Genomic DNA, 57,671 nt, shown 5'->3' on the forward strand with positions numbered 1-57,671 from the left:
AGTCGTCGTCCGTGTACGAGTCGAAGGAGCCCTGCGGGGGCATGCCGCCGTAGCCGTGGTCGTCGCCGCTGCCGGGCGGACCGAAGCCGCCGGCGCGACGGGCCCGCCCCTCTCGTCATGCCGCGGCAGCGGCCTCCTTCTCGGAGGTCTCGGAGGTCTCGGCGGCCGGTGTGCTCACCCGTTCGGTACGGGGCGCCTGGCCGTTCCGCAGGCCGAACCGGGCGATGACCGCGACCAGCGCGAAGGCGGCGGCGCCGATCCAGAAGGTGAGGGTGAAGCCGGACTCGGCCGGCAGGGCCGGGACGCCGGCGGGCAGGTGCTCGATCGTCTGCGAGGCCAGGATCGTGGTGACCACGGCGCTGCCGACCGCGCTGCCGGTGGAGCGGGAGATCGAGTTGATGCCGTTCGCGATGCCGCTCTGGTGGTGCGGGACGCTCGCCATGATGACGGCGGGCATGGCCGCGTAACCGAAGCTGACGGCCGCGCCGACGATCACGCCGGCACCGATCACCGAAGCCGTGTGGCCGTGGTCGAGGGCGAGCCAGCCGAAGCCGACCGCGCCGAGCGCGGCGGCCAGGGTCAGCGCGGTCCGCGGGCCGCGGTGGCGGACGAGCCGGCCGCCGATCGGCGAGGCGAGCAGGGAGACGATCGCGCCGGGCAGCAGGAACTCCACGGAGGCGCGGAGGATCGAGGCGCCGAAGCCGTAGCCGGTGAGGGCCTCGGGCATCTGGACGAGGTACGAGACGCCCAGGAAGTTCGCGAACATGCCGAAGCCGACGAGGATGCCGGCCAGGTTGGCCATGAGGACCGGCCGGTGCACGAACATCCGCATGTCGACGAGGGGCTCGCGGACCTTGAGCTCGGTGAACACCCAGACGACGGTCATGACGGCCGCGGCGGCGAAGCTGCCCAGGGTGCGGCCGGAGGTCCAGCCCCATTCGTGGCCCTGCGATATCGGCAGCAGGAGCAGCAGCAGGGTGGCGCCGAGGGTGAGCGCGCCGAGGAAGTCGGTGCGGCCGCCGGTCTTGTGGCGGGTCGCGGGGACCAGGAACACGACGGCGAGCAGGGCGATCGCGGCGAAGCCGGTGGCCATCCAGAAGGCGCTGCGGTAGTCGGCGTCGGCGCCGGAGGTGAGCAGGCCCGTGGCGACGAGCGCGAGACCGCTGCCGAACGCGAGGGTGCCGCTGACCAGGGACATCGCGCCGGGCAGCTTCTGCGGGCGGACCTCCTCGCGCAGCACGGACAGGGCCAGCGGGAAGATCGCGGTGGCGGCGCCCTGGAGGACGCGGCCGAGGATCAGCAGGGGGAGCGAGGTCGCCAGGGCGGCGACGACGGAGCCGGCGACCATGACGCCGAGGACGGCGACGAGGGTGGGCTTCTTGCCGTGCTGGTCGCCGAAGCGGCCGAGCAGCGGGGTGAAGACGGCGGCGGAGAGCAGGGTGGCGGTGGTGACCCAGCTGACGTTGGCGGCCGAGGTGCCCAGGTCGGCGCGGATGAGGCCGAGGATCGGGACCGGCAGGGTCTGCATCATCGACACGACCATGGCGGCGAGGCTCAGCGCGAAGACGACGAGCGTCTCGCGCCGGGGATCGGCGGCGGGCGGGGTGGTCTCGTGACTCATGTGTGGGGACCTTCTCGGTGCTTCACGTCGTAGATGTTTGATGTCATCAAGTAATACGACGAAGGTAAGCGCTGATGCTTGAGGAGGTCAAGTAAATGCTTGAGGTGCTTAAGTAAACAATTGATAATGTCAAGGATCCTGAGTACGCTCGAACCATGAGCGCGACGACCCCCGAGACGACGCCCACCAAGCTCCAGCTGCTGGAACTCCTCGCAGCCATCGGCACGGCCCAGTGGCGCGACTTCGCCACGGCCGCCGCCCACCACGGGCTGACGTCCACGCAGGCCAAGGTCCTCGCCCAGCTGAACGGCCCGCTGCCGATGCGCGCCCTCGCGACCCTCCTCGTCTGCGACGCCTCGAACGTCACCGGGATCGTCGACCGCCTGGAGGGGCGCGGCCTGGTGCGGCGCGAGCCCGACGCCTCCGACCGGCGCGTGAAGAACGTCGTGGCCACCGACGAGGGCAGGGAGGTCATCCGGCGGGTCCGCGAGGAGATGCAGGCGACCCACGGCGCCCTCGACACCCTCGGCGCGGAGGACAGCGCCACCCTGTACGGCCTGCTCGCGCGGCTGCGGCCGGGCATGGAGAACAACGCCTGAGCGTGGCCACGCCCGGGCACGGAGAAGGGCGCCTGACGGGAAACCCCGTCCAGGCGCCCGTGCCACCCCGGCTCAGTCCCCGCGCTCCCCGAAGACCCTAAGGATCTCCTCGGCGGCCAGGGTCGCCGTCAGCCCGCCGTCCCTGACCCGCTGCTCCAGGGCCGGTGCGAGCTCCTGGACCGCCGGGTCGGCGCTCAGCCGCCGCAGCAGCTCGTCGCGGACCATCGACCACGTCCAGTCGACCTGCTGGTTCTGACGCTTGGCCGTGAGGCGGCCGGTCGAGTCGAGCAGCGCCCGGTGCTGCTTCAGACGGTCCCAGACCTCGTCGAGGCCCGCCGACTCCCGGGCGCTGCAGCTGAGCACCGGCGGCGTCCACACGGCGTCCGCGAGTGGGGTCTCCCCTGCTCGAACGGAGTTGAGAGCTTGGGGATGCATCAGCCGCAGCGCGCCCGCCAGTTCCCGCGCGGCGGCGCGGGCGTCGCGCTCGTGCGGGCCGTCCGCCTTGTTGACGGCGACCACGTCGGCCAGTTCGAGGACGCCCTTCTTGATGCCCTGGAGCTGATCGCCGGTACGGGCCAGGGTGAGCAGCAGGAACGAGTCGACCATGTTCGCGACGGCGGTCTCGGACTGGCCGACGCCCACCGTCTCCACGAGCACCACGTCGTACCCCGCGGCCTCCATCACGACCATCGACTCGCGGGTCGCCTTGGCGACGCCGCCGAGCGTGCCGGCGCTGGGGGAGGGGCGGACGAAGGCCGCCGGGTCGACGGCCAGCCGCTCCATCCGCGTCTTGTCACCGAGGATCGAGCCGCCCGTACGGGTCGACGACGGATCGACGGCGAGCACCGCCACCCGGTGGCCGAGCCCGGTCAGCATCGTCCCGAACGCGTCGATGAAGGTCGACTTGCCGACCCCGGGCACCCCGCTGATCCCGATCCGCACGGCCTTTCCGCTGTGCGGCAGGAGCTCGGTGAGGAGCTCCTGCGCGAGGGCACGGTGCTGGGGGCGGGTCGACTCGACGAGGGTGATCGCGCGGGCGATCACCGCCCGCTTCCCGTCGAGCACGCCCTTCACATACGTGTCGAGACCGATCACAGCTCGTGTCCGAGGTCGGCGGCCAGTCGGGTCACCAGGTCGTGGGCCGCGTCGGGGATCACCGTCCCCGGCGGGAACACGGCCGCCGCACCCATCTCCAGGAGCGTGGGGACGTCCTGCGGCGGGATGACGCCGCCGACCACGATCATGATGTCCTCGCGGCCCTCCGCCGCCAGCTCCTCGCGCAGCGCCGGCACGAGGGTGAGGTGCCCCGCGGCCAGCGACGAGACCCCGACGATGTGCACGTCCGCCTCGACGGCCTGACGCGCCACCTCGGCCGGGGTCTGGAACAGCGGGCCGACGTCCACGTCGAAGCCCAGGTCGGCGAAGGCCGTGGCGATCACCTTCTGGCCGCGGTCGTGGCCGTCCTGGCCCATCTTGGCGACCAGGATGCGCGGCCGGCGCCCCTCGGCCTCGCCGAAGGCGTCGACCAGGGCCCGGGTGCGCTCCACGGAGGGGGACTCGCCTGTCTCGGTGCGGTACACACCGGAGATCGTACGGATCTGCGCCGCGTGACGGCCGTACACCTTCTCGAGCGCCTCCGAGATCTCGCCGACGGTGGCCTTCGCGCGGGCCGCGCGCACGGCGAGCTCCAGGAGGTTGCCGTCGCCGCCGGCGGCGCGGGTGAGCGCGTCGAGCGCGTCGCGGCAGGCGGTCTCGTCGCGCTCCTCGCGCAGCCGCCGCAGCTTGGCGATCTGCTGGGCGCGGACGGAGGAGTTGTCGACCTTGAGGACGTCGATCTGCTCGTCCGAGGCAACGCGGTACTTGTTGACGCCGATGACCGGCTGGCGGCCGGAGTCGATGCGGGCCTGGGTGCGGGCGGCGGCCTCCTCCACGCGCAGCTTGGGGATGCCCGCGTCGATGGCCTTGGCCATGCCGCCGGCCTGCTCGACCTCCTGGATGTGCTGCCAGGCGCGGCGGGCCAGGTCGTAGGTGAGCTTCTCGACGTACGCGCTGCCGCCCCACGGGTCGATCGTCCGGCAGGTGCCGGACTCCTGCTGGAGGAGCAGCTGGGTGTTGCGGGCGATGCGCGCGGAGAAGTCGGTGGGCAGCGCGAGCGCCTCGTCGAGGGCGTTGGTGTGCAGCGACTGGGTGTGGCCCTGGGTGGCGGCCATCGCCTCCACGCAGGTGCGCGTGACGTTGTTGAAGACGTCCTGCGCGGTGAGCGACCAGCCGGAGGTCTGCGAATGGGTCCGCAGGGAGTAGGACTTGGCGTTCTGCGGGTCGAACTGCTTGACCAGCTTCGCCCACAGGAGCCGGGCCGCGCGCAGCTTGGCGATCTCCATGAAGAAGTTCATGCCGATCGCCCAGAAGAACGACAGCCGTGGTGCGAAAGCGTCGACGTCCAGGCCCGCTTCCCGCCCGGCCCGGATGTACTCCACACCGTCCGCGAGCGTGTACGCCAGCTCCAGGTCGGCCGTCGCGCCCGCCTCCTGGATGTGGTACCCGGAGATGGAGATGGAGTTGTAGCGCGGCATCCGCTGCGAGGTGTAGGCGAAGATGTCGGAGATGATCCGCATCGAGGGCCCGGGCGGGTAGATGTACGTGTTGCGGACCATGAACTCCTTGAGGATGTCGTTCTGGATGGTCCCGGCCAGCTTCTCGGGCGGCACGCCCTGCTCCTCGGCGGCCACGATGTACAGCGCGAGGACCGGAAGGACCGCGCCGTTCATCGTCATCGACACCGACATCTTGTCCAGCGGGATGCCGTCGAAGAGCTGCCGCATGTCGTAGATGGAGTCGATGGCCACGCCGGCCATGCCGACGTCACCGGTGACGCGCGGATGGTCGCTGTCGTAGCCGCGGTGGGTCGGCAGGTCGAAGGCGACCGACAGGCCCTTCTGGCCGGCGGCGAGGTTGCGCCGGTAGAAGGCGTTCGACTCCTCGGCCGTGGAGAAGCCCGCGTACTGGCGGATCGTCCAGGGCTGGTTGACGTACATCGTCGGGTACGGGCCGCGCAGGTACGGGGTCATGCCCGGGCGGGTGTCCAGGAAGTCCAGGCCCTCCAGGTCCTGCCCGGTGTAGAGCGGCTTGACGGCGATGCCCTCCGGGGTCTCCCACAGCAGGTCGTCGCCGCCGGCCGCCTTCTTGACGGCCGCGCGCCACTCGTCGGGCCCGCCGTCGGCGGCCTGTGCCCCGAGCTCGATCCCGGAGAAATCGGGGATGGACATCAGGACACTCCCATGCGGTCGAGGGCGGTGGAGAGCAGGGCGACGGCGTCGCAGCCGGCGAAGACGTACGCGTCCACACCGGCGTACGACGCGGGGCGCCCGGCCAGGAGGACGTGCTCGGCCCCGGCCGCGCGCAGCTCCCCGGCGGCGGTCTCGGCCTGCTCCTCGTACAGCGCGTCACTGGAGCAGAGGCAGGCCTCGCGGGCGCCGCTCTCCTCGAAGGTGCCCTCGGTGACGGGCTCGATGCCGCCCGCCTGGAAGAGGTTGGCGGCGAAGGTGAGCCGGGCCGAGTGCGCGGCCGCCGGGCCGAGCGCGGCCAGGTAGACGCGGGGCCGGGCGCCGGTGGCCGCGAGGTGGGCGTCGGAGCGGGCGCGCAGCGCCTCGTACGCCTCGTCGCGGCGGACGCGGGGGAGGCCGCCGGAGAGCGGCTCGGGCGCGGGGGCGCGGTCGACGGGCTTCTCCGCGAGGTGCGGGAACTCGCTGACGCCGGTGATGGGTTCGCGGCGGGTGGCGAGCTTCCTGCTGCGCGCGGCCCAGGTCTCGGCGAGCCGCTCGCGGATCAGGCCGGAGCGCAGCGCGGTCTCCTGGCCGCCGGCCCGCTCGATCGTCTGGAAGAAGTCCCAGGCGGCGTGGGCGAGTTCGTCGGTGAGCCGCTCCACGTACCAGGAGCCGCCCGCCGGGTCGATGACCCGGGCGAGGTGGGACTCCTCGATGAGGACGGTGGAGGTGTTGCGGGCGATCCGGCGGGCGAACGCGTCGGGCAGGCCCAGCGCGTCGTCGAAGGGCAGCACGGTGACGCTGTCGGCGCCGCCGACGCCGGCGGCGAGCGTCGCGATGGTGGTGCGCAGCATGTTCACCCAGGGGTCGCGGCGCGTCATCATCACCGGCGAGGTCACCACGTGCTGGCGCTGGGCACCCGCCTCGGGGGCGCCGCAGGCCTCCGCGACGCGGGCCCACAGGCGGCGCGCGGCACGCAGCTTCGCGATCGTCAGGAACTGGTCGGCGGTGGCCGCGTAGCGGAACTCCAGCTGCCCGCAGGCCTCGGTGATGCTCAGTCCGGCCTCGGTGAGACCGCGCAGATAGGCGACGCCGGTCGCGAGGGAGCAGCCCAGCTCCTGCGCGGCCGAGCCGCCGGCCTCGTGGTACGGCAGGGCGTCCACGGTCAGGGCCCGCAGGCCCGGGTAGGTGTCGGCGCAGCGGCGGGCGAGTCCGGCGACGGACGCGAGGCCGTAGGCCGGGCGGCCGGTGCGGGCCTCGTGGCCCAGCGGGTCCGCGCCCAGGTTGCCGCGGGCCGCCTCGGGGGCGACGCCGCGCTCCTCGTACAGCCGCAGCAGCCGCTCGGCGGCCGCCTCCGTCTCGTCGCCCGCGTCGAGGACGACGGGCGCGAGGTCGAGGTAGACGCCGTCGAGGGCGCTGTCGAGGGAGGAGACCGGGATGCCGGTGCCGCCGACGCCGAGCCAGAGGGAGGTGACGCCGTTCTCCAGGTCGGCGAGGACGGCCTCGCCGTCGGCCGTGACGTGGCGCTGGCGCACGTCCCAGCCGCCCACGGTGTTGCCCTCGGCGCGTCCGCCGCGCACGAAGGGCGCGAAGCCGGGGAGGCCGGAGTCGGGCGCGGAGTCGCGCGCGGTGTAGAGGGGGCGCGTGTCGAGGCCGTCCTCCACCAGGGTGGACAGGGCGTCCTCGGCATCGGCGCCGGAGACCTCCTTGCCCGACTTGCGCAGGACACCCGCCACGAGGTGTTGCCACTGCTCATGTGGCGCGTCTGGGAATTCGGACGCCAGGGAGAGCCCGTCGTCAGGCAGGACCGTCATGGCTCGGATGCTAGGGGAGATCGACAAAGGAGCAGGAGGGCGTACGACTGTGACCTTCTTCTCTTCGTGAAAGTGAGTTAGGTTAGGCTTGCCTAAGCTTCAGTCTTCGTCGTCCCACTCCCCGGGAGTACGTGCATGCGTCCCTTCAGCGCCCACGCCGCGCGGCCCACGCCCGCCGAACGCGTCCGGTCCGTCCTGACCGCCGCCCACTCGATGACCGTCGTCACCGACGGGGTCCACCAGGAGGTCCACCTCCTCGACGGCACCGGGCCGATGGGACACCTCCACCTCCACGACCCCTCCGAGGACTGCCCCGCCGCAAGCACCGCGCGCATCCCCGTCCGCCTCGAACTCACCGACGTCGCCCCCACCCCCGTACGCCGCCGCCTGCGCGCCCGCGTCACCCTGACGGGACTGCTCTCCGCCCCGTACACCTCGGAGGCCACCACGAGCACCTGCGTGGAGTTCGGCCAGGCCCTCCTCGAAGACGACGAGGGCCGCACGTACGTCACCCTCGACGAGATCCGGGCCACCGACCCCGACCCGATGGCCACCGCCGAGGCGACCATGCTCACCCACCTCGTCGACCGCCACGCCGAACTCGTCCCCCTGCTCCTCCGCCTCGTCCGCCCGCGCCCCGAACGGGAGTTGGTCCGCGCCCTGCCCGTCGCCCTCGACCGGTACGGCCTCACCCTGCGCCTCGAACACCGCACCGGCCGCGACCGGGACGCCCGGCTGCCGTTCCCCACCCCCCTCACCGACATGGACCAGGCCGGCCCCCGCATCCACGCACTCCTCGCCGCCGCACGCCGCGCCTCCCACACGCACCACCTGCTCACCTGAGCCGCTCCTCCGAGGCGCCTCCACCGCCGAGATGCCGGAGCGCCTTCGCAGGCGCACCATGGACGGCGTAGGCCCGCGTGCAGCGGGTGCCGGAACCGCTCGGGGATCTCCCTATCCGGACACGGCCACGCCATGAACGCAGGAAGCCCGGCCAAGAGCCGGCCAGCACCCACGCAAGGCGTCCTCTACCGCACCGGTCACTGGTGCGCCCGCCACTTCGTCGTCGTCATCGCGCTCTGGCTGGCGGCCGTCGCAGGCCTCCAGGTCCTCGACCGGGCCGTCGGCGGCGAGTACGAGGACAACTTCTCCCTCCCGGGAGTGCAGTCGGCCGACGGACTCGACGTCCTCAAGGCACACGACCCCGCGGCCGGCGGATACAGCGCCCAGGTCGTCCTGAACGACCCTTCCAAACCCCTCACGCAGGAGGCCTCCGCGGTCAACTCCGCGGTCGCCGCCCTGGCGAAGCTCCCCGACGTCATCGGCGCGCAGAATCCGCTCCCGCCGCCCGGGACCACACCGCCGCCGCTCCCGGCGGGGACGCCCAACGTGGGACCGCTGTCCACGGACGGCAAGACCGCCTACATCACCGTCCGCTTCAGCGTGGCCCCCTCCACGCTGGGCACCGACTACCTGAACGGCGTCGATGCCGCGGTACAGCCCCTGAGGGACGCCGGCGTCACCGTCGAGTACGGCGGTTCGCTCGGCGAACTCGCCCGCCCGACGGCCGACGACCGCAGCAGCGAGGCCATCGGCTTCGCCGTCGCGATCGTCGTCCTCCTCATCGGCTTCGGCAGCGTGATCGGGGCCGTCATGCCCCTGGTCACCGCACTGCTCGGGGCCGTCTGCGGACTCGCGCTGCTCGGCCTGATGGCGGCCGCCTTCACCTTCGGGACCGTCTCGCCCACCCTGGCCACCATGATCGGCCTGGGCGTCGGGATCGACTACGCGCTGTTCCTCATCACCCGCCACCGCCAGAACCTCATGAACGGCCACGATCCCGCCGACGCGGCCGGCCTCGCGACCACCACCAGCGGCCGCGCGGTCCTCGTCTCCGGCTGCACCGTCATCATCGCCCTGTCCGGCCTCTGGGTCTCCGACGTCACCTTCATCGGCAAACTCGGCCTCGCGGCCGCCTTCACGGTCGTCACCGCCGTCATCGCCGCACTCACCCTGGTCCCGGCCATGCTCGGACTCGTCGGCAGACGCATCGACCGGTACCACGTGCGCAGACCCGTCGCCGAGACCGACGCCGAGCCCGGAGCACCCGCGCACGGCACCTGGCACCGGTACGCACAGCGGGTCGAGAGGCGCCCCTGGTGGTTCCTGACCGGCGGCGTCCTCGTCCTCCTCGTGCTGGCGTTCCCCCTGCTGTTCATCCAGCTCGGCCACATCGGCGACGGCGCCGACCCCGAGTCGTTCACCGACCGCCGGGCCTACGACCTGATCTCCACCGCCTTCGGCCCCGGCGCGAACGGGCCGCTCACGGTGGTCGTCGACCAGTCGGCCGTGCCGGCCGCCGACCGGGCCGACCTCGGCACCAAACTCAAGGACGCCCTGACGGGCGTCCCCGACGCCGCCTACATCACCCCGCTCCAGACCACCTCCGACGGAGACGTCCTCGTCGGCACCGCGTACTCCGTGGCCTCCCCGCAGGACGGCAAGACCACCGAACTGACCAACCACCTGGTCGACGACGTCCTCCCGCAGGCGGTCACCGGCACCGACGCGCAGACCTACGTCACCGGGAACACGGCCGCCCAGGTCGACTTCCTCGACATCGTCTCCAGCCGACTTCCGCTGATCATCGCCGTCGTCGTGGGACTCGCCTTCCTCGTCATCCTCATCGTCTTCCGCGGAGTCCTGGTCGCGGTCAAGGCGGCCGTGCTCAACGTGCTCTCCATCGCCGCCTCGTACGGCGTCGTCGTCGCCGTGTTCCAGTGGGGCTGGGGCGGACCCGCCCTCGGGGTCAACGGCAAGGTGCCCATCGAGAGCTACGTACCGATGATGATGTTCGCCATCGTCTTCGGCCTGAGCATGGACTACGAGATCTTCCTGCTCTCGCGCGTCCGCGAGGCCTGGCTGCGCACCGGTGACTCCAAGGCCAGCGTCGCCCACGCCCTGGAGATCACCGCACGCGTCATCACCTGCGCCGCGCTCATCATGGTCAGCGTCTTCGCGGCCTTCATCGTCTCCGACAACATCGTCGTCAAGATGCTCGGCCTCGGCCTCGCCGCCAGCGTCCTCATCGACGCCACCGTGGTCCGCCTGCTGCTCGTACCCGCCGTGATGACCCTCCTCGGCCGCCACGCCTGGTGGACCCCGCGCTGGCTCGACCGGATCCTGCCGCACCTGGACACCGAGGGCGAGGAGGCCCTCCAGGCCGAGCAGGCGGCCCAGAGCGCCGGAAGGACCTAGGGAGGCTCAGCCCCGCGCCAGCTCCCCGAGCAGCTTCCAGGTCCGGCGGCGGTCGTCCTCACCGCCCAGGTCCGTCGCCGTGAACACCACCTCCGTCGCCCCCGCCTCGGAAAAGCGCCGCACCTCGGCGGCCACGGTCTCCTCGTCACCGATCACCGCGACACCGGCCGCCCCCTCGGCGCCGGAGAGCTCGATCGCCCGCTGGTAGGAAGGAATCCGCTCGTAGAGCGCGAGCGCCTCCGCCGCCTTCTGCCGCACGCCCTCGGCGTCCGCCGTCACCACGCCCGGCACCAGCGCCACGATCCGGGGCGCCGGCCGCCCCGCCGCCTCGGCCGCCGCCGTCACCGTCGGGACGATGTGCTCGGCGAGCGCCCGCGGACCCGCGAGGAACGGCAGGATCCCGTCGGCGAGTTCACCACTGACCCGCAGCGCCTGCGGGCCCATCGCGGCGACCAGCACCGGCACCGGCGGCTCCGCCCCCGGAACGGCCGCCGGGTACGGGGTCGTCGCCGTCAGCAGCTCCCCGTGGAAGTCGGCCTCGCCCGTCTCCAGCAGCGGCCGCAGTGCGGTGAGGAACTCCCGGAGCAGCCCGATCGGCCGCTCGTACGGAAGGCCGAACGCGGTCTCCGTCAGATGCCGGGTGCCGAGCGCGAGCCCGAGGTGGTAGCGGCCGCCGGTGGCGGCCTGGGCGGTCTGCGCCTGGCTGGAGACGAGCAGCGGATGGCGGCCGAAGACCGGTATGGCCGAGGTTCCCACGTGCAGCCCGGGCACCTCGCGCCCGACGATCGCGGCGAGCGAGGGCGAGTCGTACGCGAAGGTCTGGCCGAACCACGCCGAGTGCAGGCCGGCGTCGTACGCCTCCTTCGCCAGCCGCACCGTGTCGTCGACAGGAAGCTGCCGGGAGGTCGAACTGAGCGTCACTCCGAGAGTCATGCACCCGGCAACCAGCCGTGCCACGACCGGCATTCCCGATTCCGTGTGAACACCGTGTGGCAGGGATGATGGGGCACATGAAGACGCTCGCCGAAGTGGACGCCCTGGCCGACCGCGCGCACGCCGGGCAGGTCGACAAGATCGGGACCCCCTACGTCGCCCACGTCCGCGCGGTCGCCGCCGGCCTGGAACCGTTCGGCCCGCACCTGGCCATGGCCGGCCTCCTGCACGACGTCATCGAGGACACCGAGTGGACGGCCGAACGGCTGCGCGCCGCGGGGATCCCCGACCGCGTCGTCGCCCTCGTGGAAGCCGTCACCAACCACCCCGACACGCCCTACGAGGAGAAGCTCCGCCTCATCACCGAGGACCCCGGCGCCACCCTCGTGAAGATCGCCGACAACGCGCACAACAGCCGCACGGACCGGGCCGCCGCCCTGCAGCCCGCACAACGGGAACGGCTCGCCGCCAAGTACCGGGCGGCCAGGGCCGTCCTGTGGCCCGCGGCCGACCCCGGCGACATCGCGACGATCCTCCGGGTGGTCAACCCCGGCCTCCTGGAGGAGCTGACCACCCGCTGACGGACCCCGCCGCTCAGCCGGCCCGGCCGGACAGCCAGCCCTTCAGCTCGGTGGGGCGGTTCGTGATGACGCCGTCCACCCCGAGCTCGTCCAGCGCCTTCCAGCGCGCCGGCTTGTCGACCGTCCACACGTTCACCGCCACACCGGCCGCGTGCAGATCGGCGACCAGCTGCGGACGCGTCGCCAGTGCGGCGTCCCCGACGTTGTACGCGGCCAGGTCCAGATCCCGGGCCACCGCCACGGGATCCGCGTCCAGGGTGTCGCGCAGCAGACCCAGCGGCAGTTCGGGCGCCAGCTCGTGGGCGAACCGCAGGGACGGGACGTCGAAGCTCTGGACGAAGACCCGCTCCGTCATCTCCTGCTCCCGCACCTGCTGGACGATCCGGGCCACCTCGGCGCGGCTGTGCCGCCCCTTGATCTCCAGGAGCAGCTTCCCGCCGCGCTCCCTCAGGTCCGCGAGCTGCGCGGCCAGCGTCGGGATCCGGGCACCGGCGTAGGCGGGGGCGAACCAGGAACCCGCGTCCAGCTCGTCGAGCTGGTCGGACGTCAGCGAGCGGATCGGACCCGTGCCGTCCGTGGTCCGGTCGACGGTGGTGTCGTGGAGGATGTACGGCACGCCGTCCTTGCTGGGCTGCACGTCGTTCTCGATCCAGACGGCCCCGCCCCGCCGGGCCACCTCGTCCGAGACCAGGGTGTTCTCGGGGGCCGCCGAGGGCGCACCCCGGTGGGCGATCACCGTCAGCGGTGCCCCGGCCGCGCGCATCCAGGGGCTCGCCGCCGCGGGGCCCCGAGCCGCCGCCGAGCCCTGAGCCGCCGGGCGGGGCGCGGACGTCGAGGGCGGCGCGGCGACGACGAACACCGTCGCGAGCCCCGCGACGACGGTGGCGACGGCTACCAGTCCGATGGTCCCGCGCCGACGGGACCGGCCGGCGGGCGCTTGAGCGTCTCTCATGGCCGACCACCCTAAGGGGTGTTCCCGGGATCGGGCCCCGGGCTCGCGGCGACACGACCGGCGACACAAGCCCTTCGCCGGATCGGTCCGGTCTGCGGCATCGTGTGAGGTATGCCCGGAGCCGCGCCATCGGGGGACCACGGCCGGGCGCACCGACTCAGGGGGACTCATGGACACCGGAAAGGCACGGAGAACGGGCGGCCCCGCGAAGACCGTCGCACCGGGACGTCAGGAACGCGGCCGGGGCGTGCTCGAAGGAGCGTTCGCGCTGCTCGACGCCCTGCGCAGGAACGGCGACGAGGCCGGAGTGACCGAACTCTCACTCGCCTGCGGGGTGCCCAAGGGCAGCGTCCACCGGCTCCTCGACCAACTGGTCGACGTCGGCGCCGTCGAACGCACGGGCAACCGCTACCGCGTCGGCCCGCAGCTCTACCGCCTCGGCCAGGCCTGGGAACCGCACCCCGGACTGCGCACCGCCGCCCGCCTGCCCCTCCAGCGCCTGCGCGCCGCCACCGGCGCCAGCGTCGTCCTCACCGTGCTCCGCGAGGACATGGCCATCACCGTCAGCTCCGTACCCGGCGACCTGGAACCGCTGCTCCCCGTACGCGACGGGATCGCCTTCCACCTCGACACCGCCGCCGGGAAGGCGCTGCGCGGGCCGCTCGGGGGCGGGGCCGTGTTCGACCGCGAGGACGTGATGGAAGGGGTGTGCTGCGCCTCGCTGCCGGTCCGCGCCCCGGACGGGCGCACGGTCGCGGCGCTCGCCGGCATGGTCCCGGCCGGCCGCGGACTCGACGCGCTCGCCCAGGCCGTCGCGGAGGCGGGGGCCGCGGTCACCCGCGCGCTCGCCCGGGGCGTGCGGAGGAGACCGGTGCCGTCGGCCGCGCCGGTCCTGTAGGCCCCCGGTTCACGGGCCTGTTCCGCCCAGCGGAACGCGCGTAGAGCAGGGGCGGGCCCGCCGGGCACAGTAGGTGTCGTGCCGGGGGGAAACGGCACACCGGGACCGCCGGTTGAGGCGGACCGGACACCATGTCACATGCGTGACCCGATGTGTGGGGGGACCACATGCGCAAGAACCGAGTCGTCCGAGCCGCCGCCACCGCTCTGCTCGGGCTGGGCAGCCTCGGCGCCTTCGCCGGCACCGCGCACGCCGAGCCGATCGACTACGTCAAGATCGAGCTCTTCGAGCTGCACTGCCAGCAGAACAGCGAGGGCGACCACGACGAGGCCTACCTCAAGATCACCGACGCCAACGGCAACGCCGTCAAGGTCTGGCCCGGCAACGGCATCAAGTACCAGACCATGGGCACCGGTTACGTCCGCTCCATGGAGGACGGCAACGGCAACGCCGCGCTGATCCTCGGCAAGGAGCAGGCCCGCACCCTGACCCTGTGGGACTACGACTCCACCAGCAGCGACGACAAGCTGGGCGCCACGCTCGTCACCGGCAGCGAGGTCGGCGCCGAGACCCAGTGGCGCACCGTCGAGGGCTCCGGCGGCATCTACGTCATCGGCTACCGGGTCGTCGACATCTGATCGGCACAGGACGACAGGAGGAAGGGCCGTGCCGGCGACCGGCACGGCCCTTCCCCGCGTCGTGGGTCAGTCCCCTTCGGGCGCGTGCAGCTCGCCCGAGCGCGCCACCCGCGCGTACCAGCGGGCGCTCGATTTCGGCGTCCGCTCCAGGGTGTCGTAGTCCACCCGCACCGCGCCGAAGCGCTTCGCGTAGCCGTACGCCCACTCGAAGTTGTCGAGCAGCGACCAGAGGAAGTACCCGCGCACGTCCACGCCGTCCGACAGCGCCCGGTGCACCGCCTCCAGGTGCGCGTGCACATAGGCGGCGCGCTCCGGGTCGTGCACCGAACCGTCCGGACCGACGACGTCCTCGTACGCCGCCCCGTTCTCGCTGATCACCAGCGGCAGACCGGGGTACGCGGCGGAGACCCGGGTCAGCAGGTCGTACAGCGCGCTCGGATCGACCGCCCAGCCCATCGCCGTCGGCTCGCCCGGCGCCCGGTGGAAGGCGACCGCGTCCGCGCCCGGCCACGGCGAGTGCTCGCTGTGCCCGTGGCCGTCGTCCTGCGGCTTCTCCGCGCCCTCCGGCACGTGCGAGACGACCGTCGGCGTGTAGTAGTTGATGGCGAGCAGGTCCAGCGGCTGGTTCGCCGCCGCGGTGTCGCCGTCCCGGACGAAGGACCAGTCCGTCAGGTGCGCGGTGTCGGCCAGCAGGTCCTCCGGGTAGGCGCCCTCCAGCATCGGGCCCAGCCAGACCCGGTTGCCGACGGCGTCGATCCGGCGGGCCGCCTCCAGGTCCTCGGCCGAACCGGTCAGCGGCCTGATCTCGTGCAGGTTGAGCGAGACCGCGAGCTGACGGTCCGCCGGCAGTGCGGCACGCAGCGCCTGGACCGCGAGACCGTGCCCGAGGTTGAGGTGGTGGGCGGCGCGCAGCGCGGCGACCGGGTCGGTGCGGCCCGGGGCGTGCACCCCGGAGCCGTACCCCAGGAAGGCGCTGCACCAGGGCTCGTTGAGCGTCGTCCACCGCTTCACCCGGTCACCGAGCGCGTCGGCGACGATGCCCGCGTACTCGGCGAACCGCTCGGCGGTCGACCGCTCCGGCCAGCCGCCCGCGTCCTCCAGCTCCTGCGGCAGGTCCCAGTGGTAGAGGGTCAGGGCCGGCTCGATGCCGGCGGCGAGCAGCTCGTCGACGAGCCGCCGGTAGAAGTCCAGGCCCTGCTGGACGGCGGGGCCCCGGCCGGTGGGCTGGACGCGGGACCAGGAGACGGAGAAGCGGTAGGCGTTCAGGCCGAGTTCGGCCATGATCCCGACGTCCTCGCGGAACCGGTGGTAGTGGTCCACGGCCACGTCGCCGGTGTGGCCCTCGAAGACCTTGCCGGGGGTGTGCGAGAAGGTGTCCCAGATGGACGGGGTGCGGCCGTCCTCCGCGGCCGCTCCCTCGATCTGGTAGGCGGCGGTGGCCGCGCCCCACAGGAAGTCGGCGGGGAACGAGCGGGTCGCGGTGAGTGGCCGGGTTTCGGACGCGGTCATAGGAGAGGGCTCCCAACACGGTTACGGAGTTACGGAGATGAGGGCTTCCGGCGGCACGGTCCGGGGCGCGGGGCGCCCGGCGCGCCGGTCAGCTCTTCACGGCGCCGGCCGTGATGCCGCCGACGATGTGCTTGCCGAGGAAGGCGAAGACGAGCAGCAGCGGCACGGTGGAGATCAGGGCGCCGGTCAGCACCACGGCGTGGTCCACGGTGTGGTTGCCCGCCCCGAGGCCGGCGAGGGCCACCTGGAGGGTGGGGTTGCCGTCCGGGGTGAGCGCGATGAACGGCCAGAAGAAGTCGTTCCACGCCTGGACGAAGACCAGCATGCCGAGCACGGCCATCGCGGGCCTGGCCACCGGGAAGACCACGTGCCAGATGATCCGGAGACTGTGCGCCCCGTCCATCCGGGCCGCCTCGACCAGCTCCACCGGCAGCGCCTCGACCAGGAACTGCCGCATGAAGAACACGCCGAAGGCGGCGACGAGCGAGGGCAGCACGACCGACTGGAGCTGGTCGAACCAGCCGAGGTCCGTGATGATCTGGTACAGCGGGATCACGCTGAGCTGCGGCGGGATCGTCATCGTGGCGACCACGAGCGAGAGCATCATGCCCCGGCCCTGGAAGGGCAGTTTGGCGAAGGCGAAGCCGGCGAGCGTCGAGAACAGCACCGTGGACAGGGCCACCAGGCTCGCGACGATCGTGGTGTTGATCAGCGCCTCGCCCATGTCGACCTGGTTCCAGGCGAAGCTGAGGTTGTCCAGGAGCCGCTTGCCGGGCAGCAGCGGCGCCGGGGCCTCCACGACCCGCTCGCCGGTGTGCGAGGCGGCGACCAGGTTCCAGTACAGCGGGAACAGCGAGACGACGGCGGCGAGCACGAGCAGGACGTACGTCACCGGACCCGCGTGGTGCTGCCGGCCGGCCGACTGCCCGAACCGGCGTACCGGGGTGGGTGATTCGAGTGTGCGGGCCATGAGGTCATCCCCTCGGCTTCGTGCGGTCGCGACGGGAGACGAGCGCCTGGACGCCGCCGATGAGGAGGAGCATCAGGAGCATGACCCAGGCGATCGCGGAGGCCTGACCCAGCGCGCCGGTCATCCAGCCCTTCTCGTACATCAGCAGGCTCAGCGTCTGGAACTGGTTGCCGCTGCCGCCGCTGATGCCGAGGCTGCCGCCGTAGAGCATCGGCTCACCGAACAGCTGCGTGGCGCCGATGGTGGAGACGATGATCGTGAAGAGGATCGTCGGCCGGATCGACGGGATCGTGACGCTGATGAACTGCCGCCAGCGCGAGGCCCCGTCGAGCGAGGCCGCCTCGTACAGGTCCTGCGGCACGGCCTGCATCGCGGCCAGGTAGATCAGCGCGTTGTAGCCGGTCCAGCGCCAGGTGACGATCACAGAGATCGCGATCTGCGCGGGCCACTTGGACGACTCCCAGTCCACCGGGTCGAAGCCGATCCAGCCGAGCATGCTGTTGATCATGCCGTAGTCGGTGTTGAACAGCTGGGCGAAGACCAGGGTCGCCGCCGCGATCGAGGTGGCGTACGGGGCGAGGATCGCGACCCGGAAGAAGCCGCGGCCGCGGAGCTTGTAGTTGAGCAGGTGCGCCAGGCCCAGGGCCATGAGCAGCTGCGGGACGGTCGAGATCACCCCGATGGTGAAGGTGTTGAGCAGCGCGTTCCAGAAGAACTCGCTGGTGGCGAGGTCGGTGTAGTTCTCCAGGCCCTTCCACGTCGGGTCGCCGCCGAGCTCGACCCGGTTCAGGGAGAGCCAGCCGGTGTAGAGCAGCGGGAAGAGACCGAAGGCCGCGAAGGTGAGGAAGAAGGGGGCGATGAAGACGTACGGGATCGCCTTGATGTCCCACCGGTAGAGCGTGCTGCGCAGGCCGCCCGGATTGGAGCGGCGGGGCCGGGAGCCGGGGGAGGAGGGCGGTGCGGCGGGCGGCGGGGAGCCGGCCCGCTCCGCCCGGACGGAGGTGGCCACGGGGGCGTCCTTCCAGGTCGATGCGTGCGGTGGTGCGGACGGTGCCGGTCCGCCGCTGCCCTCGGACGGCGGCGGACCGGCAGGCGCCCCCGCTACTGGTCGATCTTGTCGTCGACCAGCTTCTTGACGTTCTCCCAGGCCTTGGCCGGGTCGGTGCCGCGCTGGTCGATGTCGAGGATGCCGTTGTCGGTGAGGAAGGTCTTCACCTGGCCGTCGTAGCGGCTGATGGTGGCGGGGGTGATGCCGGCCGCCGCGCTGGAGAAGATCTTGCCGACCGGGGTGTCGCCGAAGTACGGGAGCTTCGCCTCCTGGACCGCCGAGGAGAGGAGCGTGTCCTTGGAGGAGGGGATGTTGCCGTTCACCGCGAACACCTTGGCGTGCTGCTCGGGCGCGGTCAGCCAGGCGGCGAGCTCGGCCGCCTCCTTGGTGTGCTTGCCGGCCTTCGGGACGGCGAGGAAGGAGCCGCCCCAGTTGCCGGCGACCGGCGGCGCGGCGATGTCCCACTTGCCCTGGTTGGCGGGGCCCGCCTGGTCCTTGATGATGCCGGTCATCCAGCTCGGGCAGGCGACGGTGGCGAACTTCGAGTTCTTGAAGGCCGCGTTCCACGTGCCCTTCTCGTCGAACTGGCGCAGCTTGGCGGTGAGTCCGCCCTGCGCCGCCTTCACCGCGATGTCCCAGGCGTTCTTCACGCCGGGGCTGTTCTCCCAGTCGAGCTCGCCGCTCGCGTTGGCGTACTGCACCGGGTCGCTGGCGACGACGGCGTTGAACAGGCCGCCCGCGGAGTCGTGGAAGGCGGTGCCGGCGGGCGCGGCCGCCTTGTACTTCTTGCCGGTCTCGATGAACTTGGACCAGTCGCCGGCCCACAGCTTGCCGACCTCTTCGCGGGTGGTGGGCAGCTTGGCCTTGGCGAAGAGGTCCTTGTTGTAGCAGATGGCCATGGGGCCGATGTCGGTGCCGAGGCCGATGACCTTGCCGTCGCCCGTCGTCGCCTGCTTGACCTTCCAGTCGAGGAAGTCACCGAGGTTCGCGCCGCCCTCCTTGCCGAGGTCGACCCACCTGTTCGCCATGGCCGTGCCGGTCGCCTCGGCGATGTAGCCCACCTCGATGGCCTGGATGTCGGCGACGCCGCTGTTCTGGGCGAGGCGCAGCTTCAGCGTGTCCCAGTACTTCTGACCGTCGGAGACGTTCGACTCCTCGATCTTGATGTTCGGGTGGAGCCGCTCGTACTCGGCGTACAGCTTGGCGCCGGTCTTGTTGTCGTAGCCGAAGGAACCGAAGGTCCCGATCCGCAGGGTGATCTTCCCGGAGCCCTGGCCGCTCGCGCCGCCCTTGCCACCGTCCTCGTCGCTGCCGCAACCGGTGAGCAGGGTCGTGCCGGTCGCGACGACGGCGACCGCCGCGATCGCCGCACGGCGTCCGCGTCTGCTGCTGGAAGTGCGCATTCCACTCTCCTCGTCCAAGGTGGTGCTCTCTGTGCGTCTTCTGTGCGCCAAGCGGCCCGGCCGGCTGATCGCGGCTCGGCGGCGCCCGCCAGGACCTGATGCAGGGCTTGTGTCGCGTCCCGATGGGAGCGCTCCCACGTCGTTGCCGGAAGGTTGCGTCCTGGCGGGTGCGGGTGTCAAGACATGAACGCGGATTCGTTACCGGAAGGTTTTCCCGTCATTTCGCGACGCCTCGTGGCCATCGAGCCGTCATCTCCTGAACGCGGCGCGTGGCGCGGCGGCGGGTCGGTGGACTACTGTGGGAGCGCTCCCACCCCCTTGCGTGCGGTCGGTGAGCAGCGCGTTGTCCTACGAGGGGAGTTCGGGAGTCGTGAGCGGACGGCAGAGCGGCAGACCCACCCTGGAGCAGGTTGCGGCCAGGGCCGGGGTCGGCCGGGGGACGGTCTCCCGGGTGATCAACGGTTCCCCCCGGGTGAGCGAGCAGACCAGAACGGCCGTCGCCCGAGCCGTCGCCGAACTCGGCTACGTACCCAACCAGGCCGCCCGCGCCCTGGCCGGCAGCCGCACCGACGCGATCGCGCTCGTCATCCCCGAGGCCGAGGCCCGACTCTTCGCCGAGCCCTACTTCCTCGACCTCATCCGCGGGGTCAGTGCCGCACTCGCCGAGGCCGACAAGCAGTTGCTGCTCACCCTGGTCCGCAGCGAGCAGGAGCGGCAGCGCTTCGAGCAGTACCTCGCGGCCCAGCGCGTCGACGGGGTGCTGCTCGCCTCCGTCCACGGCGACGACCCGCTGCCCGAGCGCGTCAGGGACCTGGGCCTCCCGGTGGTGATGAACGGCCGCCGCACGGAGGCCGAGCCCGTGCCGTACGTGGACTCCGACAACATCGGCGCCGGGCGCGCGGCCGTCGCCCACCTCGTGGGGCGCGGCCGGAGCCGTATCGCGACCGTCACCGGGCCCCTCGACATGTACGTGGCACGGGCCAGGCTCGGCGGCTACCGCGCCGGGCTCACGGAGGCCGGACTCCCGCCCGACGAGGCCCTGGTCCAGGCCGGGGACTTCACCGAGGAGGGCGGCCGGCGGGCCATGCGGCTGCTGCTCGACCGCAGCCCGGACCTGGACGCCGTCTTCGCCGCCTCCGACGTGATGGCGGCGGGCGCTCGCGGGGTGCTGCGGGAGGCGGGCCGCCGGGTCCCCGAGGACGTGGCGCTCGTCGGGGTCGACGACTCGCCGGTGGCGCGGCTCATGGACCCGCCGCTGACGAGCGTGCGGCAGCCCATCGAGGAGATGGGCCGCACGATGGCGCGGATGCTGATCCGGGAGATCCATGAGAGGACGGAGGCCGCCCCGGGGGAGTCGCGCCGGCATGTGCTGCCGACGGAGCTGATCGTGCGGGAGTCGAGCTGAGGGCGCGTGCGGGGCGTACGGACGGCCCCGGGGGATCCGGATCCCCCGGGGCCGCCCGTCGCCGGGTTACAGCGCCGGGTACGCGTTCTTCAGGAGCTCCTGGAACTGGGCCGAGAACCACTGGCCCGCGAGCGGGGCGTCCGGCAGCGCGCCCGACATGCTGTTCCCGTTACGGACGTTGCCCGTGTACGTCGGGTCGCACATCCGGTCGAAGCCCTTGCCCTCGGTGTTCGGGATCTCCTTGGAGGCGCCGTCGGACTCGCCCGGGGGCTTCATCCAGACGTACGCGTCGATGCCCGCGGCCGGGGCCGCCTGGGGCCGTTCGCCGAGGCCCGCACCGGACTGGTTGCACCAGTTGCCGGGGTTGATGCGCCGGTCGTAGCGGCCGCCGTTGACGTACGTGTCGACGCTGGTCGTGGCGCCCGGGCCGGTGGGCCGGGCGGTGCCGCCCCAGCCGTTGCGGGAGGTGTCGATCAGCATGCCGAGGTTGGGGTCGAAGCCGATCGAGACGAGCTTGGCCCGCATGGCCTGGGCGTACGACAGCTCGTCGGTGTACCGGTTCCAGTCCACCCACTTGGACTGGCGCACGGAGACGCCGTTCACGCTGTCGTCGATGGTGAAGTGGTCCTCCTTCAGGGCGCTGTAGTTGGCGGTGTTGACGATGAAGCCGTGCACGTTGGCGAGCGTCGAGCCCTCCGCCGTGGCGGCCTGCTTGAAGAGTTCGGCGGAGGGGCCGAAGTTGTCGTCCCAGCCGAGCCAGCCGTGGTGGCCGGCGTCGACGTAGTTGTAGACGTTGGGGATCGCGCCGAGCTTCTTGAGCGCGTAGCCGACGCCGGTGATGTAGTTGCCGTTGGTCTTCATGACGTCGCAGTTGGCGGTGGCCGTGGGACGCCCGGAGACGTTGGTGACCAGGTTGGGCAGCGAGTCGATCTCGACCGTGGTGACGATCCGCAGGCCCGCGTACTTGGAGTCGGCGAGGATCGCGGCGAGCGGGTCGATGTACTCGGTCTTGTACCGGCCGATCTCCGTGGGCCCGAGCTCTCCGTTGGAGGCGAGCGCGGCGCAGTCACGGCCGGGCAGGTTGTAGACGACCAGCTGGACGACGAGCTCGCCCGAGCCCTTCTGCTTCAGGGCCTCGTCGAGGTGGGCGCGCAGGCCCATCGAGGTGCTCGTACCGTTGACGAGGGCGATCCGGTCCAGCCAGATGCCGGTGGGCTGGTTGGAGACCTTGGTGCCGCCGGGCTCGGCCGCCGCCTTCGCGGACCACTCGGGGTTCACGTACACCTTGGCGCCGGCGTACGGGTTGTCCACCCGGGTGCCGGCCGGCGGCGTGGTGGGAGGCGTGGTCGGCGGGGTTGTCGGGGGAGTGGTGGGCGGGGTGGTCGGCGGGTCGGTCGGCTGCGTGGCCGTGTTGCAGGTGACGCCGTTCAGCTTGAAGGTCGCGGGGACGGCGTTGGTGCCGCTGTAGGAACCGTTGAAGCCGAAGGAGGTCGAACCACCGGTGGCGAGCGCCCCGTTGTAGGACATGCTCTTGGCGGTGACGACGGCCCCGGACTGGGTGATGGTGGCGTTCCAGCCCTGGGTGACCTGCTGGTTGCCGGCGTAGCTCCATTCCAGGGTCCACGAGGACGTCGGGTCGCCCGTGTTGGTGACGACGACGTTGGCGCCGAAGCCGGTGTTCCACTGGTTGGTGATGGTGTAGTCGACCTTGCAGCCCGGGGTGGCTGCGCCGGCGGTGGCGCCGAAGACCGTGGCGGTGGCTCCCGTCGCGGTGACGAGGCCGAGGGCCGCCAGGAGGGCGGTACGGCTGGTGCGGCTCATGGTGTGGGGGTTCCTCTCAGGAAGTGAGGGCGCGCAGGTGGTCGCGCAGCCCGATGCCGAATGCCGTGGGGGTGCCGTCGTACGAAGTGATCAGCGCGGGACCGGAGTTGCAGTTCCAGGTGTTCCAGGTCCAGCCCAGGTACGAGAGGCCGCGGTCGTCGAACCACTTCATGACGCGGTCGACGAACGCGTGTCCGCAGGTGTTCTCACCGATCTCGCCCGCGAGCAGGGGCACTTGGGCGGCCACGGGGGCGAGGGTGGTGTTCCAGCACGCCTCGTCGGAGCAGGTGTTGAAGTTGTAGACGTGCCAGGCGGCGGCCAGATTGCCCGCCGGGTCCGTGGGGCGGTACGCGAGCCACTGGCTCAGGTCGTTGGAGTACGCGAGGCCCGGGACGAGGACGAGGTTCTTCGCCCCCGTGGTGCGGACGGCGTCCACCAGGTCCTGCATGCCGGCGACCTCGTAGCCGATGCCGGGGCAGCTGCCCCCGTCGCGCCAGCAGGTCCACGCCTGTGCCGCGGTGGAGGTCGCCCGGTCCGGATAGGGCTCGTTGAACAGGTCGAAGACGACCCGCCCGTCGTTCTTGAAGGTGTTCGCGACCGAGGTCCAGAACGCCGGCGTGTACTGGGCGTCCGGCATCGGCTTCTGGCAGGAGGCGTGCACGTCGGAGCAGCCGGAGGAGTTCCCGGTGTACTGGCCGTGGGTCCAGTGCAGTTCGACCACGGGGGTCATGCCGTGGGCGAGCACCCTGGCCACCAGGTCCTTGACGGCGGCGACGTAGTTCGCGCCCCGGTACTCGGGCTTGATGTTGTCGAGGCCGAGCCAGCACTCCTCGTTGAGGGGGATGCGGACGGTGTTGGCCTTCCAGCCGGCGATGGCCTGGACGGAGGCGTCGTCGACGGGGCCGTCGAAGAAGCCGTAGCCCTGGACGCACATGAACTCGCCGCCGGAGCGGTTGACGCCGAGGAGACGGCGGGTGGCGCCGTTCTGGTCGGTGAACCTGTTGCCGGAGACGGTCAGTTCCGGCGCGCCGGTGACGGGGGTAGGGGGTGTCGTCGGCGGCGTGGTCGGGGGAGTGGTCGGTGGGCTCGTGGGGGTCGTCGGGGGAGTGGTGGGCGGGCTCGTCGGGCTGGTCGGGGTGGGGGTCGGTGCCGGCCCGTCCGTGTTGCAGGGCGTGCCGTTGAGCGTGAACGCGGTGGGTGCCGTGTTGGCGCCCGTCCAGGAGGCGATGAAGCCACCGGAGACCTTCGCGCCCGTGCCGAGGGCGCCGTTCCAGCTCTCGTTGACGACCGTGACGGACGCGCCGGACTGTGACCACTTTCCGCCCCAGCCCTGACTGACCGCCTGGCCGGCCGGGAAGTCGAAGCTGAGGCTCCAACTCGACAGCGCGGCACTGTTGTTGGTGACGGTCACGGCGCCCTGGAAGCCGCCGGCCCACTGGCCGACGACCGAGTACTCCACCGTGCAGACGGGTGCGGCCGAGGCTCCGGCGGCCGTACCCACGACGGCGACAGCGGTGCTCGCCATCGTCAGCGCCGCTCCTGCGAGCAGCGCGGAAAGACGTGCGGGATGTCGCATGAGCGAGTCCTCACAGCGAGGGCACAGCCCTGACGGTGTGCCGACTGGATGGAATCGCTCCCACTGGGTCGGGGCAGACCGTAGCGTCAACGACCGCCAAGGAAAAGAGGAGTTGAGTAAATTCCTCGGGTTTTGACTTCGACTTCCTCACACATCTTGACGGGGTAGGGACCCAACTGCACAGTGGGAGCGCTCCCACTGGTTCAAGGCTTGTCTGTCGCACCTTCGAGCTCTTCGCATCCCCACCTTCCGAGCCGCGAGGAGAACCACCCCATGGCATCCCTCCGACAGAGAACGCGAACACGACGGCGCCTGACCGCGCTGGCCGCCTCGCTCGCCCTCCCCCTCGGCCTCACCGCCGTCGGAGCCACCACGGCCCAGGCCGCCGCCGTCCAGTGCAGCGTCGACTACAAGACCAACGACTGGGGTTCGGGCTTCACCGCCGAACTCACGCTCACCAACCGGGCCGCCGAGCCCCTGAACGGCTGGACGCTGACGTACTCCTACGCCGGCGACCAGAAGCTCACCAACGGCTGGAGCGGCGTCTGGTCGCAGTCCGGCAAGAACGTCACGGTGACCAACGCGTCCTGGAACGGCACCCTCGCCGCGGGCGCCGCCACCACCACCGGCGCCCAGTTCACCTACAGCGGCACGAACGCCGCCCCCACCGGCTTCGCCGTCAACGGCACCACCTGCTCCGGCGCCCATCCGCCCCCGGTCGCGGTCCTGACCAGCCCGGCCCCGGGAGCCGTCTACACCGAGGGCGACGCGGTGCCGCTCGCCGCCACCGCCGCCGCGGCCGACAGCGCCACCGTCGGCAAGGTGGAGTTCTACAGCGACACCACCCTCCTCGGCACCGACACCACCGCGCCCTTCACCTACAGCGCGAGCGGTCTCGCCACCGGCGCCCACTCCCTCTACGCCAAGGCCTACGACAGCCTCGGCGCCTCCGCCGAGTCCGCCCCCGTCGGCATCACCGTCGCCGCCGGACCCGCGCTCGTCGCCTCCCCGACCCAGCTCGGCGTACGGCAGGGCTCCACCGGCACCTTCGACCTGAAGCTCTCCACCGCCCCCACGGCCAACGTCACGGTGAGCGTCGCCCGTACCTCCGGCAACACCAACCTCACCGCGACCCCGGCGAGCCTCACCTTCACCCCGGCGAACTGGAACACCGCCCAGAAGGTGACCGTCGCCGCCGCGGCCACCGGCACCGGTTCCGCCGTCTTCACCGCGACCGCCCCCGGCCACGCCAAGGCCGAGGTCACCGTCGCCCAGCTGGCCGCGGACTCCACCTACGACGCACGCTTCCTCGACCTGCACGGGAAGATCACCAACCCGGCCAACGGCTACTTCTCGCCCGAGGGCATCCCGTACCACTCCGTGGAGACCCTGATCGTCGAGGCCCCCGACCACGGGCACGAGTCGACCTCGGAGGCGTACAGCTACCTCATCTGGCTCCAGGCCATGTACGGCAAGATCACCGGCGACTGGACCAAGTTCAACGGCGCCTGGGACACCATGGAGAAGTTCATGATCCCGACCCACGCCGACCAGCCCACCACCTCCTCCTACAACGCCTCCAAGCCGGCCACGTACGCGCCCGAGTGGGACCTCCCCTCCCAGTACCCGGCGAAGCTCGACTCCGGGGTCGCCTCCGGCTCCGACCCGATCGCCGCCGAGCTCAAGAGCGCCTACGGCACCGACGACATCTACGGCATGCACTGGATCCAGGACGTCGACAACGTCTACGGCTACGGCAACGAGCCCGGAAAGTGCTCCGCGGGACCGACGGCGACCGGCCCCTCGTACATCAACACCTTCCAGCGCGGCCCGCAGGAGTCCGTCTGGGAGACCGTCACCCACCCCACCTGCGACAAGTTCGCCTACGGCGGGAAGAACGGCTACCTGGACCTCTTCACCGGGGACTCCTCGTACGCCAAACAGTGGAAGTTCACCGACGCCCCCGACGCCGACGCCCGCGCCGTCCAGGCCGCCTACTGGGCCGACCTCTGGGCCAAGGAGCAGGGCAAGGGCTCCCAGGTCGCCACGACCGTCGGCAAGGCGGCCAAGATGGGTGACTACCTGCGGTACGCCATGTTCGACAAGTACTTCAAGAAGATCGGCGACTGCGTCGGCCCGACCGCCTGCCCGGCCGGCACCGGCAAGGACAGCGCCCACTACCTGCTGTCCTGGTACTACGCCTGGGGCGGCGCCACCGACACCTCGGCCGGCTGGTCCTGGCGCATCGGCTCCAGCCACAACCACAGCGGCTACCAGAACCCCCTGGCCGCCTATGCCCTGAGCTCGTACGCCCCGCTCAAGCCCAAGTCGGCGACGGGCGCGGCGGACTGGGCGACCAGCCTCGGCCGGCAGCTGGAGTTCTACCGCTGGCTCCAGTCGGACGAGGGCGCCATCGCGGGCGGCGCCACCAACAGCTGGCAGGGGCGGTACGCCACCCCGCCGGCCGGCACCCCCACCTTCCACGGCATGTACTACGACGAGAAGCCCGTCTACCACGACCCGGCGTCGAACCAGTGGTTCGGCTTCCAGGCCTGGTCGATGGAGCGGGTCGCCGAGTACTACCAGCAGACGGGTGACGCCAGGGCGAAGACCGTCCTCGACAAGTGGGTCTCCTGGGCCCTGTCGAAGACCACGATCAACCCCGACGGCACCTACCGCGTCCCCTCCACCCTCCAGTGGTCCGGCGCGCCCGACACCTGGAACGCGGCGAGCCCCGGCGCCAACGCCGGACTGCACGTCACCGTCGCCGACTACACCGACGACGTCGGCGTCGCCGCCGCCTACGCCAAGACCCTCACCTACTACGCGGCCAAGTCCGGCCACGCCGAGGCCAAGCGCGTCGCCAAGGCCCTCCTCGACGGCATGTGGAAGCACCACCAGGACGCCCTGGGCATCGCCGTCCCGGAGACCCGCGCCGACTACAACCGCTTCGACGACCCCGTGTACGTGCCGAGCGGCTGGACCGGCGTCATGCCGAACGGCGACGCGGTGAACTCCTCGTCGACCTTCGCCTCGATCCGCTCCTTCTACAAGAACGACCCGGCCTGGCCGAAGGTCGAGGCCTATCTGGCGGGCGGCGCCGCCCCCGTCTTCACCTACCACCGGTTCTGGGCCCAGGCGGACATCGCCCTGGCCATGGGCTCGTACGCGGAGCTTCTCGAATAACAGCCCGCCCCGCGAGAGCGGGCTCCGCGTACGACGAGGCCGGGCGGCCCCCTTCCACGGGGGACCGCCCGGCCTACGGTCATGTCGGGATCGCCGGCTCGGGATGCCGTTTCGCCGATCCATTGACGGCCGGTGGCTCCCCTCCTACGTTCTCGTTCGGACATACGGCCACCGGTCGATATTTCGAACGCCTCCAACGAGAGGGAATCGCGTGTCACTTCACGAGCCCGCCGCCCGCTTCGCCCTCGACCCCGACTTCACCGTCGGCCCGGTCGACCCCCGTCTCTTCGGCTCCTTCGTCGAGCACCTCGGCCGCTGCGTCTACACCGGCCTCCACGAACCCGGCCACCCCGCCGCCGACGAGGACGGGCTGCGCACCGACGTCCTGGAGCTCGTCCGCGAGCTCGGCGTCACCGCGATCCGCTACCCCGGCGGCAACTTCGTCTCGGGATACCGCTGGGAGGACGGCGTCGGCCCCGTCGAGCAGCGGCCGCACCGGCTCGACGTCGCCTGGCGGTCCACCGAGACCAACCGCTTCGGCCTGAGCGAGTTCATGGCCTTCCTGCGCAAGCTCGGCCCGCAGGCCGAGCCGATGATGGCGCTCAACCTCGGCACACGGGGCATCACCGAGGCCATGGACCTCGTCGAGTACGCCAACCACCCCGGCGGCACCGCACTCTCCGACCGCCGCATCGCCCACGGCGACAAGGACCCCTTCGGCATCCGCCTGTGGTGCCTCGGCAACGAGATGGACGGCACCTGGCAGACCGGCCAGAAGACCGCCGAGGAGTACGGCCGGCTCGCCGCCCAGACCGCCCGGGCGCTGCGCCAGATCGACCCCGGGCTCGAACTCGTCGCCTGCGGAAGCTCGGGGCGCGGCATGCCGACCTTCGCCGCCTGGGAGGCCACCGTGCTCGCGGAGACGTACGAGGTCGTCGACCACGTCTCGCTGCACGCCTACTACGAGGAGACCGACGGCGACCGCGACTCCTTCCTCGCCTCCGCCGTCGACATGGAGGCCTTCATCGAGGAGGTCGTCGCCACCTGCGACCACGTCGGCGCCCGGCTGAAGTCCCCGAAGAAGCTCACCCTCTCCTTCGACGAGTGGAACGTCTGGTACCAGCGCCGGCCCAACCCGCATCCGGTGGAGGACTGGCAGGAGGCCCCGCGCCTCCTGGAGGACGTCTACACCGTCACCGACGCCGTGGTCTTCGGCAGCCTCCTGATCGCGCTGCTGCGCCACGCCGACCGGGTCGCGGTCGCCTGTCTCGCCCAACTGGTCAACGTGATCGCCCCGATCATGACCGAGCCCGGCGGTCCCGCCTGGCGCCAGACGACGTTCTTCCCCTTCGCCCAGGCCTCGCGGTACGGCCGGGGGACCGTGCTCGACGTGCGCGTGGCCTCACCGACCTACCCGACGGAACGCTACGGGGACGTGCCGCTGCTGCACGCCACGGCGGTGCGCGGAGAGGACGGCACGGTGACGGTCTTCGCCGTCAACCGTGGCCGGAACACGTCCCTGCCCCTGGAGGTGGCGCTGCGCGGTCTCGACCTGAGCCGGGTCGTCGAGCACAGCGCGCTCGCCGACGCGGACCCCGAGGCCCGCAACACCCTCGACGCACCGGAGCGGGTGGTGCCGCACGCGGTGGAGGGCACGTCCCTCGAGGGCGGGGTGCTGCGGGCCGTCCTGGAGCCGATGTCCTGGAACGTCATACGGCTGGTCTGACACTCCGGCTTGAATCCTTTCAGGAACCTCCCCGGCTGGCGCTCCGCGAAGCGCTTCGAACGATCGTGTCCGAAGCGTTGACGGGACTGAACGGCGAACCTACCTTGTCCCAGCAAGCGCTTTCCTGAAACGTTCTAATCACGCGCGGAGGACGAACTGTGCGTACTCAAGGCAGTGTTGACCGGCGAGGTCTGCTCAAGCTCGCGGGCGGGTCCGTCGCGGCCCTCGGTCTGACCGCGGCGGGCTGCGGTACCGGCTCCGGATCCGGGGACGGCACCGTCACCCTCCGGTACGCATGGTGGGGCTCCGACGACCGGGCCAAGCGGATCAACCAGTCGATCGCCCTCTTCGAGAAGAAGTACCCGAAGATCAAGATCAAGACCGACTTCCAGCCGTACGCCGACTTCTGGAAGAAGTTCAACACCCAGGCGTCCGGCGGCAACGCGCCGGACGTCTTCCAGAACGCCATCGGCTTCCTCCGCAAGTACGACGCGAAGAACGTCCTCCTCGACCTGCGCGGGCAGGCCGAGGCGGGCAACCTCCGCCTGGAGGGGTTCCGGGCCGGCCTGGAGAAGTTCGGCGAGGTCGACGGCAAGCTGCTCGGCATACCCGTCGGCAGCAACTCGATGGCCCTCGTCGTCGACCAGGCAGTCTTCACCAAGGCCGGCGTCACCCCCAGGCCCGGCTGGACCTGGGACGAATACCACGCGGCCCTCGCCAAGATCCACGACAGCCAGGGGCGGGCCGGCGACGCGGGCCCGTACGGGATCATGTACCTCTACGACCTCTACCTGCGCCAGCACGGCAAGGCCTTCTTCACCGCCTCCGGGCTCGGCTTCACCGAGGCGGACCTCACGGACTGGTGGACCAAGGCGTTCGAGCGGGTGAAGTCCGGTGTCTACGCCGACCCGAGGAAGACCATCCAGGCCAAGCCGAAGTCCGCCGTCACCGCCGAACTCGCGGCCGGCGAGTTCACCTGGGACAACTTCTCCGTCCGCTACACCGCCGAGGGCAAGAGCCGCTACGGGCTCGCCCCCATCCCCACCACCGACGGCCACAAGACCGGCCAGTACCTCGGCTCCCTCATGCTCAGCGGCTCCCGGCGCACCAAGCACCCCGAGGAGGTCGCCCAGTTCATCGACTTCATGGTCCACGACCCCGAGGTCGGCAAGATCATGGGCTACGACCGGGGCGTCCCCGCCACCGAGGCCCAGTACCGGGCGTACGTGCCGACCGACGAGGTCGGCAAGGGGATCGCCGCGTACGAGAAGCAGCTCGTCGAGTCCCGCGTCCTGGAGCCCATCACCCCGCACCCGGCCGGCGCCGACGTCTGCGAGGCCGCCTTCCTGCGGCTCTCCGAGGAGATGTCCCTGGGCGAGCGGCCCGTCGCGGACGCGGTGAAGCAGTACTTCACCGAGGCGAAGACGGCGCTGTCCTCCTGATGGGCGCCGCCGTGACTTCCGTACCGGATTCCGCGCGGCCGGACACCCCGCCGGACGGCGGGCGCCCACGCGGCGCCGTGCGGTTCGGAGGGGCGCCCGGGGAGAGCCGCACCGGCGGGGCGCGCGGTCCCCGCGGCACCGGCGGGGCGCGCCGCGAGAACCTCGCCGGATACCTCTTCATGTCCCCCTGGATCGCGGGCTTCCTGCTCCTCACCGCGGGACCCATGGTCGCCTCGCTGTACTTCGCCTTCACCGACTACAACCTCTTCGACGCCCCGCAGTGGATCGGCCTCGACAACTTCACCGAGATGTTCGGCGACCCCCGCTGGCGGACCTCCGTCGAGGTCACCGGCCGGTACGTGGTCATCGGCACCCCGCTGAAACTCGCCGCCGCGCTCGGCGTCGCCCTGCTGCTCAACCAGAGCCGGCGCGGACAGGGCTTCTACCGGGCCGCGTTCTACGCGCCCTCGCTCGTCGGGGCCAGCGTCTCCATCGCCATCGTGTGGCGGGCGCTCTTCTCCGACGGAGCCGCCGTCGACCGTACGCAGCAGTTCCTCGGCCTGGAGGCGGGCGGCTGGATCGGCGACCCCGACCGGATCATCTACGCCCTGGTCGCCCTCACCGTCTGGCAGTTCGGCGCGCCCATGGTCATCTTCCTCGCCGGACTCAAGCAGGTGCCGCGCGAGCTGTACGAGGCGGCGCAGGTCGACGGGGCGAGTCCCTGGCGGAGGTTCTGGCACATCACCCTGCCGATGATCTCGCCGGTGCTCTTCTTCAACGTGCTCCTGGAGACCATCCACTCCTTCCAGATCTTCGGCTCCGCCTACATCATCGGCAGCCAGGGCAACGCCTGCGGGCCGGCCGACGGCACCCTCGTCTACACCTGTTACCTCTACATCCAGGGCTTCGAGAACAGCCGGATGGGCCTCGCCTCCGCCATGGCCTGGATGCTGCTGCTCGCCGTCGGCCTGGTGACGGCGGTCCTGTTCTGGTCCCAGCGGCGCTGGGTGCACTACGAGGAGGGGGGCCGATGAGCCTCGCCACACGTGCTGTCGGTGAGTCGCGCAGGGCCGGCTCGGTCGCCTGGCACCTCGGAGCCCTCGCCGTCCTCGCGGTCATCCTCTACCCCGTGGTGTGGGTGATCGGCGGCTCCTTCAAACCGAACGGGGAGATCGTCGGCAGCCTGAACCTCCTGCCCACCGATCCCGTCACCGACAACTACAGGCGCCTCGCCGACGGGATCGCCGACATCCCCCTCTCCACCTTCTTCGGCAACTCCCTCTTCCTGGCCGTCGGTTCGGTCGTCGGCGTGCTGATCTCCAGCTCCCTCGCCGCGTACGCCTTCGCCAAGATCGGCTTCGCCGGACGCGGACTGCTCTTCACCCTGATGATCGGCACGCTGCTGCTGCCGTACCACGTGCTGCTCATCCCGCAGTACGTCCTGTTCCAGAAGCTGGAACTCGTCAACACCTACACGCCGTTGCTGCTCGGCAAGTACCTGGCCACGGACGCCTTCTTCGTCTTCCTGATGCTCCAGTTCATGCGCGGACTGCCGAGGGAGCTCGACGAGGCGGCGCGGCTCGACGGCTGCGGGCACCTGCGGACGTACTGGTCGATCGTGCTGCCGCTGTGCCGGCCGGCGCTCATCACCAGCGCGATCTTCACCTTCATCAACGCGTGGAACGACTTCCTGGGCCCGCTGATCTACCTCAACGAGCCCGAGAAGTACACGGTCTCCCTGGGCCTGAAGATGTTCGTCGACCAGGACGGCGTCGCCAACTACGGCGGCATGATCGCGATGTCGCTCGTGGCGCTGCTCCCCGTGATCGCGTTCTTCCTCGCCTTCCAGCGCTACCTCATCGACGGCATGGCCACGTCGGGGCTCAAGTGAGGGGCGAACGCTTCCGGGCGGCCTTCGGCGTCTTCGCGGAGAGCCTCCTCGTCGGGGTCTGGGTCGGCCTCGCGGCCCTGCCCCTGGTGACCCTGCCGGCCGCACTCGCCGCCGGGGCGGCGCACCTGCGGCGCTGGACGCGCGGCGAGGCGTCGGGCCTCCGGTACTTCGCGGCGGATCTGCGGGGGGCGCTGGGGGGCGGGGGGTGGGGGGTCGGGCTCGGCTGTCTCGCCGTACTCGCCCTGGTAGGGGCGGACCTCATGCTGGTACGGGCGCTGCCGGTGCCGGGCGGGCGGCTGACGGGGGTCCTCGCGATCCTGGTCGCACTCTGGCTGACGGTCACCGTCCTCCGGGCGGCCACGGCGTGGCGCGCGTCGCTGCGCTGGCGGGTCCTGCTCGGCCCCGCCGCCCGGCGCGCGCTGTTCGACCCGGCGGGGTCCCTGCTGATGGTGTGCGGTCTCGCGGTCATCGTGGCTTCGGCGTGGCTCTCGGCGCCGCTGGCGGTGCCGGCGCTGGGGGTTCTGCTGGCGGCGACCTTGGCGGCCGAACGCCGAGGGGCCTGTCCGTCACCCTGACCGGCCCCGTTCTGAGCCTGCGCTCGCCAAGTTGTGGGCACGCCTTCCGCCCCGTTGTGGGCAGGCGTTCCGCAAGGGGCGGAACGGGTGGGCGCAACGGAACGGCGCCCGTGCCGGCGCCAGAGGCTCCCGCGCCGTGACCCGCACCACCCGCTCGGTGCACATGGGGTTCGGGTCCAGGCGCGGAACGCGGAGGCGCCGCTGAAGGGCGCCGTCCCGTGTGCCCACCCTCCCCCCAGCTCCCGGCTTCGCTCGAGCAGGGGGGACCCCCATCGCCCCCGCGAAACGATTGCCCACACGGGGGCGGACCGGGGCACCGCCCGGCCCGAGCGCGGACCGACCGGCCGCGGGGGCACCGCCCGCCCGGGCGCGGGATCCACACGGGCGCGGGCCCACACGGCGGGGCGCCGCCCGCCCCGGCGCGGGTCCCGCAGAAGAGCTATCCAACCCCCAACTCCACCCAAGGAGTCCCATGTCATCCCTCCCTCGTCGTTCCCTCCTCAAGGCCGTCGCCGTCGCCGGTGCCACCGCGCAGTTCGGTTGGGCTCTCGGGCGTGGAGACGCCCAGGCCTTCGCCGTGTCCGCCGAGGTGCCCGTCGCCGATCGGCCCGCGAGCATCGCCTGGCTGGAGCCCGGTGGGCTCGGGGCCGCCGCCGGGTCGACCTTCGGCGTGGCCTGGCCCAAGGGCGTTCACCCCGCCGACCAGGCCTTCGCGCTCACCACCGCCGACGGAGCCCCCGTCCCCGTGCAGACCTGGACCACCGCCCGCTGGCCCGACGGTTCCCTCAAGTGGACCGCGCACGCCGTCGGTCCGGAGGCCGCCGGCGCCGAGCGGTTCAGTCTCGCCCCGGGGACCCCGGCCGCCGCCGCGAAGACCGTGGCCGTCAGTCAGACCGACCGCCGTATCACCGTCGACACGGGGACCGTCCGGGCCGTCGTCTCGAAGGACGGCGGGAAGCTCGTCGAGTCCGTCACCCGTGACGGCGTGAAGATCGCGACCGACGGCCGGCTGGTCCTCCTCCGGCAGAGCGACCTCGACGACGGCGACCAGGGCAACGCCAAGTGGGAACGGTTCGACGGCGAGATCACGGGAGCCGTCGTCGAACAGGACGGGCCGGTACGGGCCGTGGTCCGCGTCGACGGCAAGCACCGCAAGGGAAACCGCAGTTGGCTGCCGTTCTCCGTGCGGCTCTACTTCTACGCCGGGTCGGAAGCCTTCCGGATGGTGCACACCATCACCTACGACGGCGACCAGAACAAGGACTTCATCCGCGGCCTCGGCGTCCGCTTCACCGTCCCCCTGCGCGACGCCCCCTACGACCGTCACATCCGCCTCGCCGGCGAAGGCGCAGGCTTCCTCACCGAGGCCGTCCAGGGCATCACCGGCCTGCGGCGCGACCCCGGCGCCGCCGTCCGTACCGCCCAGGTGAAGGGCGAGAAGCTGCCCGACCCCGCCACCTGGGACCAGCGCGTCACCAGTCGGCTGCAGTACGTCCCCACGTGGGGCGACTACACGCTCTCCCAGCTCTCCGCCGACGGCTTCGGGATCCGTAAGCGCACCAGTCCCGGCCACGGCTGGATCGCCGCCGGCGGCGGCCGCCGGGCGGGCGGTTTCGGCTACGTCGGCGGTGTCACCGGCGGACTCTCCTTCGGCCTGCGGGACTTCTGGCAGAAGCACCCCGCCCAGCTCGACATCCGCGGCGCCGCCGGTGACGCCGCCGAGGTCACCCTCTGGCTCTGGTCGCCCGAGGCGCAGCCGATGGACCTGCGCTTCTACCACGACGGCATGGGACAGGACACGTACCCCGAGCAGCTCGAAGGCCTCAACATCACCTACGAGGACCACGAGCCCGGCTTCGGCACCCCCTACGGCATCGCCCGTACCAGCGAGCTGATGTTCTGGGCCAACGCCGCCACCCCCACCGCCGGCACCCTCGTCGCCCAGGCCGCCGCCGTCCGCACCCCGCCGCAGCTGGCCGCGAGCCCCGAAGACCTCGTGCGCGCCCGGGTGTTCGGCGGACTGTTCTCTCCCGTCGACCGCTCCACCCCGGCGAAGGCGAGGATCGAGGACCACCTCGACTTCCTCTTCACGTACTACAAGGACCAGGCCGAGCAGCGCCGTTGGTACGGCTTCTGGGACTACGGCGACATCATGCACACCTACGACGAGGACCGGCACCAGTGGCGGTACGACGTCGGCGGCTACGCCTGGGACAACTCCGAACTCTCGCCCGACCTCTGGCTCTGGTACGCCTACCTGCGCTCCGGCCGCGCCGACATCTTCCGCTTCGCCGAGGCCATGACCCGCCACACGGGCGAGGTCGACGTCTACCACCTCGGCCGGTGGGCCGGCCTCGGCACCCGCCACGGTGTGCAGCACTTCGCCGACAGCGCGAAGCAGCAGCGGATCTCCACGGCCGTCTACCGCCGCCCGTACTACTTCCTCACCGCCGACGAACGCGTCGGCGACCTCATGCACGACCAGGTCGACTCCGACGAGACCTTCCTCGTCCTCGACCCCATCCGCAAGATCCGCACCGAGCCCTACACCCCCGACCGGCACGCCCTCTCCGTCGGCTTCGGGACCGACTGGAGCGGCCTCGCCGCCGCCTGGATCACCGAGTGGGAGCGCGGCGGCCCCAAGGCCGCGAAGGCCGAGGCCCGGCTCCGCTCCACCATGGAGACGATCGCCGCCCAGCCCAACGGCTTCGTGCAGGGCACCGGCCTCTACGACCTCGACACCGGGCGTTTCGCGATCGCCGACAAGCCCGTCGTCGGCGTCTCGCACCTCTCCGCTATGTTCGGCCTCGTCGAGATGTGCGCCGAACTCATCGACCTCGTCGACATGCCGGCGTTCAAGAGCGCCTGGCTCGACTACTGCCGCTACTTCAACGCCACGAAGGCCGAGCAGGCGGCGCGCTACGGGCAGAACTTCGGCACCCTGCTCCTCTTCCAGGGGCACTCGCGCCAGGACGCCTACGCGGCTTCCCAGTTGAACGACGCCAAGCTCGCCCAGCGTGCCTGGGCGAAGTTCGACCGGAGCGACGGCTACACGGCGGCCATGGTCTGGGACAAGACGCCCGTCCAGGGCTCCGCCGCCCTCGAACCCGGCTACGAGCACCTGGGGATCAGCACCAACACCACCGCACTGTTCGGACTCGCCGCCATCCAGAACCTCGCCCTCGTCGGCGACCACCTTCCCGAGTGAGGCCCACGATGAGAACAGCAGCCCTGCTCGCCACGGCGGCGACCCTGCTCGGGACGCTCGCCGCGGCACCCGCCGCCCACGCCGACGGCCCCTTCGGCCAGGGCCTGGACCACTGCGCCCCGACCGGCACCGGGTCGCTCGCCTGCCACTTCGACGTCGCCCCGGGTACGTACGACGTGACCGTGACCCTCGGCGGCGAGAGCGCCGGGGCGACCGCCGTCAGCGGCGAGACCCGGCGGGCCCTGCTCGCCGAGACCGCCACCGGGGCGGGGGAGCGGCTCCGGCGCTCCTTCACCGTGGACGTCCGCGACCCCGAGGGAGAGCCCACCGGGGCCGCCGGCAGCCCGGGCCTCGACCTGGTCCTCGGCGGGTCCGCCCCGCGCGTGGCCGCCCTTCGGGTCACCCCGGCCCCCGCCGCCCGGCGGCTCTTCCTGGTCGGCGACTCGACCGTCTGCGACCAGCCGGGCGATCCGTACACCGGCTGGGGCCAGATGCTGCCCGTCCACCTCCGGCGGGGCGTCGCCGTCGCGAACCACGCCGACTCCGGCGAGAGCACCGTCACCTTCCTGGCGAACCCGGCGCTCTTCGACCGCGTGGAGGCGGAGATCCGGCCCGGGGACCCGGTCCTGGTCCAGCTCGCCCACAACGACAAGCAGACCGACGCGGCGACCTACCGGGCCAACCTCACCACCCTGGTCGAGCGGGTTCGGGCCAAGGGCGGCGAACCCGTCCTCGTCACCCCCGTCGTCCGCCGCTGGTTCAACGCCGACGGCACCCTGAACAACGGCATCGCCCTGCTCGTCAACGGCCTCGGAGTGGACCACCCCGCCGAGATCCGGGCCCTCGCCGCCTCGCTCGGCACTCCGCTGATCGACCTCACCGCGCTCACGAAGGCACGGGTCGAGGAGCTGGGGCCCGAGGCGTCGAAGGCGCTGTACCTGACGGCGGAGAAGCGGGACAACACCCACACGTCGCCGCGCGGGGCCACGGAGTACGCGACGCTGGTCGCGGCCGAACTGCGAACCCAGGGCGTCCTGCCGCCCGCGAGCTTCCGCTAGGAAGAGAACTGCCGGACGTCGCGCTTCGCCTCCGCCCGTCGCGGGCGGCTGCTTTCCCCCGGACTTGGCCCCGGGCGGAGCGGGGTGCGACGTGAGGGTTCGGCAACACCCGCGCAATACGAAACACCGTGGAAACTTCCGTGTACGCAACGCGAAATGCGACGCCACGAGGCTCTCCCCAACCCGTAGGAGGAGACCCTCGATGCCCCTGGCCGCCGCACCCCGGCTCGACACCGGCGACACCGCCTGGCTGCTCGTCGCCACCGCGCTCGTTCTGCTGATGACCCCCGGCCTGGCCCTGTTCTACGGGGGCATGGTCCGGACGAAGAGCGTCCTCAACATGCTGATGATGAGCTTCGTGTCGATCGCCCTCGTCACGGTGGTCTGGCTGGTCGCGGGCCACTCGCTCGCGTTCGACGACGACGCCTTCGCCGGTCTGATCGGCGGCGCGGGGCACCTCGGCCTGGCGGGCATCGGTCCGGACAGCCTCACCGGCACGGTTCCCACGTTCCTCTTCAGCACCTTCCAGCTGACGTTCGCGATCATCACGGCGGCGCTGATCAGCGGTGCGGTCGCGGACCGCACCCGATTCGCGGGCTGGCTCGTCTTCGTGCCGGTGTGGACGCTGCTCGTATACGTTCCCGTGGCGCACTGGGTGTGGGGTCCCGGCGGCTGGATCGCGCACTCGCTGGGCGCCCTCGACTTCGCGGGAGGACTCGTCGTCGAGATCGCTTCGGGCGCGTCCGGCCTCGCGCTGTGCCTGGTGATCGGCCCGCGCATCGGCTTCAAGAAGGAGGCGATGCGGCCGCACAACCTGCCGATGGTGCTGCTCGGCGCAGGGCTCCTCTGGTTCGGCTGGCTCGGCTTCAACGGCGGTTCGGCGCTGGGCGCGAACGGCCTGGCCGCCGCGTCCCTCCTCAACACCCTGGTCGCCGGGTGCACCGGCCTGCTCGGCTGGCTCTTCGTCGAGCAGCGGCGCGACGGCCACCCGACCACGTTCGGCGCGGCGTCCGGCGCGGTCGCGGGGCTCGTGGCCATCACGCCGGCCTGCGGGGTCGTCGCGATGCCCGGGGCGGCGGCGGTCGGTCTCGCCGCCGGCGTCGTCTGCTCGTACGCGGTCGCCTGGAAGTTCCGCTTCGGGTACGACGACTCGCTCGACGTCGTGGGCGTGCACTTCGCCGGCGGTGTCATCGGCACGCTGCTGATCGGCCTGTTCGCGACCTCGGAGATGACCGGCGGCAAGGAGGGGCTGTTCTACGGCGGCGGGCTCGGCCAGCTCGGTCGGCAGGCCCTCGCGGTGGCGGCCGTGGCGGCGTACACCTTCCTCGTCACCTACGGGATCGGCAAGGTTCTCGACCGGGTGATGGGACTGCGCGCCTCCGCCGAGGAGGAGGTGACGGGACTCGACCAGACGGTGCACGCGGAGACCGCCTACGATCACGGCGTGCTCGGCCACGGTGGCGCGCCGCTGCACACCGCGTCCCCCGTCACCTCGCTCGTCAAGGACAGGAAGCCCTCCGCATGAAGCTGATCACCGCGATCGTCAAGCCGTTCCGCCTTGACGAGGTGAAGAACGCCCTCCAGGAACTCGGCGTCAACGGCCTCACGGTCACCGAGGCCAGCGGCTACGGGCGCCAGCGCGGGCACACCGAGGTGTACCGGGGCGCCGAGTACCGGGTGGACCTGGTCCCCAAGGTCCGTATCGAGGTCGTCGTCGAGGACGCCGACGCGGAGCCGGTCGTCGACGCCATCGTCCGTGCCGCCCACACGGGCAAGATCGGCGACGGCAAGGTGTGGGCGGTGCCGGTGGAGACCGTGGTGCGCGTCCGCACGGGACAGCGCGGCCCGGACGCGCTCTGACGTACGGACCGGGCGGGGGAACCGTTCCGGAACGGTGGGACCTCTCCCGGGCGGTCGCGACGCCGAATCCATGCGCACACGCATAACCGTGCCGCCCGCACGGTATATACGCCCGCATATGCGCCGCTATCGCCACCCGTGCGTCACCGACCTGGCCTCCTGGGGTGGCGCCGAGCCGAGGAGGACCCCATCGCCGGAACCCCACCGCAGCCCCACTCGGCGGACGCTCCGGGAAGCCAGCCTCAGGAAGCCGACCTGCTGCGGACCATGCTGCGGCGACCCGAATACCGCAAGGGTCTGGTCTTCTCAGGGCTGATCGGCGTTCCGGTGGCACTCATCGCCTTCTGGTTCCTCGTGCTGCTGCACCAGCTCGAACAGTTCGTCTGGACGGACTGGCCCAGGGACCTGGGCTGGAAGCAGGCTCCCTGGTGGTGGGGGCTCGTCCTGCTGCCGGTCGCCGGCCTCGTCGTCGGTCTGGTGGTCGCACGCCTTCCCGGCCGGGGCGGGCACATTCCGGCGGGCGGGCTGCATGCGGGAGGGGTCACGAAGGCGGCGCTGCCCGGTGTCGTCCTCACCGCGGTGGCCGGTCTTCCGCTGGGCGCCGTCCTGGGGCCCGAGGCACCGCTGATCGCCCTCGGCGGGGGGCTGGCGCTGTTCTTCGCCGGCCTGGCCCGGGCACCGCAGACCGAAGCGAGCACGGCGCTGCTCGGCGCCGCGGGGGCGGCAGCGGCCATCTCCGCGCTCTTCGGGAACCCCCTGGTCGGCGCCGTGCTGCTCATGGAGGTGGCCGGGGTGGGCGGACCCCAGCTGTTCGCGGTGATGCTGCCCGCCCTGCTGTCCAGCGGCGTGGGAGCGCTGATCTTCACCGGGTTCGTCCACTGGACGGGACTGGAGACGGGAAGCCTGGACATCGGTCTGCCCGAGCCGCCACCCCTCGACGTGCCGGACGTGCTGTGGGTGCTGGTGGTGGCGCCCGCCGTCGCGTTCGTCGTCCACGGGACGCTCGTGGGCGGTCGGTTCGCGGCACGCTTCGTGGTGAGCCGGGTCGTACGGAACACCGTTCTGTGCGCGGCGGGCGCGGCGGTCTGCGTCACGCTCTACGCCGTCACCACCGGCCGCTCACCGGCCGAGGCTGCCCTGTCCGGCGAGGCCACGCTGACCGACCTGGCGCAGAACCCCCACGCCTGGTCGGTGGGAGCCCTCGTCGCGGTGCTGGTCTTCAAGGGCCTCGCGTACGCGCTGTGTCTGGGCAGCCTCCGCGGCGGCCCCGTCTTTCCCGCCCTGTTCCTGGGCGGGGCGACCGGAGTCCTGCTGGCCCCGCTGCCGGGCCTGGGTCTGGTGCCGGCGATGGCGGTCGGCATGGCCGCCGCGGTGACCGCGGCCCTGCGGCTGCCCGTGAGCGGCGTGATCCTGGTCGTGCTCATGCTGGGGAACGACGAGACGGTGGCCCTGGTGGTGCTGGCCGCGGTCCTGTCCTTCGTCGTCACCGAGCTGCTGCCGCAGGGCCCTCGCATCCCCGCGTTCGGCGAGCGGCCGCCCGGGCGAGGGACCCCCGCCTCGCCCGAACGCCCGTGAGCCACCGGGGGCAGGCCACCCATCGCCCCTCCGGGACCGGGGTGCGGGCGGGAGCGCCCGGGACACCGGAGTCCTCACGGTCCGTCTGGACAGCTCGTCGAGCCGCCGCTTAGGGTCGGGAGCCGTATCGTCGGGCGGCCGCCCGGAACACCGGGAACCGTCCAGGAGCAGGCACGTGGTCACCCTCGCGGATGTCGCCCGCCACGCCGGCGTCTCGGCCAGCACCGTCAGCTACGTGCTCAGCGGGAAGCGCTCCATATCCGCCCCCACCCGCGAGCGCATCCAGCAGAGCATCGACACCCTCGGCTACCGGCCGCACGCCGGCGCCCGCGCGCTCGCCAGCAGCCGGACGAACATCCTCGCGCTGATGATGCCGCTGCGCACCGGCCTCTACGTCCCCGTGTGATGGAGATCGCGATGGCCGTCACCACCACCGCCCGCTCCCACGGCTACGACGTGCTGCTGCTCACCGGCGAGGAAGGCCCCGAGGCCGTCCGCCGCGTCGAGGGCAGCGCCGTCGCCGACGCGATGATCGTCATGGACGTCGGGCTCGACGACCCCCGGCTCCCCTTCCTCCAGGAGGCCGAGCGGCCCTCCGTCCTCATCGGCCTGCCCGCCGAGACGGCCGAGGCCGCCGACGCCACCGGACTCGACTGCGTCGACCTCGACTTCGAGGCCGCCGGAGCGCGCTGCGTCGAGCACCTCGCCGGACTCGGCCACACCCGGATCGCCGTCCTCGGCGAGCCGCCCGCCGTGTACGAGCGGGGTACGGGCTTCGCCGCCCGCACCCTCACCGGACTGCGCGCCGCCGCCGCGGCCCACGGTGTCGGACTGCTCCACCGCCCCGTCGGTGGCACCTACGCGGCCGTCGCGGCCGCCGTCACCCGCGTCTTCGAGGAACGCCCCGGCACCACGGCCCTCGTCGTCCAGAACGAGGCCGCCGTCGAACCCCTCCTCGCGCTCCTGCGCCACCAGGGCCGCGCCGTGCCCGAGGACGTCTCCGTCGTCGCCATCTGCCCCGACCAGGTCGCCGTGCACGCCTCCGTGCCGCTCACCGCCGTCTCCGTACCCGCGAGGGAGATGGGCCGCCTCGCCGTCGAACGGCTCGTCGCCCGCCTCGCCGGTGAGGCCCCGCGCGGCACGGAGCTCATCGCGCCCCACCTGACGGCCCGCGCGAGCACCGGCCCCGTCTGCCGCACCGAGGACCCCCGTGATCCCGGCGGGCGCTGACGCCGACGACAGCGCGACGGAGTTCCGGGCCTTCTTCGAGCGCCACTACGCAGAACTCGCGCGCCTCGCCCATCTGCTGACCGGCGAGACCGACGCCGCCGACGACCTCGCCGCCGACGCCATGCTCGCCCTCTGGGACCGCTGGGACCGGGTCCGCGCCGCCGACCACCCCGCCGCCTACGCCCGGGGCGTCGTCGCCAACCTCGTCCGCACCCGCATCCGCGGCACCGTCCGCGAACGGCGCCGGATCGCCGCCTTCTGGGACCGCCGCCCGGAGCACACCGAGGATCCGGACGTCCCCGCCGTCGTCGACGTCCGCACCGCGCTGCGCGCCCTGCCCTTCCGCAAGCGCGCCTGCGTCGTGCTCCGGCACGCCTTCGACCTCTCCGAACGCGACACCGCCCTCGCGCTCGGCGTCTCCGTCGGCACCGTCAAGAGCCAGACCGCCAAGGGCATGAAGGAACTCCAGCGGCTGCTCGGCGACGGGGCCGCCACCGAACTCGCCGCGGGGAGGCGCTGATGGACGAGGCACAGCTCCGCCGCGAACTGCGGGAGGCGGCGCTCGCGCACCGGCCCGACCACGCCCGCATCCTCGCCCGCGTGGAACGCGGCCTCGCCGCGCCCGCCCCGGCCCGTCGCCGCACCCGCCTGGCGCGCCCGTGGACCGGCCTCCGCCGCCGCGCCCTGGCCCCGGCCCCCGTGGCCGGCCGCCGCTGGGGCGTGGTCCTCGCCGTCACCGCGGCCGTCGCCGGGGTCGTCGGCATCGGCGGGCTCGCCGTGACCACCCGGGAGGACCGTCCGGCCGGTCCCGCCGCCACCCTGCCGGCGCCCGGACCCACGGCACGCGCGGCCGGGACCCTGGACCCGGGAAGCAACCGCTGGTGGGCGCAGAGCGACCTCGCCCTGACCACGCAATCCCCGGTCGCCGGCCTGACCGTCGAGCTGCGGATCGCCCGCACCCCCGGCGTCGTGAGCACGGGACACTGGCGCACCCGCCCCGCCGAGGACTTCACCGTGACCGTCACCGAGGAGGCCCGGGACCTGGTCTACCGGTGGACGCTCAAGCCGGGGCGTACGGTGCCGCCCGGACCCCACACCTTCGCCGCCCAGTACAACCACGCCGAAGGCGTACGCGACGCCTCGGCCGACACGTACCGCATCCTCCTGACCGGCCCCGACGGGGGCCGCACCACCCTCCGTGGCGGCTTCGGCCCCGGCGGGAACTGAACGACTTGCGGTTGACGCCGCGTCAACCCCTACGTTCTTCGAACGGGGCCGGACACACCGGCCCCGGCGAAGGAAGGACACCGTCATGGCCTGGTCGATCGCGGACGTGGCCCGGATGTCCGGGGTGACCTCCCGGACCCTGCGGCACTACGACGAGATCGGTCTCCTGGAGCCCGCGTGGACCGCGAGCGACGGGCACCGCCACTACGAGGAGCCCCAGTTGCTGCGCCTCCAGCAGATCCTGCTCATGCGGGAGCTGGATCTGGGCCTGCGCGAGATCCGGGAGGTCCTGGACAGCGGGGCGGACCGCGTGACGGTCCTGCGCGAGCACCACGCCCGGCTGCTCGCGGAGCGGGACCGGCTCGGCACCCTGGCCCGCACGGTGGCCCGCACCATCGCCGAACTCGAGACGAGCGAGGACGAGCACATGGTGGAGATCAACCGACCCGAGAACCTCTTCGAGGGCTTCCAGCCGGACCCGGAGCTGGAGGCCGAGACCCGCGCGCGCTATCCGCAGGCGTACGAGCAGTCCCGGCAGGCCGTCGAGGCGCTGACGCCGGAGACCGCCGAGCAGTGGCAGCGCGAGGTCACCGCCCAGATGATCCGGTTCGCCGAGTTCATGGCCGGCGGCACGCCCGCCGACGACCCGGCGGTGCAGGCCGAGGTGGACGCCCACTACCGGGACGTCTGCCGCTTCTGGACCCCGAACGCCGAGGCGTACCGGGGGCTGGCCAGGACCTATGTCGAGGACCCCCGGTTCCGGGAGAACTTCGACCGGATCGCCGTCGGCCTCGCCGAGTACGAGTGCCGGGCGATGACCGTCTACGCGGACACCCGGCTGAGCTGAGCCGGAGCGGGACGCCCGCGACTTCGTGCCGGCCCCCTCTCGCCCGTGCGGCGGAGGGGGTCGGCCCGGCGGGCGATCCGACGGCGGCCGCGACAAGGTAGTGACAGGGGCACGACAAGCCGCGACACTTGTGACGCGCGTAGAAGTGACACGCGGGGAACACCTCCCGGTTTCCTCCGCGCAATCCGCCGCCACTACAACTTCCCTGCCGCCGCGTGGTGTTCCCCCACACACCCCGACGGCGGTACTCCCGCGACGACCCCTCCACAACCCCGCGCGAAGGGACCTCCCATGACCGTCCGTCACATAACCGCCCGAGGACGCCACACCGGCCTGCTCGCCGCCACCGCCCTCGTCGGCTCCCTCACGGCCGGCCTCCTCGCGCTTCCCGCGCACGCCGCCACCGTCACGATCGCCGCCGTCCAGGGCACCAAGCGGCTCTCCCCGTACAACGGCCAGCAGGTCACCGTCACCGGCATCGTGACCGCGATCCGCTCCACCGGAAGCTCCCGCGGGTACTGGATCCAGGATCCGGTCGGCGACGGCAACGCGGCCACCAGCGAGGCCCTTTTCGTGTACACCGGGTCCACCACCCCCTCCACCAAGGCCGGCAACAGGGTCACGGTCCGGGGCACGGTCTCCGAGTACTACCCCGGCGGCACCGCCGAGGGCGGCCAGTCCGTCACCGAACTGACCTCCGCCACGATCACCTCCACCCTCTCCACCGGCAACGCGCTGCCCGCCGCCTTCACCCTGGACGCGGCCTCCGTCCCGGACGCCTACGCCCCCGACGCCGGCGGCGGCTCCATCGAGGGCCTCACGCTCGCCCCGTCCACGTACGCGCTCGACCGGTACGAGTCCCTGGAGGGCATGCGCGTCCAGGTGAGCGGGGCCCGGGTGGTCGGCGCCACCACGCCCTACGGCGAACTCTTCGTGACCGCCGAGCCCACCGAGCACCCCACCCCGCGCGGCGGCACCGTCTACGGCTCGTACGCCTCCCAGAACGCCGGCCGGGTGAAGGTCGAGTCGCTGCTCGCCACCGCCTTCCCCGTCGCCGACGTCGGCGACGTGCTCGGCGGCACGACCGCGGGACCGCTCGACTACGACAACTTCGGCGGCTACGGCATCCAGGCCACCACCCTCGGCACCCTCACCGACAACGCCCTCGCCCCCGAGACCACGCGGGCGCAGACCGCGGGCGAGCTCGCCGTCGCCACGTACAACGTCGAGAACCTCGACCCGACCGACCCCCAGACCAAGTTCGACCGGCTCGCCGCCGGGATCGTCGACAACCTCGCCTCGCCCGACATCGTGGCCCTGGAGGAGGTCCAGGACAACAACGGCGCGACGGACAATGCGGTCGTCGCCGCCGACCAGACCTACGCCAAGCTCATCGCCGCCGTCTCCGCCGCGGGCGGCCCGGCCTACCAGTACCGCCAGATCGACCCGGTCGACGACCAGGACGGCGGCGAGCCCGGCGGCAACATCCGCGTCGGCTTCCTCTACAACCCGGCCCGCGTCGGCTTCACCGACCGCCCCGGCGGCACCTCCACCACCGCCGTCTCCGTCGTGGACGACGGCGGCACCGCCGCCCTCTCCGTCTCGCCCGGCCGGATCAACCCGTCCGACTCCGCCTGGAACGCCAGCCGCAAGCCGCTCGCCGGCGAGTTCACCTTCCAGGGGAAGACCGTCTTCGTCGTCGCCGACCACTTCACCTCCAAGGGCGGCGACCAGCCCCTGTACTCCCGCTTCCAGCCGCCCGCCCGCTCCTCGGAGACCCAGCGAGGCCGGCAGGCCGGCCAGGTCAACGGCTTCGTGAAGCAGCTCCTCGCCGTGCAGCCCTCCGCCCGCGTCGTGGTCCTCGGAGACCTCAACGACTTCGAGTTCTCGAACACCGTGACCACGCTGGCCTCAGGCGGCGTCCTCACCCCGCTCGTGAACAGCCTTCCGGCCGGCGAGCGCTACACCTACGTCTACCAGGGCAACTCCCAGGCCCTCGACCACATCCTGACCAGCCCGGCCCTCACCTCGTACGACTACGACATCGTCCACGTCAACAGCGAGTTCGCCGACCAGGCCAGCGACCACGACCCCCAGGTCGTCCGACTGGTCCCCTGAGCGGGGCGGCCCGGGCGGCAACCCTTCGGCACCCGGCGGCGACCTAGGGGCACAGGACCGCACGCCGTCGAAGGAGCCGCACACCGATGAGCCCGAACGACACCCCCGCACACCCCCTCCGCCGCCGCACCCTCCTCGGTGCGGCGGCGGCCGGGGCCGCCCTCGCCGCCGTCGGCACCACCGCCCGCGCCGCCGGGTTCGGCTGGAGCGACGACGGCAGCCAGTACGTCGTCGACACCGGCGCCGGACTCGTGTTCAAGGTCTCCAAGTCGACCGGCGACCTCACCTCCCTCGTCCACAAGGGCAAGGAGTACGAGGGGTACGGCGGCAAGCACTCGCACGTCGAGTCCGGTCTCGGCGCCTCCACCGTCACCCTCGCGCAGACCGGCTCGACCGTCCTCGTCACCGTCGTCCACGGCACCCTCCGCCACTACCTGGCGGCCCGCGCCGGCCTCAACAACGTCTATCTGTGGACCGACAAGGCCGACACCTCCGTCACCGCCACCCGCTTCATCGCCCGCCTCAAGCCGGGGATCTTCCCCAACGAGGGATCCGACTCCTGGGTCGAAGGCGCCGACACCGTCATCGAGGCCGGGGACGTGTGGCAGCGGACGGACGGACAGACCCGCTCCAAGCACTACTCCGGCGTCCGCGTCATGGACTACACCCACATCGGGTACTCCACCGGCTCCGTCGGCCTCTGGATGGTCCGCTCCAACCACGAGAAGGCCTCCGGCGGGCCCTTCTACCGCTCGCTGCTCCGCCACTCCAACGAACTCGGCGTCGGGCTCTACGAGATCCTCCACTACAACCAGTCGCAGACCGAGGCGATGCGCTTCGGTCTCCAGGGCCCGTACGTCCTCGCGTTCACCGACGGCGGCGCGCCCGACCCGGCGCTGTACGCGGCGAACCACGACACCTCCTGGGTCGACGCCCTCGGCATCCCGAACTGGGTGGGCGCCGCCGGACGCGGCCGGGTCGCGGGCGTCGGCCTCGCCGGCATGGACCCGGACCACCCGTACACCGTCGGCTTCGCCAACGCCGACGCCCAGTACTGGACCGGCGCCGCCGCAGGCACCGGCGCCTTCTCCTGCCGGGGCATGCTGCCCGGCACGTACACCCTCACCGTGTACAAGGGCGAACTCGCCGTCCACACCACCACGGCGACCGTCACCGCCGGGACCGCCACCGCCCTCCACACGATCACCCTCGCGAACGATCCGAGCACCGCCCCCGCGATCTGGCGCATCGGCGACTGGGACGGCACCCCCGCGGGATTCAAGAACGCGGCCCTCATGACGCACGCCCACCCCGCCGACGTCCGCGCCGCGTCCTGGACCGGGAACGTCGTCCTCGACGGCGGGGACGTGTCGTCCTTTTTCCCCTGCTACCTGTGGAAGGACGTCAACGACGGCGTCCTCGTGTACTTCAGGCTCACCGCCGCCCAGGCGGCCGCCGCGCACACCCTGCGGATCGGCGTCACCACGGCCTTCCTCAACGGCCGCCCGCGCGTGACCGTCAACGACTGGGTCTCCGCGATCCCCTCGCCCCCGACCCAGCCCTCCACCCGGTCGCTGACGAACGGCTCCTACCGGGGCAACAACCACACCTTCACGTACGTCGTCCCCGCGAGCGCCTGGAAGACGGACCCGAGCCAGTACAACGTGCTCAGACTGAACATCGTCAGCGGCTCCACCGGCACCGGGTTCCTCAGCCCGGCCACCGCGATCGACTGCGTCGACCTGCTGCCCTGACGCCCGCTCCCGCCCTTCACATCGCCGGCGCGTCAATCGCCGTGATCTTGGTGTTGGTGCCGGTCGGGCGTCCGATGGCAGGCTGAGGCCATGGACATCTTCAAGACGACGAGCGGTGCGGTACGAGGCTTCCGGGCGTCGGACGACGTCGTCGCCGTGCTCGGAATCCCTTACGCCGCACCGCCGTTCGGCGCCCACCGGTTCCGGGAACCCGCCCCGGCGGACGCGTGGAGCGGGGTACGGGAGTGCACGGCCTTCGGCCCGATCGCCCCGCAGTCGGCGGAGCTGCCCGGCGCGCCCGTGTGGTCGCCCGGCGACGAGGACGTCCTCACCGTCAACCTATGGACCCCGGCTCCGGACGGCGGCTGCCTGCCCGTCCTGGTCTGGATCCACGGCGGCGCCTACACCTTCGGCTCCTCCGCCCAGCCCGACTTCGACGGCGAGGCCCTCGCCCGCGCCGGTCTGGTCGTCGTCACCCTCAACTACCGGGTCGGTTTCGAAGGGTTCGGGCACATCCCCGCCACCGACGACATCGGCTTCCCCGACAACCGGGGGCTCCTCGACCAGGTCGCCGCCCTGCGCTGGGTGCGGGAGAACATCGCCGCGTTCGGCGGCGACCCCGGCAACGTCACGGTCGCCGGCCAGTCCTCCGGGGGCGCCTCGGTCGCCTGCCTGATGGTGATGGACCGGGCCCGCGGCCTGTTCCACCGCGCCATCGTCCACAGCCCCGCCAGCCCCCACTACACGCGCGACATCGCCGGCGCGACCACCCGGGAGATCGCCGCCGCGGCCGGCCGTCCGGTGACGGAGGCCACGCCCCAGGCCCTGGTCGCCGCCTCCGACCAGGTCGTCGACACGTATCGGCGGGACCCGGCATCCGGATCCCGCCACTACGACCCCTCGCTGTACGCCCCCGTCCTCGACGGCGACGTCCTGCCCGTCGACCCCCTCACGGGCCTCGCCGGGGGCGCGGCCAGGGACGTGGACCTCCTCGTCTGCCACACCACCGAGGAGTACTGGCTGTTCGACGCCGTCGACAGTTGCGCCAAGGTCACCACGGAGGAGCAACTGGACCGGTTCGCCGAGGACTTCGGGCTTCCCGGGGGCCTCGTCGACGGCTACCGCGCCGCGCAGCCCGAAGCCCGGGTGCCCGACGTCTACCTCGCCGTCTTCGGCGACCTCCTCTTCGGCGAGTACGCCCACCGGCTCGCCGAGCAGCACGCCCGGGGCGGCGGCAGGGCGTTCCTGTCGCGCTTCGACCGGCGGCGCACCGGCCCGCACGGGGCCGTGCGCGCCTGGCACTGCGCGGACATCCCCTTCGCCTTCGGCAACGTCGGCAAGGACTGCGTCTCCTTCCTCATCGGCGGCGCCCCCACCTCCGCCGACCACGACCTCGCCCGGCGGATGGTGGGTGCGTGGTCCGGCTTCGCCGCAGGCGGAGACCCGGGCTGGCCGGCGTACGACGACACCACCGGACAGGCGAAGCTGTGGCGGACGGAGGGGGAGGAGCGGGACGAGCCCGTCGCTCCCCGCGCCCTCTGGGAGGGGGCCGAGTTCCCCCTCCTGTGTCCCTGAGCACGGAGTCCCGCCGTCAGACGCGGGGCTCCCGGGGACCCGGTCGCCCGGGTACGCCGGCGGGGTCACCGTCGCGTCCTCGCCGACCCGCAGGAAGCCCCGGTCCGACCCGTCGGCGGCCAGGACCGGGTTGCGGTGCGTGCCGTCGCCCAGGTCGCACGTGCGGCGGGCGCTCACGAGGCCACCGCCCTGCGGACCAGGGCCGCGGCCGCCGCCCGGTCGAGCCGGCCGTCGGCGACGACGGTCACCACGCGGCGTACGAAGGTCTCCCCGGCCGCCACCGGAAGCCGCGCCTCGTACGCGAGGGACGAACCGACCGCCGGGTACTCGGCGGCGCGCACGAACCACGGGTCGCGCCGGGTCTGCGCGGTCGCCCCGGCGAACACAAGCGTCCAGCCCTCGCCGGCCAGGGCCACCCAGCCGGCGGCGGCACCGTGCACCGCCTCCTCTCCGTCGGCCCGCGCCCCGAAAACCACGGGCGCGGTGTGACGGTCGGCGACATGCCGCTTTCGGTGTAATCGGGGGTTTGCGGGTTCTCCGGCGGTCACGCTGTGCCTGTCGATCACCGCCCGGTCGGGAGACCGCTGGTGCACAGGTCACCTGACGTGCCGGCCGAGATGAGGAAATGACCATGGCTCTGAGCCGCCGCAGCTTCGTCGCCTATGCCCTCGGTGCCGGACTGGCGCTGGACGTCGGCGACGTCGTCGTCACTCCCCGTACGGCGAGCGCCGCCGACACGCCGCTCCCACCGGAGCTGCTCGCCGGCCAGGCGCTGAGCTCGTCGACCGTACGGCTGATCTGGACCGCGGTCGCGGGGGCCGAGACCTACCGGGTCTACCGGGACGACGTGCTGCTCGTCGAACAGCCCGGCACCCTCCTCGAGGACACCGGTCTCACGGCGACGACGACCTACCGCTACGAGGTCACGACCGTGATCGCCGGAGTCGAATCGGCACGCTCGGCGCCCGTCGACGTGCTCACCCAGCGGGCGGACCCCACCACGGTGCCGACGGCACCGACCAACCTCAAGGCGAGCTCGCTCACGTCGTCCGGCGTGAAGCTCTCCTGGACCAAGTCCACGTCCGTGGCCAAGATCACCGGCTACCGGATCCTCCGCGGCGCCGTCGGCGCGCCGGTCGAGAGCCTGGTCCAGATCGCGACGACCGACGGAGGCACCAGCTACACCGCGAGCAAACTGTTCGCCAACCGCGCCTACCAGTTCGCGGTCCGCGCCGTCGACGTCGCGGGACACGTCGGCCCGGCGGCCACCATCGCCGTCACCACCAAGACCTCGAGCGACACGAGCGCCCCTTCCGCGGTCTCGAACAGCAGCGTCGTGGTGCGCCGGTACTCCGACAGCCGGCTCGACACCACCTGGGGCTCGTCGAGCTCCAGCGACGTCGCCGGCTACCAGGTCTACCGGAACAACGTCCTCATCGCCACGGTGGAGGAGCCGCTCCGCAAGACGTACTCCGACAACGGCCTGACCCCGTCCACCTCGTACACCTACCGGATCGCGGCCGTCGACTCCGCCGGCAACGTCTCCGCCCTCACCTCCGGCCGTGCCGGCTCCACCCCCGCGGCCGGAACCGTCCTCGTCACCCGCGGCCCCTACGTCGTCCAGACCGACGGGACGAGCGCACGCGTGCTGTGGTGGACCAACCTCGCGACCGACAGCACCGTCGACTTCGGGGTCGGCTCCTTCACCGAGAGCGTCTACGACCCCACCCCGCGGCTGCAGCACGCCATGCTGCTCGGCGGGCTCGCACCCGGGACCGAGTACGTCTACCAGGTGCGGTCCGGCAACGCCACGCTCGCGGGCAACCGCTTCACCACCGCACCCGCGCCCGGCACGGCCTTCACCTTCGCGGCGGTCGGCGACTACGGGGGCGGCTCGGGACAGGAGACGAGCCTCGCCAACCTGATCGCCGCGTCGCCGGCCCAGTTCGTGCAGACGCTCGGCGACAACGTGTACCCGGACGCCCAGGACCCGGATCCGGAGCACTTCTACTCCGACTTCGACAACCGCTTCTACAAGCAGTACGGCCCGGTCATCCGTACCCGGACGCTCTACCCGGCGAACGGGAACAAGGAGTACTACGGCGACGGCGCGGCCGCACGGAACCTGTGGTCGCCGAACAACCAGCGCTGGTACAGCTACGACTGGGGCGACGCGCACGTCCTCGTCGTCGACAGCGAGCAGCCGCTGACGGCCGGCTCCGCGCAGCGCGCCTTCATCGCGGCCGACCTCGGCGCCGCGACGGCGGCCTGGAAGATCTGCGTCGTCCACCGCCCGCCCTACAGCTCGACGACCAGCAGCTCCAGCTCGTCGACGGTCCTCTCCGGTCTCGTACCGCTCCTGGACCAGTACGGGGTCAAGCTCTGCCTCTCCGGCAACTCCCACAACTACGAGCGGAGTTACCCGCTGCGGGCGGGCGCGGTCGATCCGGCGGGCGTGACGTACGTCGTCTCGGGCGGCGGTGGCAACGGACTCAACCAGTTCACGATGAGCCAGCCGTTCTGGAGCGCGTACAGGTCCGCGCGCTTCGAGTACGTGCAGTGCTCGGTCTCGCCGACCGAGCTCGTCCTCAACGCGTACAGCGACACCGGGGAACTCTTCGACACCACGACGCTGACCCAGTGAACCGCCGGCCCCCGAACGGGGGCCCGGTAGCCTCGCGTCCATGACGAACACTCAGCCCCCACGTGACACCGCCCGCCGCATACGGGACGTGCTCGGCCGGCTCGACGAGGAACAGGACATCTGGGTGTCCACGGCGGACACGACGGGGGAGCCGTACCTCGTGCCGCTGTCCTTCCTCTGGGACGGCAGCCACCTGTGGTTGTGCACGCGCCTCTCCAACCCCACCGGCCGCAACCTCGCGGCCGGCGGCCGGGCGCGCCTGGCGCTCGGACACACGCGGGACGTGGTCCTGCTCGACGGCGAGGTCACGACCCTCGGTCCCGGGCAGGTCCCGGTGGAGGCGGCGGACGCGTTCCACAAGAAGACGGGCTGGGACCCCCGCGGCTCGGGCCCCGCCTACCACTGGTTCCGGGTGCGCCCGACGGCGGTCGAGGCCTGGAACGAGGAACCCGAGCTGAAGGGACGCCACCTCATGCGGGACGGGGTCTGGGCGGAGACGGTCTGATCGCCGAACTGCGCGAGCGGGGCCGCTTCTACGGCGCAGCGCTCACTGTCAGGCCCGACGGTGCCGGGCCTGACAGCCGGTGAAGCCGAGGTGCGCCAGGCGCACCCGTCCCTTGAGGCGGACCCGGAGGCCCGTCACCCCGTGCAGGTCCGTGGTGAATCGCTTCGACGCGACCCGTCGAGTGATCGCTTCGGCGACCCAAGCAGACGGTGGTGCGGGGGAGTTTAGGTGTCCAGACCGATGACGGGGGGAATGGCGAAGCGTTTCGACGGGAACGGGCGGACAGCGGTCTACCGAACGGTTCAGTCTTGACAGTGAACTGGTCGGTGTAGTTCTGTCGTGGCCGGGGGCGGCGCGGGCCGCCGGCCGTGACGAGGGAGGCGGAGAGATGTTCGCGGTGGTGTACCGGTGGCGGGTGCGTCCGGGCAGGGAGCAGCTGCTCGTGGACGGTTGGCACCGGGTGACGGTGGCGATCCATCAGGAGTGCGGAAGCTACGGCTCCCGGCTCCACCGGGCGGACGACGGGACGTGGGTGGCGTACGCCCGCTGGCCCGACCGGGAGACCCGCGAGAAGTGCGGGACCCCCGACCCGGAGGGTGAGGCGATGATGCGCGAGGCCATCGCGGAGTACTTCCCCGAGACGCGCCTGACCCTCGTCGACGACCTGCTGGCGGAGCCGGAGGGCGACTGAAGGCGTGGCGGAGGTCCGGCGGTCGACGGGAGGAGTGGTGGATCGCCGGGGGTGTCGGGGGGAGGGGTGCCCGCGCTAGTCTCTGTCCGCGATTTCGATCGTCGTACGGGATATCGAACAGCGTGATGGTGAGGTGGGGGCTCATGGGACGACTCGTTCCGGCGGTGGCGAGGGCATTCGACATACTGGAGCTCTTCCTCCAGGGCGACGGCACACTGTCAGCCCCCGAGATCACCCGCAGGCTCGGACTGCCGCGCACCACCGCCCACGAGCTGGTCACCACCCTGGCCGCCCGCAACTACCTCGCCCCCGTGCCGGATCAGCCCGGCCGCTACCGGCTCGGCGTCCGCCCCTATCAGCTCGGCAGCCGGTACGCGGAGCAGCTCGACCTCTCCGCCGAGGGGCACCAGGTCGCCCGCGAGGTCGCCGACACCTGTGGCGAGACCGTCCACGTCGCCGTCCTGGAGGACGCGGACGTCATCTACATCGCCAAGGTGGACTCCACCCGGGCGGTACGGATGGTCTCGGCGGCCGGCCGCCGGCTCCCCGCCCACTGCACCGCCGTCGGCAAGATGCTCCTCGCCACCCTTCCCGAGGACGAGCTCGACGAGCGCCTCGAAGCGCGCGAACTCGTCGCCATGACGCCCCACAGCCTCGCCGACCCGGACGCGCTGCGGGCCGCGCTCGCGGAGATCCGGATCCTCGGCGTCGCCGTCGAGCAGCAGGAGTCCAACCCCGACGTCAGCTGTGTCGCCGCACCCGTACGGGACCGCTCGGGCCGGGTCGTCGCGGCGCTGTCCGTCTCCGTGCCGGTCCACCGCTGGAACGAGGACCGGGAGAACGAACTCACGGCCCTGGCCGTCAAGGGCGCCGGCCGGCTGTCGGCCCGCCTGGGCCACCGGGCGGTGCGCTGACGTCGGGCACGGGCGTCGGCGACGGTGGCGGTCGGCCGGGTCGGCCGGCGGCGGTGACGTCCGGGCGTCCACCGTCCGTGCGTGCACCGGTAGGGCTGGCGTCCGTGCGTGCACCGGCGGGGGTGGCGTCCACCAATCGGCTCCGACCTGCTGGACTACCTCGTCGACCCCAACGTCTTCCGGTACGAGGACGGGCACGTCGCCCTGCCGCCCGGACCGGGCCGCGGCATCGAGGTGGACGCGAAGGCCGTCGAACGGGCCGCCGAGACCGGGCGCCGCCGGCGCAACCGGCCCGGCGCCGCGACGACGGCCCGCCGGCCGAGTGGTAGCAGGACACACGAAAGGGACGGGCTCGCGAACGAGCCCGCCCCTGGCCGTGGTTCAGCGGTGGGCGAGCACACCCGCCGCCGGCAGCAGCCTGCTGTCGTAGTCGAACAGGGCCTGGTTCTCCCAGCCGTTGCCCGAGGACGGGTCGGCCGGGTCCCAGCCGTTGCCCGCGACGGCCGTCCACGTGGGCTCCCAGTAGATGACGCCGAGACCGCGGCCGTTCGGCACGGCCTCGACGACGTTCATGACGTCCCGCAGCCAGGCCGTCTGGCCCGCGCTGCTCGCCGGATAGCCGGAGACCAGCTCCGACGAGAGGTCGATGATGTTCTCGTGGGCGTCCTCGCTGTCCAGCCGGAACGGGTACGCGGTCTCCGCGACCATCACCTTCTTGCCGTAACGCGCCGAGACGTCGTCGAGGTTGGCCTGGAGCGAGGACAGCGCGCCGTGCCAGTAGCCGTAGAAGGACAGCGCGATCACGTCGTAGCTCACGCCCTGAGCGGTCGCGTTGTCGAACCACGTCCGGTAGAGCGTGTTGTCGCCGCCGTGGGCGAGGTGCAGGGCGATCTGGGTGTTCGACGAGACCGCCTTGGCGGCGGAGATCCCGGACTTGAGCAGCCCGGCGAGCTGGGACCAGTTGCTCGTGGAGCCCTCGGGCCAGAGCATGCCCGTGTCGATCTCGTTGCCGATCTGCACCATGTCGGCCGTGGTGCCCTGCGCCTTGAGGGCGTTCAGGACGTCGTACGTGTGGTTGTAGACGTCCGTCTTGAGCTGGGTGTACGAGTGGCCCGACCAGGCGGTGGGCTTGGTCTGGGCGCCGGGGTCGGCCCAGATGTCGGAGTAGTGGAAGTCGACGAGGAGCTTCATGCCCTGCGCCTTGATCCGCTGCGCGGTCGCGAGCACACGGGCCTTGGTGTTGTAGCCGTCCGCCGGGTTCACCCACACCTTGAGACGGCCGTAGTTGGCGCCGGAGTTCTTGAGGAGGGCGACCGGGTCACCGGTGGTGCCGGAGCCCGACTTGTAGGTGCCGCCGAAGTCCTCGCTCTTCCTCAGCGCGGACAGGTCGACGCCCTTCACGGCGAGCCCGGTCGTGCCGGACGTGAAGGTGAGGTCGTCGACGTTGATCCAGTTGCCCGCGTTCGCATCGGAGTTGATGCTGATCGTGCAGGCCCCGCCGACGACGGTGACCGGGGTGACGATCCGTATCCAGCCGCTCGACGTCACCGGAAGGTCGGTGCGCTGCTCGGCGGAGCCGCAGTTGCGCAGGGCGAGGTAGGCGGACTTCTGCCCGCCGCCGGAGCGGACCCAGGCGCTGAGCGTGTAGCTGCCGTCGGTCAGGCCGGTGAGGTACCGGTACGTCTCCACCTTGTACGCGGCGGAGGACCAGTGGCTCAGACGGTAGCCGCCGCTGTGGCCGCCGGCCTCGGTGAAGGAGGCGGAGTTCTGTCCGGTGGCGGAGTAGGTGGACCAGCCGGAGGGGGTCGCGGTCCCGGTGCCGTCGGCCTCGAAGCCCGCGTTGGTCAGGGTGGAGGCGGCTTCGGCGCGGTGCGCCGCGGGGAGCGGGGCCAGGAGCAGGGCGCCGAGCGCGGCGGCGAGGGCCGTGGCGCGCAGGCGGATGCGGCTGCCGTGTCGTACGGGGTGCATCGTCGAGTCCCTTCGACGGTGACGGACGGGAATGCGGTGCGGGGTGGTTCCTCACGGTGGTACGGCTCACCCGGGGGCGGCGCAGCGGGTGCGGACCGCCCCCGGGGAGTTCGGGGGAGCGGGCTCAGGCGTCGAGGCGTACGACCCTGACGGCCCCGGCCGGGACGGTGAGCTTGCCGTCCGCCGTGTCGCCGAGGAGGAGCTCCGTGCCGGAGCCGTCCAGCGGCACCTCGGCGTCCTCGGCGGAGTGGTTGAGGGCGAAGACGTACCGGGCGTCCGGGCCCGCGCGGTGCACGACCTCCACGTCGTGCGGCAGCGCGGTGCGCGGGGCGACCCCGGCGTCCTCGCAGGCGGCGGCGAGGATCGCGTCGAGCGAGGCCGCGTCGAGACGGGTGGAGACGTACCAGGCGGTGCCCCGGCCGAGCCGGTGCCGCGTGACGGCGGGCCCGCCGGCCGCCGGGCCGTCCGCGTACGTCCACACGGTCTCCGCCCCGCGCGGGCGGACGAACTCCGTCCAGACGTCCCCGACGAGCGTGGCGCCGTCCGGTCCGGTGATCGTCACCCGCTGGTCGTCCAGGAGCGGGGACCACTCGTCGACGGTGAGGCCGAGGACCTCGCGCAGGGCCCCCGGACAGGGGCCCGGGTGGACGGCGTCGTGCTCGTCGACGATCCCGGAGAAGTACGAGACGACGAGGGTGCCGCCGTTCTCGACGTACTCGCGGAGGTTCTGCCCGGCGGCCTCGGTGGTGAGGTAGAGCGCGGGCACGACGACCAGCGGGTAGGCCGACAGGTCGGACTCGGGGTGCGCGAAGTCGACGGTGAGGTGCCGGTCGTAGAGCGTCTCGTAGAAGCTGTCGGCGCGCTCGCGGGCCTCGTGGGCCGCGTTGGGCCGCCACTCCAGGTTCTGCGCCCACCAGGAGTGCCAGTCCCAGACCATGGCGACGTCCGGGACGGTCCGGCTGCCGCGCACCTCCCCCAGGGCCTCCAGACCGGCGCCGAGTTCGACGACCTCGCGCCAGATCCGGGTGTCGGTGCCGCCGTGCGGGACCATCGCCGAGTGGAACTTCTCGGCGCCGCGCCGGGACTGGCGCCACTGGAAGAACATGGCGCCCTCCGAGCCCCGTGCGACGTGGGCGAGGGAGTTGCGGGCCATCTCGCCGGGGCGCTTGGCCGGGTTGCGGGCCTGCCAGTTCACGCCGGAGGTGGAGTGCTCCAGGAGCAGCCAGGGCGCGCCGCCGGCGACGGAGCGGGTGAGGTCGGCGGCCATGGCGAGGTTGACGTGGGTGCGGCGGCCGTCGGTGATCAGGTAGTGGTCGTTGGTGACGAGGTCGACCTCGCGGCCCCAGGCCCAGTAGTCGATCGAGTCGCACTGGCTGAGCGCGGTCATG

General features: G+C 71.9%; 42 protein-coding genes and 2 pseudogenes (1 of these 44 running past the window's edge). 29 read left to right on the plus strand and 15 right to left on the minus strand.

Annotation, left to right across the window (positions count from 1 at the left end; all coding sequences use genetic code 11):
* Positions 1-115: 115 nt before the first annotated feature.
* On the minus strand, positions 116-1,621 hold the full coding sequence (locus tag ABT041_RS02395; RefSeq protein WP_351177694.1) for an MFS transporter: 1,506 nt from the start codon (positions 1,619-1,621) through the stop codon (positions 116-118).
* 155 nt (positions 1,622-1,776) lie between these two features.
* Here ABT041_RS02395 and ABT041_RS02400 point away from each other — a divergent pair, with 155 nt between their 5' ends.
* Positions 1,777-2,220 carry a MarR family winged helix-turn-helix transcriptional regulator gene (locus ABT041_RS02400; RefSeq protein ID WP_351177697.1) on the plus strand — a complete coding sequence of 148 codons (444 nt, stop codon included), beginning with the start codon at positions 1,777-1,779 and terminating at the stop codon, positions 2,218-2,220.
* 72 nt (positions 2,221-2,292) lie between these two features.
* Here ABT041_RS02400 and meaB read toward each other — a convergent pair whose 3' ends face one another.
* The 3 genes from meaB to ABT041_RS02415 are packed head-to-tail and all read right to left on the minus strand — an operon-like array spanning position 2,293 to position 7,297.
* The gene (meaB, locus tag ABT041_RS02405) at positions 2,293-3,315 is read right to left on the minus strand and encodes a methylmalonyl Co-A mutase-associated GTPase MeaB (protein WP_351177700.1); all 1,023 of its coding nucleotides are present in this window, start codon (positions 3,313-3,315) and stop codon (positions 2,293-2,295) included.
* The gene (gene scpA, locus ABT041_RS02410; RefSeq protein ID WP_351177703.1) at positions 3,312-5,486 is read right to left on the minus strand and encodes a methylmalonyl-CoA mutase; all 2,175 of its coding nucleotides are present in this window, start codon (positions 5,484-5,486) and stop codon (positions 3,312-3,314) included. Before scpA ends, meaB begins: the two co-directional genes overlap by 4 nt.
* Positions 5,486-7,297: a methylmalonyl-CoA mutase family protein gene (locus ABT041_RS02415; protein ID WP_351177706.1), complete on the minus strand. Its 1,812-nt coding sequence runs from the start codon at positions 7,295-7,297 to the stop codon at positions 5,486-5,488. Before ABT041_RS02415 ends, scpA begins: the two co-directional genes overlap by 1 nt.
* Positions 7,298-7,432: 135 nt before the next feature.
* Here ABT041_RS02415 and ABT041_RS02420 point away from each other — a divergent pair, with 135 nt between their 5' ends.
* Both ABT041_RS02420 and ABT041_RS02425 read left to right on the plus strand, forming a co-directional pair.
* Positions 7,433-8,140: a DUF2470 domain-containing protein gene (locus ABT041_RS02420; protein ID WP_351177709.1), complete on the plus strand. Its 708-nt coding sequence runs from the start codon at positions 7,433-7,435 to the stop codon at positions 8,138-8,140.
* Positions 8,141-8,272: 132 nt separating this feature from the next.
* Positions 8,273-10,555, plus strand: a complete 2,283-nt coding sequence (locus ABT041_RS02425; protein ID WP_351177711.1) for an MMPL family transporter — start codon at positions 8,273-8,275, stop codon at positions 10,553-10,555.
* Between the two features lie 6 nt (positions 10,556-10,561).
* Here ABT041_RS02425 and ABT041_RS02430 read toward each other — a convergent pair whose 3' ends face one another.
* A complete protein-coding gene (locus ABT041_RS02430; RefSeq protein ID WP_351177714.1) occupies positions 10,562-11,488 on the minus strand; it encodes an LLM class F420-dependent oxidoreductase in 927 nt (308 codons plus the stop codon).
* Positions 11,489-11,565: 77 nt separating this feature from the next.
* Between ABT041_RS02430 and ABT041_RS02435 the strand changes: the two genes are divergently transcribed.
* Entirely contained in the window at positions 11,566-12,069 is a 504-nt protein-coding gene (locus tag ABT041_RS02435) for an HD domain-containing protein (RefSeq protein ID WP_351177716.1), read from the plus strand.
* Between the two features lie 13 nt (positions 12,070-12,082).
* Here ABT041_RS02435 and ABT041_RS02440 read toward each other — a convergent pair whose 3' ends face one another.
* Positions 12,083-13,021 carry a glycerophosphodiester phosphodiesterase gene (locus tag ABT041_RS02440; RefSeq protein ID WP_351177718.1) on the minus strand — a complete coding sequence of 313 codons (939 nt, stop codon included), beginning with the start codon at positions 13,019-13,021 and terminating at the stop codon, positions 12,083-12,085.
* Between the two features lie 169 nt (positions 13,022-13,190).
* Between ABT041_RS02440 and ABT041_RS02445 the strand changes: the two genes are divergently transcribed.
* A complete protein-coding gene (locus tag ABT041_RS02445) occupies positions 13,191-13,919 on the plus strand; it encodes an IclR family transcriptional regulator (RefSeq protein WP_351177720.1) in 729 nt (242 codons plus the stop codon).
* A gap of 167 nt (positions 13,920-14,086) precedes the next feature.
* A complete protein-coding gene (locus tag ABT041_RS02450) occupies positions 14,087-14,557 on the plus strand; it encodes a hypothetical protein (RefSeq protein WP_256341229.1) in 471 nt (156 codons plus the stop codon).
* 66 nt (positions 14,558-14,623) lie between these two features.
* Here the strand turns inward: ABT041_RS02450 and ABT041_RS02455 are convergent, their stop codons facing one another.
* The 4 genes from ABT041_RS02455 to ABT041_RS02470 form a co-directional block, all read right to left on the minus strand.
* Positions 14,624-16,066, minus strand: coding sequence for a GH1 family beta-glucosidase (locus tag ABT041_RS02455; RefSeq protein WP_351177724.1), 1,443 nt, complete (start codon positions 16,064-16,066; stop codon positions 14,624-14,626).
* Between the two features lie 88 nt (positions 16,067-16,154).
* Positions 16,155-17,036, minus strand: coding sequence for a carbohydrate ABC transporter permease (locus ABT041_RS02460; protein WP_351177727.1), 882 nt, complete (start codon positions 17,034-17,036; stop codon positions 16,155-16,157).
* 4 nt (positions 17,037-17,040) lie between these two features.
* Positions 17,041-18,045: a carbohydrate ABC transporter permease gene (locus ABT041_RS02465; protein WP_351177730.1), complete on the minus strand. Its 1,005-nt coding sequence runs from the start codon at positions 18,043-18,045 to the stop codon at positions 17,041-17,043.
* 92 nt (positions 18,046-18,137) lie between these two features.
* Positions 18,138-19,487 carry an ABC transporter substrate-binding protein gene (locus ABT041_RS02470; protein WP_351177733.1) on the minus strand — a complete coding sequence of 450 codons (1,350 nt, stop codon included), beginning with the start codon at positions 19,485-19,487 and terminating at the stop codon, positions 18,138-18,140.
* A gap of 370 nt (positions 19,488-19,857) precedes the next feature.
* Here ABT041_RS02470 and ABT041_RS02475 point away from each other — a divergent pair, with 370 nt between their 5' ends.
* On the plus strand, positions 19,858-20,892 hold the full coding sequence (locus ABT041_RS02475) for a LacI family DNA-binding transcriptional regulator (protein WP_351177735.1): 1,035 nt from the start codon (positions 19,858-19,860) through the stop codon (positions 20,890-20,892).
* 66 nt (positions 20,893-20,958) lie between these two features.
* On the opposite strand, the gene ABT041_RS02480 is transcribed toward ABT041_RS02475, so the two are convergent.
* Positions 20,959-22,713 carry a glycoside hydrolase family 6 protein gene (locus tag ABT041_RS02480; protein ID WP_351177738.1) on the minus strand — a complete coding sequence of 585 codons (1,755 nt, stop codon included), beginning with the start codon at positions 22,711-22,713 and terminating at the stop codon, positions 20,959-20,961.
* 16 nt (positions 22,714-22,729) lie between these two features.
* Positions 22,730-24,289, minus strand: coding sequence for a cellulase family glycosylhydrolase (locus tag ABT041_RS02485; protein WP_351177741.1), 1,560 nt, complete (start codon positions 24,287-24,289; stop codon positions 22,730-22,732).
* 273 nt (positions 24,290-24,562) lie between these two features.
* Here ABT041_RS02485 and ABT041_RS02490 point away from each other — a divergent pair, with 273 nt between their 5' ends.
* The 18 genes and pseudogenes from ABT041_RS02490 to ABT041_RS02575 all read left to right on the plus strand — a co-directional run bounded on the left by ABT041_RS02490 (position 24,563) and on the right by ABT041_RS02575 (position 49,561).
* Positions 24,563-27,475: a glycoside hydrolase family 48 protein gene (locus ABT041_RS02490; protein WP_351177744.1), complete on the plus strand. Its 2,913-nt coding sequence runs from the start codon at positions 24,563-24,565 to the stop codon at positions 27,473-27,475.
* A 211-nt stretch (positions 27,476-27,686) separates the two neighbouring features.
* A complete protein-coding gene (gene arfA, locus ABT041_RS02495; RefSeq protein WP_351177747.1) occupies positions 27,687-29,201 on the plus strand; it encodes an arabinosylfuranosidase ArfA in 1,515 nt (504 codons plus the stop codon).
* A gap of 158 nt (positions 29,202-29,359) precedes the next feature.
* Positions 29,360-30,643, plus strand: a complete 1,284-nt coding sequence (locus ABT041_RS02500) for an ABC transporter substrate-binding protein (protein ID WP_351177750.1) — start codon at positions 29,360-29,362, stop codon at positions 30,641-30,643.
* Positions 30,643-31,677 carry a carbohydrate ABC transporter permease gene (locus ABT041_RS02505; protein WP_351177753.1) on the plus strand — a complete coding sequence of 345 codons (1,035 nt, stop codon included), beginning with the start codon at positions 30,643-30,645 and terminating at the stop codon, positions 31,675-31,677. The genes ABT041_RS02500 and ABT041_RS02505 overlap by 1 nt, the downstream gene beginning before the upstream one ends.
* Positions 31,674-32,534, plus strand: coding sequence for a carbohydrate ABC transporter permease (locus ABT041_RS02510; protein ID WP_351177756.1), 861 nt, complete (start codon positions 31,674-31,676; stop codon positions 32,532-32,534). The genes ABT041_RS02505 and ABT041_RS02510 overlap by 4 nt, the downstream gene beginning before the upstream one ends.
* The gene (locus ABT041_RS02515) at positions 32,531-33,109 is read left to right on the plus strand and encodes a hypothetical protein (protein ID WP_351177759.1); all 579 of its coding nucleotides are present in this window, start codon (positions 32,531-32,533) and stop codon (positions 33,107-33,109) included. The genes ABT041_RS02510 and ABT041_RS02515 overlap by 4 nt, the downstream gene beginning before the upstream one ends.
* Positions 33,110-33,581: 472 nt before the next feature.
* Complete coding sequence (locus ABT041_RS02520; RefSeq protein ID WP_351177762.1) at positions 33,582-36,317, plus strand: exo-rhamnogalacturonan lyase family protein; 2,736 nt, start codon at positions 33,582-33,584, stop codon at positions 36,315-36,317.
* A gap of 8 nt (positions 36,318-36,325) precedes the next feature.
* Positions 36,326-37,375 (plus strand): rhamnogalacturonan acetylesterase, encoded by a 1,050-nt coding sequence (locus ABT041_RS02525; protein WP_351177765.1) that lies wholly within the window; start codon positions 36,326-36,328, stop codon positions 37,373-37,375.
* Positions 37,376-37,577: 202 nt separating this feature from the next.
* Positions 37,578-38,900: an ammonium transporter gene (locus ABT041_RS02530; RefSeq protein WP_351177768.1), complete on the plus strand. Its 1,323-nt coding sequence runs from the start codon at positions 37,578-37,580 to the stop codon at positions 38,898-38,900.
* Positions 38,897-39,235: a P-II family nitrogen regulator gene (locus ABT041_RS02535; protein ID WP_351177771.1), complete on the plus strand. Its 339-nt coding sequence runs from the start codon at positions 38,897-38,899 to the stop codon at positions 39,233-39,235. Before ABT041_RS02530 ends, ABT041_RS02535 begins: the two co-directional genes overlap by 4 nt.
* Positions 39,236-39,502: 267 nt before the next feature.
* Positions 39,503-40,810 carry a chloride channel protein gene (locus ABT041_RS02540; protein ID WP_351177774.1) on the plus strand — a complete coding sequence of 436 codons (1,308 nt, stop codon included), beginning with the start codon at positions 39,503-39,505 and terminating at the stop codon, positions 40,808-40,810.
* Positions 40,811-40,985: 175 nt separating this feature from the next.
* A pseudogene (locus ABT041_RS02545) lies at positions 40,986-42,040 on the plus strand (LacI family DNA-binding transcriptional regulator).
* Positions 42,021-42,560, plus strand: coding sequence for a SigE family RNA polymerase sigma factor (locus ABT041_RS02550; RefSeq protein WP_351177777.1), 540 nt, complete (start codon positions 42,021-42,023; stop codon positions 42,558-42,560). The pseudogene ABT041_RS02545 and the gene ABT041_RS02550 overlap by 20 nt, the downstream one beginning before the upstream one ends.
* Positions 42,560-43,267: a hypothetical protein gene (locus tag ABT041_RS02555; protein WP_351177780.1), complete on the plus strand. Its 708-nt coding sequence runs from the start codon at positions 42,560-42,562 to the stop codon at positions 43,265-43,267. The genes ABT041_RS02550 and ABT041_RS02555 overlap by 1 nt, the downstream gene beginning before the upstream one ends.
* An 85-nt stretch (positions 43,268-43,352) precedes the next feature.
* Complete coding sequence (locus ABT041_RS02560) at positions 43,353-44,114, plus strand: MerR family transcriptional regulator (RefSeq protein WP_351177783.1); 762 nt, start codon at positions 43,353-43,355, stop codon at positions 44,112-44,114.
* A 291-nt stretch (positions 44,115-44,405) separates the two neighbouring features.
* Positions 44,406-46,232, plus strand: a complete 1,827-nt coding sequence (locus tag ABT041_RS02565) for a DUF8508 domain-containing protein (protein WP_351177786.1) — start codon at positions 44,406-44,408, stop codon at positions 46,230-46,232.
* An 86-nt stretch (positions 46,233-46,318) separates the two neighbouring features.
* The gene (locus tag ABT041_RS02570; RefSeq protein ID WP_351177789.1) at positions 46,319-47,986 is read left to right on the plus strand and encodes a rhamnogalacturonan lyase B N-terminal domain-containing protein; all 1,668 of its coding nucleotides are present in this window, start codon (positions 46,319-46,321) and stop codon (positions 47,984-47,986) included.
* Between the two features lie 90 nt (positions 47,987-48,076).
* Positions 48,077-49,561, plus strand: a complete 1,485-nt coding sequence (locus tag ABT041_RS02575) for a carboxylesterase/lipase family protein (RefSeq protein WP_351177792.1) — start codon at positions 48,077-48,079, stop codon at positions 49,559-49,561.
* Positions 49,562-49,734: 173 nt separating this feature from the next.
* Here ABT041_RS02575 and ABT041_RS02580 read toward each other — a convergent pair.
* A pseudogene (locus ABT041_RS02580) lies at positions 49,735-50,040 on the minus strand (DUF6807 family protein); the annotation flags it as partial.
* Between the two features lie 152 nt (positions 50,041-50,192).
* Here ABT041_RS02580 and ABT041_RS02585 point away from each other — a divergent pair.
* The 4 genes from ABT041_RS02585 (at position 50,193) to ABT041_RS02600 (ending at position 54,315) form a co-directional block, all read left to right on the plus strand.
* The gene (locus tag ABT041_RS02585) at positions 50,193-52,205 is read left to right on the plus strand and encodes a fibronectin type III domain-containing protein (RefSeq protein ID WP_351177795.1); all 2,013 of its coding nucleotides are present in this window, start codon (positions 50,193-50,195) and stop codon (positions 52,203-52,205) included.
* 40 nt (positions 52,206-52,245) lie between these two features.
* A complete protein-coding gene (locus tag ABT041_RS02590) occupies positions 52,246-52,710 on the plus strand; it encodes a pyridoxamine 5'-phosphate oxidase family protein (protein WP_351177798.1) in 465 nt (154 codons plus the stop codon).
* A gap of 388 nt (positions 52,711-53,098) precedes the next feature.
* Positions 53,099-53,401 (plus strand): antibiotic biosynthesis monooxygenase, encoded by a 303-nt coding sequence (locus tag ABT041_RS02595; RefSeq protein ID WP_351177801.1) that lies wholly within the window; start codon positions 53,099-53,101, stop codon positions 53,399-53,401.
* A 143-nt stretch (positions 53,402-53,544) separates the two neighbouring features.
* The gene (locus tag ABT041_RS02600) at positions 53,545-54,315 is read left to right on the plus strand and encodes an IclR family transcriptional regulator (protein WP_351177804.1); all 771 of its coding nucleotides are present in this window, start codon (positions 53,545-53,547) and stop codon (positions 54,313-54,315) included.
* 381 nt (positions 54,316-54,696) lie between these two features.
* On the opposite strand, the gene ABT041_RS02605 is transcribed toward ABT041_RS02600, so the two are convergent.
* Both ABT041_RS02605 and ABT041_RS02610 read right to left on the minus strand, forming a co-directional pair.
* Positions 54,697-56,283, minus strand: a complete 1,587-nt coding sequence (locus ABT041_RS02605) for a glycoside hydrolase family 53 protein (protein WP_351177807.1) — start codon at positions 56,281-56,283, stop codon at positions 54,697-54,699.
* 124 nt (positions 56,284-56,407) lie between these two features.
* Positions 56,408-57,671, minus strand: the 3' portion of a protein-coding gene (locus tag ABT041_RS02610; protein ID WP_351177810.1) for a beta-galactosidase. 758 nt of this gene lie beyond the right edge of the window; 1,264 of the gene's 2,022 nt are visible here — the last part of the coding sequence; its start codon lies beyond the right edge, outside the window — the gene reads right to left on this strand; the stop codon is at positions 56,408-56,410.

It is taken from the genome of Streptomyces sp. NPDC002825 (assembly GCF_040295385.1).
Classification (GTDB): Bacteria; Actinomycetota; Actinomycetes; order Streptomycetales; family Streptomycetaceae; genus Streptomyces.

What these genes read in the sequence shown, in the direction of transcription:
- ABT041_RS02570 (WP_351177789.1), top strand. Translation starts at nt 46,319, where the DNA reads ATGAGCCCGAACGACACCCCCGCACACCCCCTCCGCCGCCGCACCCTC.
- ABT041_RS02450 (WP_256341229.1), top strand. Translation starts at nt 14,087, where the DNA reads ATGCGCAAGAACCGAGTCGTCCGAGCCGCCGCCACCGCTCTGCTCGGG.
- ABT041_RS02485 (WP_351177741.1), bottom strand. Translation starts at nt 24,289, where the DNA reads ATGCGACATCCCGCACGTCTTTCCGCGCTGCTCGCAGGAGCGGCGCTG.
- ABT041_RS02595 (WP_351177801.1), top strand. Translation starts at nt 53,099, where the DNA reads ATGTTCGCGGTGGTGTACCGGTGGCGGGTGCGTCCGGGCAGGGAGCAG.
- ABT041_RS02585 (WP_351177795.1), top strand. Translation starts at nt 50,193, where the DNA reads ATGGCTCTGAGCCGCCGCAGCTTCGTCGCCTATGCCCTCGGTGCCGGA.
- ABT041_RS02605 (WP_351177807.1), bottom strand. Translation starts at nt 56,283, where the DNA reads ATGCACCCCGTACGACACGGCAGCCGCATCCGCCTGCGCGCCACGGCC.
- ABT041_RS02460 (WP_351177727.1), bottom strand. Translation starts at nt 17,036, where the DNA reads ATGGCCCGCACACTCGAATCACCCACCCCGGTACGCCGGTTCGGGCAG.
- ABT041_RS02525 (WP_351177765.1), top strand. Translation starts at nt 36,326, where the DNA reads ATGAGAACAGCAGCCCTGCTCGCCACGGCGGCGACCCTGCTCGGGACG.
- ABT041_RS02535 (WP_351177771.1), top strand. Translation starts at nt 38,897, where the DNA reads ATGAAGCTGATCACCGCGATCGTCAAGCCGTTCCGCCTTGACGAGGTG.
- ABT041_RS02505 (WP_351177753.1), top strand. Translation starts at nt 30,643, where the DNA reads ATGGGCGCCGCCGTGACTTCCGTACCGGATTCCGCGCGGCCGGACACC.
- ABT041_RS02470 (WP_351177733.1), bottom strand. Translation starts at nt 19,487, where the DNA reads ATGCGCACTTCCAGCAGCAGACGCGGACGCCGTGCGGCGATCGCGGCG.
- ABT041_RS02540 (WP_351177774.1), top strand. Translation starts at nt 39,503, where the DNA reads ATGCTGCGGCGACCCGAATACCGCAAGGGTCTGGTCTTCTCAGGGCTG.
- ABT041_RS02555 (WP_351177780.1), top strand. Translation starts at nt 42,560, where the DNA reads ATGGACGAGGCACAGCTCCGCCGCGAACTGCGGGAGGCGGCGCTCGCG.
- ABT041_RS02530 (WP_351177768.1), top strand. Translation starts at nt 37,578, where the DNA reads ATGCCCCTGGCCGCCGCACCCCGGCTCGACACCGGCGACACCGCCTGG.
- ABT041_RS02440 (WP_351177718.1), bottom strand. Translation starts at nt 13,021, where the DNA reads ATGAGAGACGCTCAAGCGCCCGCCGGCCGGTCCCGTCGGCGCGGGACC.
- ABT041_RS02600 (WP_351177804.1), top strand. Translation starts at nt 53,545, where the DNA reads ATGGGACGACTCGTTCCGGCGGTGGCGAGGGCATTCGACATACTGGAG.
- ABT041_RS02430 (WP_351177714.1), bottom strand. Translation starts at nt 11,488, where the DNA reads ATGACTCTCGGAGTGACGCTCAGTTCGACCTCCCGGCAGCTTCCTGTC.
- ABT041_RS02415 (WP_351177706.1), bottom strand. Translation starts at nt 7,297, where the DNA reads ATGACGGTCCTGCCTGACGACGGGCTCTCCCTGGCGTCCGAATTCCCA.
- ABT041_RS02455 (WP_351177724.1), bottom strand. Translation starts at nt 16,066, where the DNA reads ATGACCGCGTCCGAAACCCGGCCACTCACCGCGACCCGCTCGTTCCCC.
- ABT041_RS02435 (WP_351177716.1), top strand. Translation starts at nt 11,566, where the DNA reads ATGAAGACGCTCGCCGAAGTGGACGCCCTGGCCGACCGCGCGCACGCC.
- ABT041_RS02520 (WP_351177762.1), top strand. Translation starts at nt 33,582, where the DNA reads ATGTCATCCCTCCCTCGTCGTTCCCTCCTCAAGGCCGTCGCCGTCGCC.
- ABT041_RS02395 (WP_351177694.1), bottom strand. Translation starts at nt 1,621, where the DNA reads ATGAGTCACGAGACCACCCCGCCCGCCGCCGATCCCCGGCGCGAGACG.
- ABT041_RS02425 (WP_351177711.1), top strand. Translation starts at nt 8,273, where the DNA reads ATGAACGCAGGAAGCCCGGCCAAGAGCCGGCCAGCACCCACGCAAGGC.
- ABT041_RS02400 (WP_351177697.1), top strand. Translation starts at nt 1,777, where the DNA reads ATGAGCGCGACGACCCCCGAGACGACGCCCACCAAGCTCCAGCTGCTG.
- ABT041_RS02590 (WP_351177798.1), top strand. Translation starts at nt 52,246, where the DNA reads ATGACGAACACTCAGCCCCCACGTGACACCGCCCGCCGCATACGGGAC.
- ABT041_RS02560 (WP_351177783.1), top strand. Translation starts at nt 43,353, where the DNA reads ATGGCCTGGTCGATCGCGGACGTGGCCCGGATGTCCGGGGTGACCTCC.
- ABT041_RS02510 (WP_351177756.1), top strand. Translation starts at nt 31,674, where the DNA reads ATGAGCCTCGCCACACGTGCTGTCGGTGAGTCGCGCAGGGCCGGCTCG.
- ABT041_RS02575 (WP_351177792.1), top strand. Translation starts at nt 48,077, where the DNA reads ATGGACATCTTCAAGACGACGAGCGGTGCGGTACGAGGCTTCCGGGCG.
- ABT041_RS02420 (WP_351177709.1), top strand. Translation starts at nt 7,433, where the DNA reads ATGCGTCCCTTCAGCGCCCACGCCGCGCGGCCCACGCCCGCCGAACGC.
- ABT041_RS02565 (WP_351177786.1), top strand. Translation starts at nt 44,406, where the DNA reads ATGACCGTCCGTCACATAACCGCCCGAGGACGCCACACCGGCCTGCTC.
- scpA (WP_351177703.1), bottom strand. Translation starts at nt 5,486, where the DNA reads ATGTCCATCCCCGATTTCTCCGGGATCGAGCTCGGGGCACAGGCCGCC.
- ABT041_RS02490 (WP_351177744.1), top strand. Translation starts at nt 24,563, where the DNA reads ATGGCATCCCTCCGACAGAGAACGCGAACACGACGGCGCCTGACCGCG.
- ABT041_RS02445 (WP_351177720.1), top strand. Translation starts at nt 13,191, where the DNA reads ATGGACACCGGAAAGGCACGGAGAACGGGCGGCCCCGCGAAGACCGTC.
- ABT041_RS02480 (WP_351177738.1), bottom strand. Translation starts at nt 22,713, where the DNA reads ATGAGCCGCACCAGCCGTACCGCCCTCCTGGCGGCCCTCGGCCTCGTC.